At 58.8% G+C, this 57671-nt stretch carries 51 protein-coding genes (1 of these 51 running past the window's edge); 15 read left to right on the plus strand and 36 right to left on the minus strand.

The genetic code is table 11. The annotated features are described in order from the left end of the window. Window positions 1–88 precede the first annotated feature (88 nt). Together M5G26_RS13620 and M5G26_RS13625 are read left to right on the plus strand one after the other, a co-directional pair. Window positions 89–829, plus strand: coding sequence for a YciK family oxidoreductase (locus tag M5G26_RS13620; RefSeq protein WP_085710824.1), 741 nt, complete (start codon window positions 89–91; stop codon window positions 827–829). Window positions 830–1190: 361 nt separating this feature from the next. Next, window positions 1191–2117 (plus strand): GGDEF domain-containing protein, encoded by a 927-nt coding sequence (locus tag M5G26_RS13625; RefSeq protein WP_122597177.1) that lies wholly within the window; start codon window positions 1191–1193, stop codon window positions 2115–2117. A gap of 134 nt (window positions 2118–2251) precedes the next feature. Here M5G26_RS13625 and M5G26_RS13630 read toward each other — a convergent pair whose 3' ends face one another. The 7 genes from M5G26_RS13630 to M5G26_RS13660 all read right to left on the minus strand — a co-directional run bounded on the left by M5G26_RS13630 (window position 2252) and on the right by M5G26_RS13660 (window position 10088). Next, a complete protein-coding gene (locus tag M5G26_RS13630; protein WP_371857736.1) occupies window positions 2252–3013 on the minus strand; it encodes a TenA family transcriptional regulator in 762 nt (253 codons plus the stop codon). Window positions 3014–3092: 79 nt separating this feature from the next. Beyond that, complete coding sequence (locus tag M5G26_RS13635; protein ID WP_273915713.1) at window positions 3093–5552, minus strand: EAL domain-containing protein; 2460 nt, start codon at window positions 5550–5552, stop codon at window positions 3093–3095. Between the two features lie 201 nt (window positions 5553–5753). Beyond that, window positions 5754–7580: an ABC transporter ATP-binding protein gene (locus tag M5G26_RS13640; protein ID WP_134176372.1), complete on the minus strand. Its 1827-nt coding sequence runs from the start codon at window positions 7578–7580 to the stop codon at window positions 5754–5756. Then, a complete protein-coding gene (locus M5G26_RS13645) occupies window positions 7573–8175 on the minus strand; it encodes a DsbA family protein (protein ID WP_273915763.1) in 603 nt (200 codons plus the stop codon). The genes M5G26_RS13640 and M5G26_RS13645 overlap by 8 nt, the downstream gene beginning before the upstream one ends. Before the next feature lie 35 nt (window positions 8176–8210). Next, window positions 8211–9152 carry an oxygen-dependent tRNA uridine(34) hydroxylase TrhO gene (gene trhO / locus M5G26_RS13650; protein ID WP_273915714.1) on the minus strand — a complete coding sequence of 314 codons (942 nt, stop codon included), beginning with the start codon at window positions 9150–9152 and terminating at the stop codon, window positions 8211–8213. A 102-nt stretch (window positions 9153–9254) separates the two neighbouring features. Then, window positions 9255–9554, minus strand: a complete 300-nt coding sequence (locus M5G26_RS13655; RefSeq protein ID WP_007908388.1) for a BolA family protein — start codon at window positions 9552–9554, stop codon at window positions 9255–9257. Window positions 9555–9566: 12 nt separating this feature from the next. Then, a complete protein-coding gene (locus tag M5G26_RS13660) occupies window positions 9567–10088 on the minus strand; it encodes a DUF2059 domain-containing protein (RefSeq protein WP_095120531.1) in 522 nt (173 codons plus the stop codon). 193 nt (window positions 10089–10281) lie between these two features. Here M5G26_RS13660 and M5G26_RS13665 point away from each other — a divergent pair, with 193 nt between their 5' ends. Next, complete coding sequence (locus M5G26_RS13665; RefSeq protein ID WP_007908383.1) at window positions 10282–11676, plus strand: class II fumarate hydratase; 1395 nt, start codon at window positions 10282–10284, stop codon at window positions 11674–11676. Window positions 11677–11761: 85 nt separating this feature from the next. Here M5G26_RS13665 and M5G26_RS13670 read toward each other — a convergent pair whose 3' ends face one another. Then, window positions 11762–12715 carry a DMT family transporter gene (locus M5G26_RS13670; RefSeq protein ID WP_273915715.1) on the minus strand — a complete coding sequence of 318 codons (954 nt, stop codon included), beginning with the start codon at window positions 12713–12715 and terminating at the stop codon, window positions 11762–11764. A 210-nt stretch (window positions 12716–12925) separates the two neighbouring features. Between M5G26_RS13670 and M5G26_RS13675 the strand changes: the two genes are divergently transcribed. Next, entirely contained in the window at window positions 12926–13120 is a 195-nt protein-coding gene (locus M5G26_RS13675) for a DUF6316 family protein (RefSeq protein ID WP_134176376.1), read from the plus strand. A gap of 135 nt (window positions 13121–13255) precedes the next feature. Here the strand turns inward: M5G26_RS13675 and M5G26_RS13680 are convergent, their stop codons facing one another. Together M5G26_RS13680 and pap are read right to left on the minus strand one after the other, a co-directional pair. Then, complete coding sequence (locus tag M5G26_RS13680) at window positions 13256–14440, minus strand: thiolase family protein (protein ID WP_273915716.1); 1185 nt, start codon at window positions 14438–14440, stop codon at window positions 13256–13258. A gap of 102 nt (window positions 14441–14542) precedes the next feature. Beyond that, entirely contained in the window at window positions 14543–16057 is a 1515-nt protein-coding gene (pap, locus tag M5G26_RS13685) for a polyphosphate:AMP phosphotransferase (RefSeq protein ID WP_038364400.1), read from the minus strand. A gap of 171 nt (window positions 16058–16228) precedes the next feature. Between pap and mnmC the strand changes: the two genes are divergently transcribed. Further along, on the plus strand, window positions 16229–18208 hold the full coding sequence (mnmC, locus tag M5G26_RS13690) for a bifunctional tRNA (5-methylaminomethyl-2-thiouridine)(34)-methyltransferase MnmD/FAD-dependent 5-carboxymethylaminomethyl-2-thiouridine(34) oxidoreductase MnmC (protein ID WP_273915717.1): 1980 nt from the start codon (window positions 16229–16231) through the stop codon (window positions 18206–18208). A gap of 3 nt (window positions 18209–18211) precedes the next feature. Here mnmC and M5G26_RS13695 read toward each other — a convergent pair whose 3' ends face one another. Beyond that, window positions 18212–23035 (minus strand): NEL-type E3 ubiquitin ligase domain-containing protein, encoded by a 4824-nt coding sequence (locus M5G26_RS13695; RefSeq protein ID WP_273915718.1) that lies wholly within the window; start codon window positions 23033–23035, stop codon window positions 18212–18214. 340 nt (window positions 23036–23375) lie between these two features. Between M5G26_RS13695 and M5G26_RS13700 the strand changes: the two genes are divergently transcribed. The 5 genes from M5G26_RS13700 (at window position 23376) to M5G26_RS13720 (ending at window position 30403) form a co-directional block, all read left to right on the plus strand. After that, window positions 23376–24953 carry a dermonecrotic toxin domain-containing protein gene (locus M5G26_RS13700; RefSeq protein WP_273915719.1) on the plus strand — a complete coding sequence of 526 codons (1578 nt, stop codon included), beginning with the start codon at window positions 23376–23378 and terminating at the stop codon, window positions 24951–24953. 142 nt (window positions 24954–25095) lie between these two features. Further along, on the plus strand, window positions 25096–26868 hold the full coding sequence (locus tag M5G26_RS13705; protein WP_273915720.1) for an N-acetylglutaminylglutamine amidotransferase: 1773 nt from the start codon (window positions 25096–25098) through the stop codon (window positions 26866–26868). Window positions 26869–26871: 3 nt separating this feature from the next. Next, window positions 26872–28620: an N-acetylglutaminylglutamine synthetase gene (gene ngg, locus M5G26_RS13710; RefSeq protein WP_273915721.1), complete on the plus strand. Its 1749-nt coding sequence runs from the start codon at window positions 26872–26874 to the stop codon at window positions 28618–28620. Window positions 28621–28786: 166 nt separating this feature from the next. Next, entirely contained in the window at window positions 28787–29977 is a 1191-nt protein-coding gene (locus tag M5G26_RS13715) for an osmoprotectant NAGGN system M42 family peptidase (protein WP_038364408.1), read from the plus strand. 198 nt (window positions 29978–30175) lie between these two features. Further along, the gene (locus M5G26_RS13720) at window positions 30176–30403 is read left to right on the plus strand and encodes a YheU family protein (RefSeq protein ID WP_003199186.1); all 228 of its coding nucleotides are present in this window, start codon (window positions 30176–30178) and stop codon (window positions 30401–30403) included. Window positions 30404–30408: 5 nt separating this feature from the next. Here M5G26_RS13720 and csrA read toward each other — a convergent pair whose 3' ends face one another. From csrA to M5G26_RS13735, 3 genes are all read right to left on the minus strand, one after another. After that, on the minus strand, window positions 30409–30594 hold the full coding sequence (gene csrA / locus M5G26_RS13725) for a carbon storage regulator CsrA (protein ID WP_134176385.1): 186 nt from the start codon (window positions 30592–30594) through the stop codon (window positions 30409–30411). A 135-nt stretch (window positions 30595–30729) separates the two neighbouring features. Further along, window positions 30730–31062 carry a YnfA family protein gene (locus tag M5G26_RS13730; protein ID WP_008088571.1) on the minus strand — a complete coding sequence of 111 codons (333 nt, stop codon included), beginning with the start codon at window positions 31060–31062 and terminating at the stop codon, window positions 30730–30732. A gap of 63 nt (window positions 31063–31125) precedes the next feature. Continuing rightward, entirely contained in the window at window positions 31126–31941 is an 816-nt protein-coding gene (locus tag M5G26_RS13735; protein WP_077574042.1) for an SDR family oxidoreductase, read from the minus strand. A gap of 323 nt (window positions 31942–32264) precedes the next feature. On the opposite strand from M5G26_RS13735, the gene M5G26_RS13740 reads away from it, so the two are divergent. Further along, window positions 32265–32423 (plus strand): DUF3309 family protein, encoded by a 159-nt coding sequence (locus tag M5G26_RS13740; protein WP_169432680.1) that lies wholly within the window; start codon window positions 32265–32267, stop codon window positions 32421–32423. 74 nt (window positions 32424–32497) lie between these two features. Here the strand turns inward: M5G26_RS13740 and M5G26_RS13745 are convergent, their stop codons facing one another. From M5G26_RS13745 to M5G26_RS13790, 10 genes are all read right to left on the minus strand, one after another. Then, on the minus strand, window positions 32498–34591 hold the full coding sequence (locus M5G26_RS13745; RefSeq protein ID WP_150694143.1) for an LTA synthase family protein: 2094 nt from the start codon (window positions 34589–34591) through the stop codon (window positions 32498–32500). A gap of 300 nt (window positions 34592–34891) precedes the next feature. Then, a complete protein-coding gene (locus M5G26_RS13750) occupies window positions 34892–35497 on the minus strand; it encodes an START domain-containing protein (protein WP_273915722.1) in 606 nt (201 codons plus the stop codon). Between the two features lie 41 nt (window positions 35498–35538). Then, window positions 35539–35793, minus strand: a complete 255-nt coding sequence (locus M5G26_RS13755; protein WP_007908349.1) for a YkgJ family cysteine cluster protein — start codon at window positions 35791–35793, stop codon at window positions 35539–35541. A 166-nt stretch (window positions 35794–35959) separates the two neighbouring features. Further along, on the minus strand, window positions 35960–36430 hold the full coding sequence (locus M5G26_RS13760; protein WP_038364420.1) for a hypothetical protein: 471 nt from the start codon (window positions 36428–36430) through the stop codon (window positions 35960–35962). 78 nt (window positions 36431–36508) lie between these two features. Further along, window positions 36509–37948, minus strand: coding sequence for an aminotransferase-like domain-containing protein (locus tag M5G26_RS13765; protein WP_016985994.1), 1440 nt, complete (start codon window positions 37946–37948; stop codon window positions 36509–36511). 202 nt (window positions 37949–38150) lie between these two features. Continuing rightward, window positions 38151–38963 carry an OmpA family protein gene (locus tag M5G26_RS13770; protein WP_095120547.1) on the minus strand — a complete coding sequence of 271 codons (813 nt, stop codon included), beginning with the start codon at window positions 38961–38963 and terminating at the stop codon, window positions 38151–38153. Continuing rightward, the gene (locus tag M5G26_RS13775; protein ID WP_038364424.1) at window positions 38960–39316 is read right to left on the minus strand and encodes a DUF4398 domain-containing protein; all 357 of its coding nucleotides are present in this window, start codon (window positions 39314–39316) and stop codon (window positions 38960–38962) included. Before M5G26_RS13775 ends, M5G26_RS13770 begins: the two co-directional genes overlap by 4 nt. Window positions 39317–39325: 9 nt before the next feature. Continuing rightward, window positions 39326–40159, minus strand: coding sequence for a substrate-binding periplasmic protein (locus M5G26_RS13780; RefSeq protein WP_273915723.1), 834 nt, complete (start codon window positions 40157–40159; stop codon window positions 39326–39328). A gap of 80 nt (window positions 40160–40239) precedes the next feature. After that, window positions 40240–41169, minus strand: coding sequence for an electron transfer flavoprotein subunit alpha/FixB family protein (locus M5G26_RS13785; protein WP_134176389.1), 930 nt, complete (start codon window positions 41167–41169; stop codon window positions 40240–40242). 2 nt (window positions 41170–41171) lie between these two features. After that, window positions 41172–41921: an electron transfer flavoprotein subunit beta/FixA family protein gene (locus M5G26_RS13790; protein WP_007908338.1), complete on the minus strand. Its 750-nt coding sequence runs from the start codon at window positions 41919–41921 to the stop codon at window positions 41172–41174. A 551-nt stretch (window positions 41922–42472) separates the two neighbouring features. On the opposite strand from M5G26_RS13790, the gene M5G26_RS13795 reads away from it, so the two are divergent. Continuing rightward, on the plus strand, window positions 42473–44137 hold the full coding sequence (locus M5G26_RS13795; protein ID WP_064120345.1) for an electron transfer flavoprotein-ubiquinone oxidoreductase: 1665 nt from the start codon (window positions 42473–42475) through the stop codon (window positions 44135–44137). Window positions 44138–44320: 183 nt separating this feature from the next. On the opposite strand, the gene M5G26_RS13800 is transcribed toward M5G26_RS13795, so the two are convergent. Continuing rightward, on the minus strand, window positions 44321–45211 hold the full coding sequence (locus M5G26_RS13800) for an AraC family transcriptional regulator (protein WP_016985999.1): 891 nt from the start codon (window positions 45209–45211) through the stop codon (window positions 44321–44323). Between the two features lie 192 nt (window positions 45212–45403). Here M5G26_RS13800 and M5G26_RS13805 point away from each other — a divergent pair, with 192 nt between their 5' ends. Continuing rightward, window positions 45404–46456 carry an NAD(P)-dependent alcohol dehydrogenase gene (locus tag M5G26_RS13805; RefSeq protein ID WP_007908332.1) on the plus strand — a complete coding sequence of 351 codons (1053 nt, stop codon included), beginning with the start codon at window positions 45404–45406 and terminating at the stop codon, window positions 46454–46456. Here M5G26_RS13805 and M5G26_RS13810 read toward each other — a convergent pair. The 11 genes from M5G26_RS13810 to M5G26_RS13860 form a co-directional block, all read right to left on the minus strand. Then, complete coding sequence (locus M5G26_RS13810; RefSeq protein WP_034155326.1) at window positions 46453–47256, minus strand: IclR family transcriptional regulator; 804 nt, start codon at window positions 47254–47256, stop codon at window positions 46453–46455. The two genes, M5G26_RS13805 and M5G26_RS13810, sit on opposite strands and share 4 nt — an antisense overlap. A 62-nt stretch (window positions 47257–47318) precedes the next feature. Further along, on the minus strand, window positions 47319–48629 hold the full coding sequence (locus M5G26_RS13815) for an MFS transporter (RefSeq protein ID WP_095048589.1): 1311 nt from the start codon (window positions 48627–48629) through the stop codon (window positions 47319–47321). Window positions 48630–48822: 193 nt separating this feature from the next. Beyond that, entirely contained in the window at window positions 48823–49971 is a 1149-nt protein-coding gene (gene dgoD / locus M5G26_RS13820) for a galactonate dehydratase (protein ID WP_273915724.1), read from the minus strand. Window positions 49972–50018: 47 nt separating this feature from the next. Next, a complete protein-coding gene (locus M5G26_RS13825; protein ID WP_273915725.1) occupies window positions 50019–50639 on the minus strand; it encodes a 2-dehydro-3-deoxy-6-phosphogalactonate aldolase in 621 nt (206 codons plus the stop codon). 19 nt (window positions 50640–50658) lie between these two features. Beyond that, complete coding sequence (locus M5G26_RS13830) at window positions 50659–51648, minus strand: 2-dehydro-3-deoxygalactonokinase (RefSeq protein ID WP_273915726.1); 990 nt, start codon at window positions 51646–51648, stop codon at window positions 50659–50661. Between the two features lie 89 nt (window positions 51649–51737). Further along, window positions 51738–52652 carry a hypothetical protein gene (locus tag M5G26_RS13835; protein WP_273915727.1) on the minus strand — a complete coding sequence of 305 codons (915 nt, stop codon included), beginning with the start codon at window positions 52650–52652 and terminating at the stop codon, window positions 51738–51740. A 30-nt stretch (window positions 52653–52682) separates the two neighbouring features. Beyond that, entirely contained in the window at window positions 52683–53216 is a 534-nt protein-coding gene (locus tag M5G26_RS13840; protein WP_273915728.1) for a hypothetical protein, read from the minus strand. Further along, window positions 53213–53941, minus strand: a complete 729-nt coding sequence (locus tag M5G26_RS13845) for an alpha/beta hydrolase (RefSeq protein WP_273915729.1) — start codon at window positions 53939–53941, stop codon at window positions 53213–53215. The genes M5G26_RS13840 and M5G26_RS13845 overlap by 4 nt, the downstream gene beginning before the upstream one ends. A gap of 5 nt (window positions 53942–53946) precedes the next feature. Then, entirely contained in the window at window positions 53947–54441 is a 495-nt protein-coding gene (locus tag M5G26_RS13850) for a PAAR domain-containing protein (RefSeq protein WP_150750649.1), read from the minus strand. Next, window positions 54438–55100, minus strand: coding sequence for a hypothetical protein (locus M5G26_RS13855; protein ID WP_273915730.1), 663 nt, complete (start codon window positions 55098–55100; stop codon window positions 54438–54440). Before M5G26_RS13855 ends, M5G26_RS13850 begins: the two co-directional genes overlap by 4 nt. A 159-nt stretch (window positions 55101–55259) precedes the next feature. Continuing rightward, on the minus strand, window positions 55260–55739 hold the full coding sequence (locus M5G26_RS13860; RefSeq protein ID WP_007908312.1) for a GNAT family N-acetyltransferase: 480 nt from the start codon (window positions 55737–55739) through the stop codon (window positions 55260–55262). Window positions 55740–55967: 228 nt separating this feature from the next. Between M5G26_RS13860 and M5G26_RS13865 the strand changes: the two genes are divergently transcribed. Together M5G26_RS13865 and M5G26_RS13870 are read left to right on the plus strand one after the other, a co-directional pair. After that, on the plus strand, window positions 55968–56621 hold the full coding sequence (locus M5G26_RS13865) for an HD domain-containing protein (protein WP_273915731.1): 654 nt from the start codon (window positions 55968–55970) through the stop codon (window positions 56619–56621). 110 nt (window positions 56622–56731) lie between these two features. Beyond that, a protein-coding gene (locus M5G26_RS13870) for an MFS transporter (RefSeq protein WP_273915732.1) crosses the window boundary here: on the plus strand, window positions 56732–57671 show its 5' portion. The gene runs 257 nt beyond the window's last position; the window shows 940 of its 1197 coding nt (coding positions 1–940); its start codon is at window positions 56732–56734; its stop codon lies off the right edge, out of view.

Raw genomic sequence — 57671 nt, forward strand, 5'->3', positions numbered from 1 at the left:
GCGACATGACTGATCATCTGTAGGAGCTGCCGAAGGTTCGGGCCGCGTTCGGACGATCTTTTAGCTACTAATGGATTGTGAGGTTTTTATGTTTGATTACTCCGCTCGTCCCGAATTGCTCAAGGATCGGGTCATTCTGGTCACCGGTGCCGGTCGTGGCATCGGTGCGGCGGCCGCGAAAACCTATGCGGCCCACGGCGCCACCGTGTTGCTGTTGGGTAAGACCGAAGCCAATCTGACCCAGGTCTACGACGAGATCGAAGCCGCTGGCCATCCGCAACCGGCGGTCATTCCGTTCAACCTCGAAACCGCCCTGCCCCATCAGTACGATGAGTTGGCGGCGATGATCGAGAGCGAATTCGGCCACCTTGACGGCTTGCTGCACAACGCTTCGATCATCGGCCCGCGCACGCCGATCGAGCAGTTGTCCGGTGAAAACTTCATGCGCGTCATGCAAGTCAACGTCAACGCCATGTTCATGCTGACCAGCACCCTGCTGCCGCTGCTCAAGCTGTCGCAAGATGCTTCGGTGGTGTTCACCTCCAGCAGCGTCGGGCGCAAGGGCCGTGCTTACTGGGGCGCTTATGGCGTGTCGAAGTTCGCCACCGAAGGCCTGATGCAAACCCTGGCCGATGAAGTCGACGGCGTCGCGCCGGTGCGCTCCAACAGCATCAACCCGGGCGGTACGCGCACCAGCATGCGCGCACAAGCCTATCCGGGGGAAAACCCGCTGAACAATCCGACGCCGGAGGAGATCATGCCGGTGTATCTGTATCTGATGGGACCGGACAGCACCGGTATCAACGGCCAGGCATTCAACGCGCAATAACTGCCATACGTCGCTTTTGTTGCCGCGGCAGATTCCTGTCGCGGCACGCATTTGCCGCTTGCGAGCGTCACAATCCAGTCAATTTTCCAGCACCCACTTTCCACCATCAAAGCCAAGCCATTGATTCCAAACGGTTTAAATAAAACCGAACCGAATGGCACGACTTTCGCTCTAAATTTCCTCAAAACAAGCCGCGTGAAGGCATTGGGGCGAGGCCGATTTCGATAGCTTACTAATCGTCATCCGGCAGACTAGACTTACGCCAAACGTCCTACGGGACTGATGGATCAGTATGACGCGCAGCCCATAGCCGCTCTCACCCAGCCTGTAAGACAGACTTACCGCTAAGGGTTCACGCCATATGAAATCACCCTCCCAGACCAATGCAATTGACTTTGACAGTGCCAAATTGCAACGCCTGGGCTTTGGTCAACTGCCGCCCCTTCTGGAGCGACCGGCCAGCCTGGCGCAATTGCGTCAGCAAATGAGCCTGCAACTGCAAACCAGCCTTGAACCGCAACGTATCCTTGGTCTGTTTTTCCGCGAAGTTCAGCGTCTTGTACCGCTGGACGCGTTGAGTTACGTGCACCAGGGCAGCGATTTGCGCCTGGAGTTCGGTACCCGCGGCCATCATTCGATCAGCTATAGCCTGAGCCACGAAGGCGAGCACATGGGCGAACTGGTGTTCCGTCGCAATCAGCGCTTCAACGAACAGGATCAGGGCAACCTTGAATCGCTGTTGTCGTCGCTGCTGTACCCGATGCGCAATGCCCTGCTCTACCGCGCAGCCACGCAGAGCGCCCTGCGTGATCCGTTGACCGGCGCCGGTAACCGCATCGCCATGGAGCAGACCTTGCAGCGCGAGATCGACATGTCGCGTCGGCATGTGCAGCCGCTCTCGGTGCTGATGCTCGACATCGATCACTTCAAACGGGTCAACGACAGCCACGGCCACAGCGCCGGCGATGACGTACTAAAAGCCATCGCCGCGACCATCAAGGCGCAATTGCGCAATGTCGACATGGTATTTCGTTACGGTGGCGAAGAGTTTCTGGTGCTGCTGTCCAATACCGGCCGGGATGCGGCCGCAATGGTCGGCGAACGACTGCGTTATGCGACGCAGGCGGCTGAATACTATGCGGACGGGCAGTTGATCGAACTGACCGTGAGCCTGGGATGTTCGACGTTGTTGCCGGGGGAATCGGCCGACAGCTTGCTGCGCCGCGCTGACAGTGCGCTGTACGTGGCCAAGCGCGAAGGGCGTAATCGCTTGGCCATGGCGGGCTGAGCTGTTCAACCAACACAAAACAGTGTGGGAGCGAGCCTGCTCGCGAATGCGATCTGACATTCAACCATGAGTTGACTGGCATACCGCTTTCGCGAGCAGGCTCGCTCCCACATTGGTATTGCGTGAGGCTTGAATCAGCTCTCGACTACCGCCCTGCGCTCTCGGTTAACCAACAAGCGTTCCGACGTCTCCAGTTGCATGCAACGCTCGAGAAACAGATACATGTAGTCGTAGCTCTTGCACACCGCCTGACGCAACTCGGCCTGCAAGGCCTTGCTCGGGTTCATCCCGGCCAGGGTGCAGATGATTTCCAGCGCCTCCCACGGATGGGCATCGTCGTACTGGGCATGCATCTTCAACCACTTCATCGCGCGCTTGCGATCCTCTTCGGGAAACGCTGCGGCATACACGCCGGTGGAGCAGACCAGCGCCGACCACTCCCCGGTCGCGCCTTCAATGGCATAGTTGGTGGCGGCGATGGCCACGATCAGCGAATCGGCGGAGCTGGTGTGCCAGCACCAATGACTCAAGGCATGCAGTTCGGGCGGCACATGCTGGGCCTGAAGGTCTTCCAGACTGACGCCATGGGCACGACTCCAATGCACCCAGTAATCGGCGTGATTGAGTTCAACACGGATATTGCGCATCAGCCAGCGCCGCGCCATGTCTTCGCCCGGATGCCGGGCAAATCTGGTTTTGGTGAGGTTCTGCGCCATGTACAACGCGAATTGCTCAACCACCGGCCAGCCCCCGATCAGGTACTGGCGCATGGTTCGGGCGCTGAGCTTGTTATCACGCATGCGCAGATAAAGTTCATGTTCGACAACCCGGCGCTTGCTCTCGCTGCAATCCTCAATGAGCTGTTGCGCCCAGGCAGGATAACTTGCAGCTTCCATGAGTGGTCCGGTTCGGTTGAATGTGTCGATCACTGTTCGGCTCCTTTTGATTTGTGATTGTAAGGATCGGCGAGAGACTTCAACGGAACGTGCCAGGCGCTTTGAATAACAGCGGTTGCGGTCTGGCGGGCCGACTTTGCAAACTGTCACAGGTAAACAACTGTGGACGCTCTATAACATAACCCTGAGCGTAATCCACACCGATTTCAAGCAATGCCTGCTCGATCTGAGTTGTTTCAACAAACTCGGCAATTGTCTGCTTACCCATGACATGCCCGATGTGATTGATCACTTCGACCATTGCGCGGTTAATCGGGTCGTCCAGCATATCCTTTACGAAACTCCCGTCGATCTTCAGGAAGTCTACAGGCAAATGTTTCAGATAAGCGAATGAAGACATTCCGGCACAAAAATCATCTAACGAAAAATAGCAACCTAAGCCTTTGAGTTCATTAATAAATCTTATTGCACTACCCAGATTTGCAATTGCACTGGTTTCTGTAATTTCAAAACAAATCATTTCAGGCGGTATTGCATAGTTAACAAACTGCTCTCGCAGAAAGTGCAAAAACGCGTCATCTCCTATAGTAATGCCTGACAGATTAATCGCACACATTGCTAAAGGCTCTTGATGTTCTTGTGCAATACATTGAGCAATAACCTTGAATACGTTCTGAACTACCCAGCGATCCAGTTGACTCATCAAACCATAACGCTCGGCAGCGGGAATGAAACTGTCCGGCAGAATCATCCGCCCGGCTTCATCATGCAGACGCAGCAGAATCTCGATGTGCCCACCCTGGTTGTCACCCGACTTGAGCGGCGCAATCTCCTGGGCGTACAGACAAAAACGGTTTTCTTCCAGCGCCATATGCAGGCGTTGCACCCAAGCCATTTCACCAAAGCGCAGCGACAGCTCGGAATCGTCGGCGTGATAGACCTGCACGCGATTGCGGCCCTTTTCCTTGGCCATGTAACAGGCCATATCGGCCGCGCGTAATGAGGCTTCAAGGGTGGTCGGGGTCTGCGTAATATGCACAAGCCCAATGCTCACCGTGGTCAGGAATGGCCGCCCCTTCCAGACAAAATGCAGATTCTGCACCGTCTGGCGCAACGCCTCGGCAATCTTTTCCGCCGCTTCCGGGGCGCAGTTCTCCAGCAGAATGCCGAATTCATCACCGCCCAGGCGCGCCAGCGTATCGCCCTCGCGCAGCCCCGATTGCAGCAGCGTGCAAATGTGCCGCAACAGCTCATCACCGGCGGCGTGACCACAGGTGTCGTTGACCAGTTTGAACTGATCGAGATCAAGGAACATCAGCGCATGCCGCCCAGAGTGGCGCGTGAGATTGTGCAGCGCCTGCTCCAGGCGATATTCGAACTCGCGGCGGTTGGCCAGCCCGGTCAACGCATCATGGGTCGCCTGCCACGACAGATTGGCGATGTATTGCCGCTCCTGAGTCATGTCGTGCAGCACCAGCACCGTGCCGCTGACCTTGCCGGCATTACGGATCGGCGCGCCAACCAGGGTCACCGACAACGTTGTGCCATCGAGGCGCTGGATCAGTTTCGAATGCTCGCTGCCGCCACTGAGCTGGCCGCTGAGAATGTGCTCGATGAGGGTCAGCCCCTCGGCCTGGGCATTATCGTCGAGCAAATTGAACAGCGCGGCCAGTGGCAGGCCGGCGGCCTGCTCAGCCTTCCAGTGAGTCATGGCTTCGGCGGCAGGGTTCATGTAATCGATGGCACCGCTGACATCGGTGGTGATGACGCCATCACCGATCGAATGCAAGGTGACGTGCGCCCGATCCTTCTCCAGTTGCAGCGCCTCAGCGAAAGCGTGGCGTTGCTTGAGCAATTTGTGTGTGCGCCACAAGGCCAGCACGATCAGCCCCAGCGCCGTGGCCAGGTTGGTGAGCAGCAAGAGCCGCAGAATCATCCGCGAGCCCTCGCCCAAGGCATCGCTGAAGGCTTTCGCGGCCGGGGTCACGCCATCGTTGATGGCGAAAATCCGCGCCTTCCAGCGCTGGATATCGGCGCTGTTGGCGGTGTTCTGCGAAATACTGCGGTGCATCTCCTGCGCCACGTCATTCAGTTCGACCAGATAGGCATCACCGACGGTCCAGCGATCGATGGCGGTTTCCAGATAACTGAAATGACGGAAGTTGAGGTACAGCCAGATCAGGCTTGAGACGTCATCGGGGTGGTTGCCACCCTTGAGAATACCTTCGCGCGCCGCAGCCAGATCCGGCGGTTGATGATCCAGCGCCAGACGCAACTGATGCCCGCCTTGCGGCACACCGATCGCGGTGCGGTACTTGAGGAAGATCGCCTCGTCACGGCTGTCGGCGTACAGATTGAGGTAGTAGATCGCGTCTTTCTGGCCCTTGGACCAAAGGCTTTCGCCGGCGACGTAACCGCGAACGGCCGAGAGCACGTAAAGACTCACGCCGCCCAATAACGCTTGAAACAACACGACGGCAATAAATGGCCAGACGATGCCCAACAACCGTGGCGTTCCGAGAGTCCGCTTTTGCTTCATGAGATCCCTTGCGCAAGCACTGCCAGATGAACACCGGAAAATCCCGCTCCTGACAGCTCAGCCTAGGCTAATTTTCGCCAAGTCAAAGGGACAGCTCTGCCGTCCTCTAGGTCGATTGTGCAAATGGCGGGACTGTGCGGGCGTTCCGAGTGGTTTTACTCAATGCAATTCAAGCACTAAGCACAGAAACCGGGACGAAACTCAAGGGCGCTGGATCTGCTGCAGGTGACCATAAAGCTTGGCATACAGACCGCCGTCGGCAATCAACTGCTGATGATCGCCGTCTTCAGCGACCTGACCACCATCGAACACCAGCACGCGATCGGCCTGTTTCACCGCCGACAGTCGGTGGGCAATGATCAGCGTGGTACGGCCATTGAGAAAGCGCGCCATGGCCTGATGCAGGTTGTATTCGGTGGCGGCGTCGAGGGCCGAGGTGGCTTCGTCGAGAATGACAACTTTCGGCTCGGCGAGGATCATTCTCGCGATGGCCAGACGTTGGCGCTGCCCGCCGGACAGGCGCACGCCGGAACGACCGACAATACTGTCCAGACCATTGGGCAAAGCACGGATGGTCGCTTCGAGCTGAGCGATTTCCAGCGCCTGCCAGCAGGCTTCGTCGCTGCGAGTGCGGCCCATGGTGAGGTTGGCGCGCACGGTGTCGTTGAACAACGCCGGGTGCTGCAACACCACCGCGACGTTTTCGCGAACCGTTTCCAGGCCGATTTCCTGCTGGGTCGAACCGCCGAAACGGATGCTGCCGGAGACTGGCGTATACAGCCCGAGCAGCAATTGTACGAGGGTACTTTTGCCACCACCGCTGGCGCCGACAATCGCGACTTTTTCACCGGGTGCAATCGACAGATTCAACTGATCCAGCACCAGTTCATCACCGTAGCCGAAGCTCAGGCCTTGCACCTGAATGCCGACGGTGTCACGGCCCTTGAACGGATCGACACCGCCGGGATATTGCGGCTCATCGGCGCGCGCCAGCAGTTCGTTGATCCGCGTCAGCGCCCCGCCCGCCGCGTAGTAGGCGTATTGCAGGTTGAGCAGTTGTTCGACCGGGCCGATCATGAACCACAGGTAGCTGAACACCGCGAGCATCTGGCCGATCGACAGGTCGGAGAACAACACCGTGAGCATCGCCGCCGCGCGGAAAATGTCGATGCCGAACTGGAACAACAAGCCACTGGCGCGGTTGGAAGCGTCGGTTTTCCACTGCGAGTTGACCGCGTAGTTACGCACTTCCTGCGCACGCAGACCGAGTCGCCCGAGGAAGAAGCCCTGACGGTTGCCGGCACGGATTTCCTGAATCGCATCGAGGGTTTCGCTCAACGCCTGAGTGAAGCGTGAGGTGCTGTCGTTCTCGAGTTTCTTCAGGTGTTTGACGCGCTTGCCCAACTGCACCGTGGCGTAGATCACCAGCGGGTTGAACAGCAGAATCAGCAGCGCCAGTTTCCAGTGCATCCACATCAGAATGCTCGCGGTACCGACCAGTGTGAGCATCGCCACCAGAAAACGGCTGAGGGTTTCGCCGACGAATTTGTCGAGGGTGTCCAGATCGGTGACCAGGTGCGTGGTCACGGTGCCGCTGCCGAGGCTTTCGTATTCACCGAGGGAAATGCGTTTGAGGCGCTCGATCAAGCGCACGCGAATGCGATAAACGATGTCTTTGGCCAGGCGCGCGAACAGGCGTGACTGCAACACGCCAAAGCATAGCGAGCTGCAACGCAGGGTCAGGGTGACCACCAGCATCAGGCCGATGTAACCCGCCGCTTGCTGCCACATGCTCGGCAGCACATGGTTCATGAGCTTCAGTGCGGCATCGCCATGGCCGAGCAGGACTTCGTCCACCAGCAGCGGCAATAGCAATGGGATTGGCACGCTGCACAGCGTCGCCAGCACGGCCACGCCGTTAGCGATCCACAGGGATTTTTTGTGAGTGAGTGCCAGTCGCCGGACTTCTGCCCAGCTCAGCCGGTCGACACGCTTTACGGCTGGCGTGTCATCGGCCAGATCAGACACAGGCCGCACGCTCCAGCCAACGGCCGAGCAATGGCGACAGCTCGCTGAGCGGTTGGTAGCCGTTGGTCAGCAGCGCCAGTTGGCCGTTACGTTCGGCGAGCAGGGTCGGAAAACCGGCGATGCCGAGATCCTGCACCCAACTGAAATCGGCCTGAGTCGCTTTGTGCTGGTCGGCATGATCGAACAACGCAGCGAATTCGATACGCGGCACACCGGCCTTTTCTGCCAGCTCAACCAGCACGCTGGCCTGGGTGACATCGCGACCTTCAGCGTAAAACGCCTGCTGGATCAGCCCGACCAGTGTCCACGCGCAATCCGGTGCCAGGCTGCGCGCAGTGACGATCGCCCGGCAGGCCGGCTCGGTGTCGTAGACAAAACCGTCGGGCAACGCACCGTCGAACCTGAACGGCTGGCCCGTAGCCTCGGTGACCGCTTGCCAGTGCTCAAGAATGTAACGACGCGTGGTCGGTTCCAGCGCCGAACCGCTGCCGGTGCGCAAACCGCCAACCACCAGATGCAGCTCGACCCCGGCTGCTTGCGCCTGCTCGACCAATGCCTTGGCCACTGGAGCAAAACCCCAGCACCATGAACACATCGGATCCATCACATAGAGCAGGCGCGCAGACATGATTAAGCCTCGGTGGATGCTTGCTTGTAGTTGTAGCCGATCGGGTGCGGCATGTTGCGCGCCTTGGCCAGTTCGATCTGCTTCTGCCGATCGATGGCGCTGCGGCGGGTTTTCTCGCTCAGTGTGTCCCAGCAATGCGGGCAGCTGATGCCAGCGACGTAATGTTCGGAGGTGCGATCTTCAACGCTGACCGGAGTGCGGCAGGCATGACATTGATCGTAGTCGCCTTCGCTGAGGTCGTGACGCACGGTCACACGGTTGTCGAACACGAAGCAGTCGCCCTGCCACTTGGTTTCTTCCTGCGGTACCTCTTCAAGGTACTTCAGGATGCCGCCCTTGAGGTGGTAAACCTCTTCAAAGCCCTCACCGAGCATGTAGCTCGAGGCTTTTTCGCAGCGAATGCCACCGGTGCAGAACATCGCGACCTTCTTGTGCACGGCCGGGTCGAAGTGTTCTTTGATGTAGTCAGGGAATTCGCGAAAACTGGTGGTTTTCGGATCGATGGCGCCTTCGAAGGTGCCGATCGACACTTCGTAATCGTTGCGCGTGTCGATCAACAGTACTTCCGGGTCGCTGATCAACGCGTTCCAGTCTTGCGGATCAACATAAGTACCGACTTTCTTGTTCGGGTCGACGCCTTCGACACCGAGGGTGACGATCTCTTTCTTCAGTTTGACTTTGGTGCGGTAGAACGGCTGCTCGTCGCAGTACGACTCTTTGTGATCAATGTCGATCATGCGTGGGTCGTTCTTCAGCCAGGCGAGCAGGCCGTCGATGCCTTCGCGAGTGCCCGACACCGTGCCGTTGATGCCTTCTTCGGCGATCAGCAGGGTGCCTTTGATCTGGTTGTCGACCATCGCTTGCAGCAGGGGCTCGCGCAGGTCAACGTAATCTTCGAGGGTGACGAACTTATACAGTGCCGCCACGACAATCGGTTGTGTCATGGGTATTTCTCCAGGTGGCTACCCTCGCAAAGGGTGAACCGGATTCAAAAAAAAACGCGCCGGGTGAGCGGCGCGTTGCGGATTCTAGCAAAAAACCGAAGCTTAATGCTTGCTGCCGCCAGCACAGGTCGGCGACGCCGGGGCGGCGCCGATCTCTGCCCATTCCTGCGGGGTGTAGGTGTGCAGCGCCAACGCATGGAACTCGCCCATCAGCTCACCGAGCGTGCCGTAGACTTTCTGGTGGCGCTTGACCCGGTTCAGGCCGTCGAACTGCGCGCTGACCACCACTGCCTTGAAGTGGGTCTGCAACCCGCGACTGTGCATGTGGCTTTCGTCCAGCACTTGCAGGTGCTCAGGCTGAAGCAGGGCCAGCGTCGATTCGATGCGTTGTTGCATGGTCATCACGAACTCCGCTTACTTCTTCTTGGCCGGCGCAGCAGCGCCTTTCGGGTCCAGCTCTTTGGTCATGTCGTCGAGCAGCTTGTTGACGACAGGTACGGCGCTTTCCAGTTTGGCCTGGGTCATCTGGGCCGATTGCTGGGTCAGCTGCGGCATTTTTTCCAGGACTTTCTTGCCCAGTGGCGACTTGTAGAACGCAACAAGGTCTTTCAGCTCGGATTCGCTGAAGTTGCTGGTGTAGAGCTTGACCATGTCAGGCTTGAGCTTGTTCCAGCCGATGGCCTGGTCCAGCGCGGCGTTGGCCTTGGCCTGGTAGGTTTCCAGTACGGCTTTCTTGGCTTCCGGGGCTTTGGTCTGTTCAAAACGCTGAGCGAACATTTGCTGCACTTGCATGTACACCGGAGTGCCCAGCTTGTCAGCGTGCGCCAGGGTCAGGAAAGCTTCAGCACTGGCGTTGTGGCTGGCGGTATCGGCAAGCACCTGGCCGCTGGCGCAAACCAGTGCAACCGCGGTGCAGATGGCACGAAGACGAGTCATCGAGTTTCCTTTTCAGCTAGGCGAGGTAAAACCCCAAGGGCGACCATTCTGCGCCTAAAAAACCTTGTCGCTCAACCCCCGAGCCTTGCCGCGCTTGATTGGCCGGGTTTTACCGGTCAACAATCGGCTCGATGGAACCACCCGGGCCGAAGCCGGCCTAAACTGCGCAAACAGACCAACAGGAGTGTGCACGATGAGCCGTATCGAAACCGACAGCCTGGGCCAGATCGAAGTCCCGGACGACGCTTACTGGGGTGCTCAGACGCAACGCTCGCTGATCAACTTCGCCATTGGTCAGGAACGCATGCCGCTGCCGGTACTGCACGCCCTGGCGCTGATCAAGAAAGCCGCCGCCCGCGTCAACGACCGCAACGGCGACCTGCCCGCCGACATTGCCCGCCTGATCGAACAGGCCGCCGACGAAGTGCTCGACGGCCAGCACGACGACCAGTTTCCACTGGTCGTCTGGCAGACCGGCAGCGGCACGCAGAGCAACATGAACGTCAACGAGGTGATTGCCGGTCGCGCCAACGAACTGGCCGGTAACCCGCGCGGCGGCAAGACGCCGGTGCACCCCAACGATCACGTCAACCGCTCGCAAAGCTCCAACGACTGCTTCCCTACCGCCATGAGCATCGCCACGGCGCAAGCGGTGCAGGAACAACTGCTGCCGGCGATTGCCGAGTTGTCCGGCGGACTCGCTGAACTGGCCGCGCGGCACATGAAACTGGTTAAAACCGGTCGTACGCACATGATGGACGCGACACCGATCACCTTCGGTCAGGAGTTGTCCGGGTTCATCGCGCAACTGGATTACGCCGAACGCGCAATCCGCGCGGCACTGCCGGCGGTGTGTGAACTGGCCCAGGGTGGCACTGCGGTTGGCACCGGGCTGAACTCGCCGCACGGTTTTGGTGAGGCGATTGCCGCAGAACTGGCGGCGTTGTCCGGCCTGCCCTTCGTCACTGCGCCGAACAAGTTTGCCGCCCTCGCCGGCCACGAACCGCTGACCAGCCTCTCCGGCGCGCTGAAAACCCTCGCCGTGGCGCTGATGAAAATCGCCAACGACCTGCGCCTGCTCGGCTCCGGCCCACGCGCAGGTTTTGCCGAAGTGCGGCTGCCGGCGAACGAGCCGGGCAGCTCGATCATGCCCGGCAAGGTCAACCCAACCCAGTGCGAAGCGCTGTCGATGCTCGCCTGTCAGGTGCTGGGCAACGATGTGACCATCGGCATTGCCGCCAGTCAGGGTCACTTGCAGTTGAACGTGTTCAAACCGGTGATCATCCACAACCTGCTGCAATCGATTCGTCTGCTTGCCGACGGTTGCAGTAACTTCCAGCAGCACTGCATTGCCGGGCTGGAACCAGATGCCGAAGTCATGGCCAGACATCTGGAACGTGGGTTGATGCTGGTGACGGCGTTGAATCCGCACATTGGTTATGACAAATCAGCGGAGATTGCCAAGAAGGCTTACAGCGAAGGGCTGACTTTGCGTGAGGCGGCGTTGGCGCTGGGGTATCTGACCGATGAAGAGTTTGATGCGTGGGTGCGGCCGGAGAACATGATCGAGGCTGGCGCCAAGGGCTAAACAGCAAAAGATCGCAGCCTGCGGCAGCTCCTACATTGGAATGCGTCCTCTGTAGGAGCTGCCGCAGGCTGCGATCTTTTGATCTTCAAGCCATACGCATGCGCCGCGCCTTGAGCCCGGCAATCAACGAAGGCCCCAACGCCACCAGTGCCGAACCCAACACCACTAACACCGCCCCGCCATAGCCAAGCCCATTGATCTGCTCGGCATGCACATAATCCGGCCAGATCCCCGCCGCAATCGCCACTGCGCCAAACGTCACCAACGGCGTAATCGCCAACGTCGCACTGACCCGCGACGCCTCCCAATGCGCCAGCGCCTCAGCGAATGCGCCATAGGCAATCAAGGTGTTCATGCAGCACGCCAGCAACAGCCAGCCCTGCAGCGGACTCAGATTCAGCGCTTCGAGCGGATGCACCCACGGTGTCAGCAACAGTGCGCAGAACAGATAAATCACCATCATCACCTGCAGCGAATTCCACACCGTCAGCAATTGCTTCTGGCCCAGCGCATAGAAGGTCCACACCGTCGACGCCAACAGCACCAGCAACACGCCTGCGGTGTAATCCGACAATGACGTCAACAACTCCGCCAGACGTTGATTGAAAAACAGTACAAAACCGATCAACAGCACCGCCAGACCAATGCCCTGACCAATACTGAAGCGCTCCTTGAACACAAACAGACTGGCGATCAACAGCATGATCGGCCCCATTTGCACCACCAGTTGCGCGGTGCCGGGGCTGAGCAGGTTAAGGCCCATCAGGTACAACACGTAGTTGCCCACCAGCCCGAGCACCGCCATCAGCACCAGCCAACCACCCTTGGGCCCGAGCACTTTGCGGCTGGGCAGGCGCTTGACCGCCGCCAGATAGATGAACAGGCAGCCGCCGGACACCAGCAGACGAAACCAGGTCACCGTCACCGGGTCCATCACCAGCAATACCTGTTTGAGTTTGATCGGCAGGATGCCCCACAAAAACGCAGTCAGCAGCGCCAGGAACAAGCCGTAGACCCAGCGACCGGATGAAATGTGCATGGAAACCCCAAAGCCTGCTGACAAGTGCGCTCATTCTAGGCGCGCAGCAGGTCGGGACACAGGGACAGTTAAGGCCAGGACGCGAATGCAACTGTGCAGGTCGCAGCATAAAATTGACGCGGCGCCGTTGATCGGCTGGGCGGGCGCGCCAAGTGCTTCAGACATAAGCTCACTGGATCCCTTTCAGCGTATCAGCCAAGGAGACCGCTCATGTTGGGAATGCGCGCCCAGGACAGCGCCCCCGCCATGCGTTTTCGCAGCGACCGGGTGTGTCGGGTCAATGGTGAACTGTATTTCAGTACTCGGGAAAATACCCTTGAAGGGCCGTTTGAGAGTGCCGTACAGATTGAGAAGGAAATCCAGGCTTACATCGCGCGGATGCAAGGACTGAATTCCAGTCGTTAAGCGGTGGTGATCCAATCGCTGGCAAGCCAGCTCCCACAGGATTAGTGGCGTACACAATTTGTGCGACCGCTACGAAACCTGGGGGAGCTGGCTTGCCAGCGATAGCAATGGAACAGACAACAAAAATGCTCTGGCTTAGCTAACCGCCTCAAACAACCCCGTCGCGCCCATCCCGCCGCCCACACACATGGTGACGATCCCATAACGCAAATTGCGCCGCTGCAACTCACGCACCAGATGCCCGACCTGCCGCGACCCGGTCATGCCAAACGGGTGACCAATGGAAATCGAGCCACCATTGACGTTGTACTTTTCATTATCGATCTCCAGCCGATCCCGGCTATAGAGGCACTGCGACGCGAACGCCTCGTTCAGCTCCCACAGATCAATATCCGCCACCTGCAAACCTTTCGCCTTGAGTAGCTTGGGCACCGAGAACACCGGGCCGATGCCCATCTCGTCCGGCTCGCAACCGGCCACGGTAAAACCACGGAAAAACGCTTTCGGTTTGAGCCCCAATTGCAGGGCTTTTTCCAGGCTCATCACCAAGGTCATCGAGGCACCGTCGGACAGTTGCGACGAGTTGCCCGCCGTTACTGAACCGTCCTCGGCGAACACCGGCTTCAGCCCGGCGAGGCTTTCATAAGAAGTGTCGGGGCGGTTGCAATCGTCGCGATCCACCACGCCGTCGAGAATCTGCACTTCACCGGTGTTTTTGTCCTCGACGCGATACTTCACCGCCATCGGCACGATTTCATCGTTGAACAGCCCCGCCGCCTGAGCTTGCGCGGTGCGAATCTGACTTTGCAGCGAATAACGATCCTGCGCTTCACGGCTGACGCCATAACGTCGCGCGACCACTTCGGCGGTCTGGCCCATCGTGTAATAGATGCCCGGTGACTGTTGCTTGAGCAGCGGGTTGATCAAGTGATCAGTGTTGACGCTTTTCATCGTCAGGCTGATCGACTCGACGCCGCCAGCAACGATGATGTCGCTGCAACCGGAGGCAATCTGGTTGGCGGCAATCGCGATAGCCTGCAAGCCCGATGAACAGAAACGGTTGAGGGTCATGCCGGCGGTGCCGGTGCCCAAGCGCGACAGCACCGCGACATTACGGCCGATGTTGTAACCCTGCGCACCTTCGTTGGAGCCCGCACCAACGATGCAATCTTCGACGCTGGACGGGTCGATGTCGTTGCGCTCAAGCAGGGCGTTGACGCAATGAGCCGCCATGTCATCGGGACGGGTTTGGTTGAACTTGCCGCGAAAGGATTTGGCCAGGCCAGTCCGCACGCTGTCGACGATCACCACTTCACGCATGGCATACCTCATTGTTGTTGTCAGTTGAGAGTGGACCGAGCATAAGTCCACTGCATCAACGACCGCGACAATCATTCACCCCGCGTATGCGCGTCTATCGGCTCAATCCTTGTGCTTCTTCGCGCGTTTGTCGGATTTCTCGAAGGCGTCTTCCAGCGCGCGGTTGATCGTGCGCAACACTTTGACCCGCGCCCAGCGCTTGTCATTGGCCTCGACCAGGGTCCACGGCGAGATTTCGGAACTGGTGCGGTCGACCATATCGCCCACGGCGGCCCGATAGGCGTCCCATTTGTCGCGATTGCGCCAGTCGTCTTCGGTGATCTTGAAACGCTTGAACGGGATCTCTTCACGCTCCTGGAAGCGCTCCATCTGCGTGTCCTTGTCGATGGCCAGCCAGAACTTCACAACGATCACGCCGGCATCGGCCAGTTGCTCTTCGAAATCGTTGATCTCGCCATAGGCGCGCAGCCAGTCGGCCGGCGTGCAGAAACCCTCGACGCGCTCGACCAAGACCCGGCCGTACCAGGAGCGGTCGAACACGGTGAACTTGCCGCGCGCCGGGATGTGCCGCCAGAAACGCCACAAGTACGGCTGCGCCCGCTCCTCTTCAGTCGGCGCGGCAATCGGCACGATATTGTATTGACGCGGATCGAGCGCCGCCGCGACCCGGCGGATCGCCCCGCCCTTGCCTGCCGCGTCGTTGCCTTCGAATACCGCGATCAGTGCGTGGCGGCGCATGCGTTTGTCGCGCATCAACCCGGACAGGCGCGCCTGCTCGGTGATCAGTTGTTCTTCGTAGTCTTTCTTCTCCAGGCGCTGGGTCAGGTCGAGACTGTCGAGCAGGTTCAACTGATCGACCGGCGTGCCCAGCGGCGCGGCGCTGACATCGTGGGGATGTACGTCCGGACGCTTCAGCGCATTTTGCAAACCCTCGAGAAGAATCTTGCCGACCGCCAGGCTGCGGTAGTTGGCGTCGGCGCCTTCGATCACATGCCACGGCGCGTAATCACGGCTGGTACGGCGCAGCACGCGCTCGCCGTATTTGACGAACTTGTCGTAGGTTTCCGATTGCTGCCAGTCCAGCGGGCTGATGCGCCAGCTGTGCAGCGGGTCATCGGCCAGCGCCTTGAGTCGCGCCTTCATCTGTTTCTTGGACAGGTGAAACCAGAACTTGAAGATCAGCGCGCCTTCATCGCAGAGCATCTTTTCCAGCCGCTCGGCACCCGCGATGGCCTGATCCAGACGCGGATCCTTGAACAAGCCGTGCACCCGCCCCTGCAGCATCTGGCTGTACCAATTGCCGAAGAAAATCCCCATCCGCCCCTTGGCCGGAAGCATCCGCCAGTAGCGCCACGCCGGTGGCCGCGACAACTCTTCATCGGTCTGCTGATCGAAGGTGCGCACTTCGATCAGGCGTGGGTCCATCCACTCGTTGAGCAATTTGACCGTCTCGCCCTTGCCCGCCCCCTCGATGCCGTTGATCAGGATGATCACCGGGAAACGCTTCTGCTGCTGCAATTCGAACTGAGCTTCGAGCAAGGCTTCACGCAGTGCCGGGACGGCCGCCTCATAGGTATCTTTGTCGATGGCGTGACCGATTTCAGCGGATTCAAACATGGGACGGCTCCTTCCAGGATTCAGCAAGACTAGCGGATTGGGCACAGCAGCGGCGCAGAAATTCCCGCGGGTGGCGGATTGTCCGTCAGTCTCGGCGACAAGCCTTGCCATGGATCAAGCAACGCCTGCGCGATCGGCTAGAATGGCCGCCTTGTCGTTGCCGAGCCTGCCATGAAAGCCGTATTGCCCCACGCCCAACTCGACTGGGATGACCAGGGACGCCCGCGTTCGCGGGTGTTCGATGACGTGTATTTTTCCGACAAATCAGGTCTGGACGAAACCCGTTATGTGTTCCTCGAACAAAACCGTCTGGCCGAGCGTTTTGCCGCGTTGTCGGCAAGCGGTCGTTTGGTTATTGGTGAAACCGGCTTCGGCACCGGGCTGAATTTTCTCTGTGCCTGGCAGTTGTTCGAGCAACACGCCGTCGCCGGTGCGCGGCTGCATTTCGTCAGCGTTGAAAAATATCCGCTGAGCCCGGCCGATCTGAAGCGTGCCTTGGCACTCTGGCCAGAACTCAAGCCGCTGGCCGATCAGTTGCTGACGCATTACGTGGCCATCCACGCAGGCTTTCAGCGCATCACCCTGGCCAGCGGCCGCGTGACGCTGACGCTGTTGATCGGCGATGCACTGGAGCAACTGCCACAACTCGACGCGCAGATCGACGCGTGGTTTCTCGACGGTTTCGCCCCGGCGAAAAACCCCGACATGTGGACTGCCGAACTGTTTGTCGAACTGGCGCGACTGGCAGCGCCCGGCTCGACCATCAGCACCTTCACCAGCACTGGTTGGGTTCGCCGATTGCTGAACGCCGCCGGGTTCAAAATGAAGCGCACGCCGGGCATCGGCCACAAGTGGGAAATCCTCCGTGGCGAGTTTCTCGGATGGCCAGCGGAAGTTGCGCCGCCAGTGCCGGACAAGCCGTGGTTCGCGCGTCCTGCGCCGATCGTCGCTGAGCGGCGTGCGCTGGTGATCGGCGCCGGTCTGGCCGGATGTGCCACAGCGTCCAGTCTGGCCGCACGCGGCTGGCAAGTCGCATTGCTGGAGCGCCATGACGCCGTGGCGCAAGAAGCCTCGGGCAACCCGCAGGGCGTGTTGTACCTGAAGTTATCCGCCCACGGCACGGCGTTGTCGCAACTGATCGTCAGCGGTTTCGGTTACACCCGCCGTCTGCTGGAGACCCTGCAACGCGGCACCGATTGGGACGACTGCGGCGTGCTGCAACTGGCATTCAATGCCAAGGAGGCCGAGCGCCACGCGCAATTGGCGCAAACCTTCCCGGAAGACCTGTTGCAGTGGCTTGAGCAGCCCGCGGCGCAGGCCCGCGCCGGGGTCAGCGTGGCCCACGGCGGTTTGTACTACCCCGAAGGTGGTTGGGTGCATCCGCCGGCGCTGTGTCAGGCGCAAGCGGCGCAGGCGAACATCGAACTGCTCAGCCATCGCGATGTGCTTGAACTGCGCAAGGTCGATGATCAGTGGCAAGCCCTCGACGGTGACCGCTTGCTCGCCAGCGCGCCGATCGTGGTGCTGGCCGGCGCCGCCGAGATCAAACGTTTTACGCAAAGTGCCGAACTGCCGCTCAAGCGCATTCGCGGGCAGATCACTCGCCTGGCCGAAACCGCAGAAAGTCAGGCGCTGGCCACGGTGGTCTGTGCCGAAGGTTACGTTGCCCCGGCGCGTTTGGGCGAACACACCCTCGGCGCCAGTTTCGATTTCAACAGCGATGACCTGACCACGACCACGGCCGAACACGTGGGCAATCTGGCAATGCTCGAAGAGATCTCCACCGACCTCGTCGCGCGCCTGCACCTCAGCCAACAGCCGGTCGAAGATCTGCAGGGCCGCGCAGCCTTTCGCTGCACCAGCCCCGACTATTTGCCGATTGTCGGCCCCCTCGCCGACCGCCAAGCGTTCCTCGACGCCTATGCCGCACTGAGCAAGGATGCCCGCCAGGTTCCGGACATTGCCTGCCCTTGGCTGGACGGTTTGTACGTCAACAGCGGCCACGGCTCACGCGGCCTGATTACCGCGCCATTGTCCGGCGAACTGCTCGCGGCGTGGCTGGATAACGAACCGCTACCGCTGCCACGCAGTGTCGCCGAAGCCTGTCACCCCAACCGCTTCGCCCTGCGTCAGTTGATTCGCGGCAAGTGAATCTCACATGTCTGGCATCACGCACAGGCCCAGGTCCATCAAGCGGATAGACTCTTGCGTCAGGCGCTTGAACTCTGCCTCTTGCGCCTGCTCCTTTTGAAGTTTGAGGGCAAGCCCCTGCCTCAGATAGTCAGCACTGGGCAGTGTGTCCGCCCGCTCATCCAGGGCACTCATCCGCGGCGCGAACGACGCGTCAATCAGCGAGAACTTGCGCGTAAACGTACGTTTCAGGTAGTCACGCCAGAACGTCTGCTGCTGCATGAATTCGAGCCATTTGGGGGAGAGTTCGTCTGTAGCGATGCGGTGTTGCGCCTTTTCCAGATCAGCAGCGGTTACGCCGCTCTTGAGTCCGAGCAGCATGCTCTGCGGCTGGCCGGGCAGGCCCAGTGTCTTCGCCAGCCCGATGCGATAAGCCAGGTTCACCTCGATTTCATCCAGACTCCCGACCTTGCCCGCATGTTCGTGGGCAATCGCGTTCAGTCGATGCAGCCGGAACAGACTGCGGCCGAGTTCGAGCAGCGGTTTGGCTGTGACCTTGCCGCCGGCTCCCTTGGTGACATGATCGACGTGAACAGCAACTTCAAGATGACTGAAATTGATCGCCGCAGTGTCATCGCAATTGATCGGGTTGGCGGCCAGATCGAGCAACTCATCGCAGAGACGGCCATCAGCCTCCGCTGCCTTCAATACCACCCAGATCCTGCGCTGCATGTCAGCGCTGCCCTTCGTCCCGTCGGCGGTATCGCCCAGTCGCGCCAGCAACTGGAACAAGCCTTCGGCACGGGTATCGTCGCGAAACGCTTCCCAGATTCGCGCCTGCGTCAGCCATTCCTCACCGGTCGTCCTGGTGAGCCATAACGAGCGCGCGGTTTGTTCGTTGAGTCGGACAATGTCGCCTGCGGTGTAACCCATTCCTACACCGTAATTATTGCGATAGTTCTCCAGATACGTTTTGCTGGTTTCAGTAAAGGGATTGAGCGCCAGGTCGAGCGACTGGGTGAATCGTCGCGGTTTTTGAAACAGCCAATCGGGCAACTCCTCAATTTTGTTTTTGCTCAGATCCATCCATTCGATATAGGGGCGATTCTGCAGACCTTGAGGCAGTTCGGTAATCCCCGTCTCGCGCAGCAACAACTCACGCAGGTTGCTCATTTGACTGACATCCGGGGTGGCGCCCAACGGGTTGTTGCTCAGATTAAGATACGTCAGCGTGCGCAGCCGGTTCAGCTTCGTCAATGTCTGCTCGGTCAGCTTTACCTGATTGTGCTCCAGGCTCAATCGCTTGAGGTTGGGCATATGCGAAAGCACTTCGGGGAGCCGGGTGATTTTATTGTTGTCGAGTTCCAGCGACTCAAGCTGTTTGAAGGATTTGAGGAAATAGGTGACATCATCATTCTGCGCCATGTTTCTCATCGACAAACGCTGGATATGGTCAAAGCTCAATCCCGCAGGCATGCTCGGCAGCTTGCCGATGCTCATTCGATCGAGATTGAGGGCACAGACCGGTTTGCCCTGTTCCCCCTCGGCCCAGTCAAACCGCCGAAAGGCCTTCTCGATCAGCTCGGCCGCCATCTTGCGGCTGTGCCGTGATTCGGCCAGTACCCCCCCCATCGCCTTCAGGGCGGTGGCATCCTCACTCCAGATAAAAAGAACGTCACGCAGGGTTTTCAAATCCTGACGCAAGGCTCTGACCCGAATCGCCCGACTCAGCGGATCGTCGCCCAGTTCATCAAGCAATCGACTGGCCTGCGCGTCATCCAGGCGGGGATAGAGTTTGCGCACTTTGCGCAGCAACTTGCGTGAGTGGTTCGTTGCGGGTGCCTGATCGCCTTGCACGCAGGCCGGCTCGACGCCCGGCGGTTCGTACTTGCCGTTGACCAGTGTTAGCCCGGTGGCTTCGCGCTCTTCGAACCCCGCGTCGAGCAACCTGCTGCGCAAGCGCTGTCTGCTGGTCTGCCCAGCACCGATCAATCCGCTGGCCTCACGCTGACGTGACGGGAGCGCCTTCAGGATGGCGGTGTACAAGGCGTCGGGCCTCACCGCCACCTTGCCAAGGGATTTTTTGGCGCCGTCAAATGCCTCATAACCGTCAGCGGATTTCACCAGGTAACAGGTATCGTCGGCGGTCGCGGACGCATCGCCGATGGCTTCCAGCACGGCTCCGGTCAAGGCCTTGTCGCGTACCTCCAGGCGCAGTTTTTTATTCCAGCCGCTGAGGCGTGGCAGCAGCTGTATGGCCAGTTTGTCGGTATCGGCATTCGCCAGCCATGGCCAGTGAAATCCCGCCAGCCCACGGTCGAGCCGCACCTTGGCGGCAGCAGCCCGGGTCCGCTGCCCCAGCCGCAATGGCACCCGTGCGGTGGTGCGCAGGTGCTGGCGCTCGACACTGGGTGCGCGGTCGATCAGCCGTTGTCCATAGCGCGCCGGGATGTCGGCGAAAACCTTGCGCAAATTGAGCAGCTCATCCGCCTGAGTCTCGTCGTAGCGTTGATACAGACGCTCGAACACCGCGCGATAATCGGTCCTGAGTGCCGCACCCAGCTTTTTCGCCAGTGCGGTTTCCTCAGTGCTTGTTGCGACGTTGCCGCCAAGCAACGCATCGACCTCGTTTTGGTACAGACCATCAATAACCGTTTGCAATAATTGGCCCCGGGACAATTGGTCCCCGGTAACAACCACACCCAGCGTTTCGTCGATCGTGCTGTTCGCAGGATAGGTCGCTTCGACGGCCCCTTCTTCTCCGACCACCTCGATATAGCGGTCGGTGGGCCAGCCCGGCAGTTTCGGCAAGGCATGCATCAGCGTCTCGACAGATTGCCCGGAATGGGTCTCGCCGTTTTCCAGCTCCACGGTCAGTTCCCGTAACTGGCGCCCGATACGAACACGCTCGACGGTATCGCGCAGGCGCACCGGCAGGCTCAGATTGTCGTTGAAGGTGTCGAGCACGGTCTGATGCGAGGTGTCGCTGACTCGACGCATCATGTCCAGGTCGCTGTCGACGAATTCGCGCAAGTGCGGATCGATGCGTTTCAGCGCGTACGCGGAACTGCCCCATTCCTCCGGCTCTTCAGCGGGTAGCTGCCAACCGCCTTCGACGTGCCGGACCAGTTCCGGAGCATAGGCTTGGGCTCGTTTGGCGTGTTCCAGGCGCCACAGGTTGGCGTCGACATCGTAGCTGCCGGCGAACACGCGATGGTCAACATTGCCAAGGGTTTTCGCGCCAATCTGATAAAACTCCTTGGAGCCAGGATCGATGGTGAACCCTGCCGGGAGCGAATGCTCGTAGGGCGCGAAATCGGGCTTCCACAGGCGCGCTTTACCGGCGTGATTGAGAATGGCAGTGAATTGCCCAAAGAACTGCGGGTGTGTGCGCAGCAGTTTGCTACCCAGTGCCCCCAACACTTTTTGCCCGCCGGCGAAGACGCCCATCAACGCGATGTTCTCGACCACGCTGAGCAGATGCGACAGGGCTTGCTGATGATCACCGCGCTGCCAGTCTTCGACACCTTCGTACACTTCGCCAAGCAATTGCCCCACTGCGACGCCCATCATCAATTGCCCGAGCACCGGCACGAAGAGCCCGGCCACCGAGGCGATGTTCACCCCGCGCTGAACGAAATCGAGCAGGCGCTGGCGGCGCGTCTCTTCATCGATATCAGCCGTTGGCACTGCCAGTTTGCGTGCGTCGATCTGCAACTTGCCGACATGGCTTTGCACCATGAAATCGAAGAGCGGCACGCTGATCGGCCATTGTTTGACCAGGCCCAGATCGCCTTTTTCAGCAAACGTCTTGAAGAAGCCCGCCTTGTCATCTTCGTCGAGGCTGCGGGCAAAGTAGTCCTGATAACCCGCGGTTTTCAGTTGTTGCACCAGGTAGCGCTTGAATGCGTTGAAACTCGGGTATTCGTACACGGCCCGCTCAGGCTCGCCGGGCATGTACACCGTGCATCCGTCCTCAGGGTGTTGTTCCACGGAGCGTCTGGAAAAAACGACGACGCCCCACACGCAGCTGTCGAATATCTTGATGCCCTGCATGATCAGCGGATCTTTGCCGTACCGCAGGGTTTGCGCCGACGCCACGCCCTCGGCCAACATCAAGTCCTGCAACATGCGCAAGCCTGCCGCTGTGATATCGCCCTTGAGCACGGCCAGGTGCGCATCCAGTTCCAATAGCGACTGTTTCAATGCGGCGATATCGCGGGTCATGGCACTGGTCGCCACGACTTTGCCGCTTTCGTCATGCAGACCGAACACTTGCTGCAGATGCTCCTGGTATTTCTTGCCCAGATCCAGTTGGCGGCAAAACGCGGCAAACGCCGCCGGGGTCAAGCCGCTCACACCCTGCGGCGCGCTTTTCAGGCGGACCTGACTGCCATCGGGAAACGCATCAGCCTGCTCCTCGTCCTCGGTGAAGTTTTGCATGGCAGCCTGCAAGAGCGTTTGCGAGGCGTGTTTGACGAGGTCGATCCCGACCTGATCGGTCGCGGTCGTTGCGCAGCCACAATCAACACCCGGCAGACTGACTACATCCACACCTGCGTCATAAAGCGCCGGCCATTTTTGGTTCAGTGCCGCGTTCAGTTCGCGGATACAGAAGTCGGCCAACGGCTTTAGCCGGATCAGATCCTTATTGACCTTGAGTTGCCGGGCGTGTAGTTCACGGTTGATTTCATCCAGCCTGGTCAGGCTGATGGCCGACGCCTGGAGCAAATACGCCGGGAGCGTTTTTTCCAGGGTTTCGGCGGTGTCGAGGTCGCCTGTGGCTTCGAGTAACGTGCTCAAGATCGAGCCTTGAGTCAGCGTTTTTTTGTTGTCCGGGGTTGTCATCAGCAATAGTCCTTTATTGCGGTTATCGGCCTTTGACTTTATCCCTGTCGAGCGCCCATTAAAAACCTGAAAAACCTATTGAAAACTCAAACAAACCATCAACTTTTATCACTGATTAAAATATTCCTGTAGCACCCGAACCGTGCAAACTTCCGGTATCTGCAATCCAGTCCCCGAGGATCAACCCGAGGCATACTTTTGAATCGCGACGGCGGTATAGACATATAGTTCTCAATCATAATATTGCTTTTATGAAGCGCTCAACCATCAACTAATCGCGTTATTCCCCTCAACTCAAACACACTAGGATAGAGACTCTTTTTCTAAATGAGACCTCTCCATGAATACGCCACAGGAACTACAAACCATTGCGGCAACCGTCGAAATACAGCTGGACGTATCAACTGTTCAGCCGAACGTTTCAAGCGCATCAGCCCCCCTCGTTCGTTTCATCCAGCTCTTCAAGAAAGAGGACCCCGGAAGACTTGCTGATTTCTGTAGTGCAATAGATCAAGCGATCCCCTTTCATCATTACTTTGAGACGTTGGTGAACAAGCTGGTAAATCTGGAAAACTTCTGCAGACTCAAACTCCTGCTCAAACTTAAACAAAAATACGCGATGCGCTTCAGCGTCGATGACCTTATCAGGCTCGCGCCCGCGAACACGAAAGACCAGCCTTCAGCTCCCCTTACCCTCACCCTGCTACAGGCGGCCATGCTGAACTTCACCGACGTTGAAGCAGCTGCCGGGTACTTTTCAAGTGACAGCGGGACACTGCCCCTACCGCGTAAATCGACTGAGCGGGGGTCACCGGATCTCAGGATTACCGCAGAGGAATTTGCAGCGTTAAGTCGCGAGCTTGATCTGGGTGGCGCCTACCTTAAATACATTTCCAGCGTATTGAAGGATCCGCGAATCAAACGGCTCGGCGCACAACTGCACAGGCACAATTTTGAACTCTTCGCCTATGAAAAGTACTTCACCAAGCCTACTGGCAAGGACTATCTAGGTGCAGAATTTCCGCTCCACCAGCTTCATGCCCTTGTGCAGTTAATATACAAAAAAGAGGATATTTGTACTGGCGACTCATTCTACAATGGCAAAATCCAGCTGCACGCTTTACAGCTGTTTGGCAAGTATGTGACAGACGCCACATTGATCACATGGCGTCATTCTACAGAGGCAAAAAAAGACAGCTTTATCCTGTATGTACCCAACGACTCCGGCGACGGCTTCTACAAATCCAACACCCCTATCGAATGCCTAGACCGGTTTGTTTACGAGTTTCTTCCAAAAGCGCAGTTCCGGGAATTAATCAAGTCTCAACTACCCATCGCCGAGCAGCATGAGTTTTCTCTCAACATGTTGGAAAACATACGCTCGCAAATAAAATTTATCACTCTCCAGAAAGGCTTGTATCAACATCTATTTGATCGTTACGTCGACAAGTTCTTTGCTGATGCCAGGGCGTTTGCGGTGCCAGTCATCAATATCAATGAACCGGCCTATGCCAACCGGCGTAAAAATGTAGCCTTGGGCAAGTATTTGACGCATCTCAAAAGCCCGACCGATGATTTCATCAAGCGCTTGCGAACTCATCCCACTGATAAACTGCTGAGCACCGTATTCAATAACGTGAAGACCTGGCGGGTGACCGAAAAACACCAGGCCCTGGTTCGGTTGCTGGATTTGAAAAAAACACCGTCTCCCGCGGATGACAATGGCGACAGACCACAGGCGGACGAAGGCACGGCAACTGATTATTTCGACCAATTCGAGTTAACCGGAGAATCAACCGGGCAACGGGTCTATCTACAGAAAAAATCTACGGTGCCTGAGAGCGTGCAACGCGACATGACGGTCAAGCAACGTTCACATGCTCAAGAGGATATTCATCCCAAAGCACTTAAGGACTGAGGGTCAGAAACTGATCCAAATCCGGACTTATAACTTATCGTTCTAAAACTCCATTTACCGAGGCGGGTCAGTTTCTGAGTACCCGCCCTTCTGGCGAGGTATGGCTTGACCCCTCCCCAACGGAAAAACCGGTAAGGACTTTATGTGCGGATTAGCTGGCGAGTTACGTTTTGATCAACAACCTGCAGACCTTGCAGCGATCGAGAGAATCACCCATCACCTGGCCCCTCGCGGCCCCGACGCGTGGGGCTTCCATGCCCAAGGGCCGATTGCCCTGGGTCATCGTCGCCTGAAAATCATGGACCTGTCGGATGGCTCGGCGCAGCCGATGATCGACAGCCAACTCGGCCTGTCGCTGGCCTTCAACGGCGCGATCTACAACTTCCCGGAACTGCGCGCCGAACTCGAAGCGCTGGGTTACGCCTTCTATTCCGGTGGCGACACCGAAGTGTTGCTCAAGGGCTACCACGCCTGGGGCGAAGCGCTGCTGCCAAAACTCAACGGCATGTTCGCCTTTGCCATTTGGGAACGCGACGCGCAACGCCTGTTTATTGCCCGCGACCGTCTCGGCGTGAAGCCGTTGTACCTGTCACGTACCGGCCAGCGTTTGCGCTTTGCTTCGGCCTTGCCGGCGCTGCTCAAGGGTGGCGACATCAACCCGATCCTCGATCCGGTGGCACTTAATCACTACCTGAATTTCCATGCCGTGGTCCCTGCGCCACGCACTTTGCTGGCCGGCATCGAAAAACTGCCACCGGCGACCTGGATGCGCGTTGAAGCCGATGGCAGCACCGAGCAGAAAACCTGGTGGACGCTGCCCTACGGCCCACACGATGACGAAAAAAATCTGACCTTGGAAGACTGGGTCGACCGCGTCCTCGACAGCACCCGCGAGGCGGTGGCGATTCGTCAACGTGCCGCTGTAGATGTCGGTGTGCTGCTGTCCGGCGGTGTCGATTCGAGCATGCTTGTCGGCCTGTTGCGTGAAGTCGGTGTGGAAAACCTGTCGACCTTTTCCATCGGTTTCCAGGATGCCGGCGGTGAGCGCGGCGACGAGTTTCAGTACTCTGATCTGATCGCCAAACACTACGGCACTCAGCATCATCAGCTGCGCATCGACGAGAAAGAGATCATCGAGCAACTGCCCGCCGCGTTCCGCGCGATGAGCGAGCCGATGGTCAGCCATGACTGCATCGCTTTCTATCTGCTGTCGCGCGAAGTGGCCAAGCATTGCAAGGTAGTACAAAGCGGTCAGGGTGCTGACGAATTGTTCGCTGGTTATCACTGGTACCCGCAAGTCGATGGCGCGGCCGATCCTTATGCGGCCTATCGCAACGCGTTTTTCGACCGCAGCTACGACGACTACGGCGCCACCGTGCAACCGAAATGGCTGACTGCGAACGATGCCGCAGGCGACTTCGTCAAGGAACATTTCGCCCAGCCCGGCGCCGAGGCCGCAGTGGACAAAGCCCTGCGTCTGGACAGCACGGTGATGCTGGTCGATGACCCGGTCAAACGTGTCGACAACATGACCATGGCTTGGGGCCTGGAGGCGCGCACGCCGTTTCTCGACTATCGACTGGTTGAACTCTCGGCGCGTGTGCCGGGCCAGTTCAAGCTGCCGGATGGCGGTAAACAAGTGCTCAAAGAAGCTGCACGCCGAGTCATCCCAAGTGAAGTGATCGACCGTAAAAAAGGCTATTTCCCGGTGCCCGGTCTCAAGCATTTGCAGGGCGATACGCTGAACTGGGTGCGCGAACTGCTGCTTGATCCGAGTCAGGATCGCGGCCTGTTCAACCCGGCCATGCTCGACAAATTGCTGACCGACCCGCAGGGCCAACTGACGCCGTTGCGCGGCTCGAAGCTGTGGCAACTGGCAGCTCTGAACCTGTGGCTCAGTGAACAAGGAATCTGATTAATGAAACCCCACGCCACGGCCATCAACCAACGGCTGCTACGCGGTCAGACGCCGTCCTATGAACGCTTGCAGGCACGTCTGGCCGAAGACGGCAGCACGCTGGCCGCCGACCCGATTGCGCTGCATTGCGGCTGGGGCCGGTTGCTGATCGGCCACACGTTTCCCGATCCGGCATCGCTGGCGCAGGAGCTGCTTAAAGAGCAGCCCGGCGAGCGCGACATCGCGCTATACGTCGCCGCGCCGCAGCAGATTCTCGGCCTGGAGCCGACGCAATTGTTCCTCGACCCGTCCGACACCTTGCGCCTGTGGTTCAGCGATTACCGGCAAGCGACTCGAGTGTTTCGCGGCTTTCGTATTCGCCGCGCGCAAAGTGAAGCGGACTGGCAGGCGATCAATCAGTTGTACCAGGCGCGCGGCATGTTGCCGATCGATGCCACGCGGCTGACACCGCATCATCAGGGCGGCCCGGTGTACTGGCTGGCCGAGGATGAAGACAGCGGCGCGGTGATCGGCAGCGTCATGGGCCTGAATCATCAAAAAGCCTTCAACGATCCGGAAAACGGCAGCAGCCTGTGGTGCCTGGCGGTTGATCCGCAATGCTCGCGCCCGGGTGTCGGTGAAGTGCTGGTGCGGCACCTGATCGAGCATTTCATGAGTCGCGGTCTGAGCTATCTCGACCTGTCGGTGTTGCACGACAACCGTCAGGCGAAAAACCTCTACGCCAAGCTCGGTTTTCGCAATCTGTCGACCTTCGCCATCAAACGCAAGAACGGCATCAATCAGCCGCTGTTTCTCGGCCCCGGCCCGGAGGCGCAGTTCAATCCGTATGCGCGGATCATCGTTGAAGAAGCCCATCGACGCGGCATCGATGTGCAAGTGGATGACGCCGATGCCGGGCTGTTCACCCTCAGCCATGGCGGGCGCCGCGTGCGTTGCCGCGAATCGTTGAGCGACCTGACCAGCGCGATCAGCATGAGTTTGTGTCAGGACAAAAGCCTCACGCACAAAGTGCTCAAAGGCGCCGGGCTGAACCTGCCGTCGCAGCAACTGGCCGGCAATGCCGACGACAACCTGGCCTTTCTCGATGAGCACCAACGGGTGGTGGTCAAACCGCTCGACGGTGAACAGGGCCAAGGCGTGGCGGTGGACTTGCAGAGCATCGAAGAGGTGCAGCAAGCCATCGAAACGGCGAAGCAATTTGACAGCCGTGTGCTGCTGGAAAGTTTCCACGAAGGCCTTGATCTGCGGATTCTGGTGATTGGCTTTGAAGTGGTGGCCGCGGCGATTCGCAAGCCTGCCGAAGTGGTAGGCGATGGTCAGCATTCGGTGGGCGCGTTGATCGAGGCGCAGAGTCGGCGTCGGCAAGCGGCCACCAGCGGTGAGAGCAAGATCCCGCTGGACCACGAGACCCAGCGCACCTTACATGCGGCGGGTTATGACTACAGCAGCATTCTGCCGGCCGGCGAGCATCTCTTTGTACGGCGCACAGCGAATCTGCACACCGGCGGCACGCTGGAAGATGTCACGGCGATTCTGCACCCGACCCTGGTCGATGCCGCGGTGCGGGCGGCGCGGGCGCTGGATATTCCGATGGTCGGCCTCGACATGATGGTGCCAGCGGCGGATCAACCGGAGTACGTGTTTATCGAGGCCAATGAACGCGCCGGGCTGGCCAACCACGAGCCGCAACCGACGGCGGAGCGGTTTGTCGATTTGTTGTTTCCGCATAGTCAGCCGGTTGTCTCTTGATTCTTTAGTGACTGAACCGACGCCATCGCTGGCAAGCCAGCTCCCACAAGTTTTGCGGTACACACAAAAACTGTGGGAGCTGGCTTGCCAGCGATGAGGCCCGATCAAGCAACACAAAACTTTCCTCATCGAAACCATCGGTGTGCTCAACCCATCAGGAGTTTCCATGACCACGCAAATCCCCGAACCGGATCTCAACTACCTGCAAAAAGTACTGCTGGAAATGCTCGCCATTCCCAGCCCTACCGGGTTTACCGACACCATCGTGCGTTACGTCGCCGAGCGTCTGGAAGAACTCGGCATCCCCTTCGAAATGACCCGGCGCGGCACCATCCGGGCCACGCTCAAAGGCAAGAAGAACAGCCCCGACCGCGCCGTTTCCGCGCACCTGGACACCATCGGCGCCGCCGTTCGTGCGATCAAAGACAACGGTCGCCTGACCCTCGCCCCGGTCGGCTGCTGGTCGAGCCGTTTTGCCGAGGGCAGCCGTGTCAGCCTGTTCACCGACAACGGCGTGATTCGCGGCAGCGTGTTGCCGTTGATGGCGTCCGGGCATGCCTTCAATACTGCTGTGGATGAGATGCCGATCAGTTGGGATCACGTTGAACTGCGCCTCGACGCTTACTGCGCGACCAAGGCTGACTGCGACTCACTGGGCATCAGCGTCGGTGACGTGGTGGCGTTCGATCCGCTGCCGGAATTCACCGAAAGCGGCCACATCAGCGCCCGTCATCTGGATGACAAGGCCGGGGTTGCGGCGCTGCTGGCGTCACTCAAAGCCATCGTCGACAGCGGTCAGGAACTGATGATCGACTGCCATCCGCTGTTCACCATCACCGAAGAAACCGGCAGTGGCGCGGCGGCAGCATTGCCGTGGGACGTCAGCGAATTCGTCGGTATCGACATCGCACCCGTCGCGCCGGGCCAGCACTCCAGCGAACACGCGGTGAGTGTGGCGATGCAGGATTCCGGCGGGCCGTATGACTATCATCTGTCGCGGCATTTGCTGAAATTGGCCAGCGAGAACGAGTTGCCGGTGCGCCGCGACCTGTTCCGCTATTACTTCAGCGATGCGCACTCGGCAGTGACGGCGGGCCACGATATCCGCACTGCCCTGCTCGCGTTTGGTTGTGATGCGACCCATGGTTATGAGCGCACGCACATCGACAGTCTGGCGGCACTCAGTCGCTTGCTGGGGGCTTACATCTTGAGTCCGCCGGTGTTTGCCAGTGATGCAGCGCCGGCGAATGCTTCGCTGGATCGCTTCAGTCATCAGATTGAACATGACACGCAAATGGAGAGCGATACGCGGGTGCCGTCGGTGGACAGTCTGGTGGGGCAGCGTTCCGATAGTTGATCCGGCTTTGTGATGACAGGACTGGCCCCATCGCTGGCGAGCCAGCTCCCACAGGTATCGGAGGTGTACACAAATTTGTGTTGCCCCAACTACTGTGGGAGCTGGCTTGCCAGCGATGAGGTCGGCACAGGCAACACAAAACTGGCAGGCAAACCGCAATCGCCGTAGCATCCCGCCATTGATTTAGCCGAGGTGCCCATGCTCATTCCCCACGATCAACTTGAAGTCGACACCCTCACCCGCCTCATCGAAGATTTCGTCACCCGCGACGGCACCGACAATGGCGATGACACGCCGCTGGAAACCCGCGTGCTGCGCGTGCGACAGGCCCTGACCAAAGGCCAGGCGCTGATCGTCTTCGACCCGGAAAGCGAGCAGTGCCAGTTGATGCTCAAGCACGACGTGCCCAAGCATCTGTTCGATTGAATGCTTCAGCGCAGCTTTTCGGTGGCCTGCTTGCGCTTGATCCGGTCATAGACCTCCGAGCGGTGCACATTGACCTTTTGCGGGGCCTCGACGCCAAAACGCACGCTGGAGCCGTTTACCGACAACACGCGCAGAGAAATGTCGTCACCGATTGAAATCAACTCACCAACGACACGGCTGAGTACAAGCATGAGATTCGTCCTTCAGGGTTAGCGAACCCTGAAGATGCGCGGCTTGCCGTGGCTCTACAATGCGTGGCGGGCAAATCAGTTTTGCCTTACACCCATACTCGCCGCTGGCCGTCAGACGTTTCCGACAAATAGCCGTCAGGCCGCAGAAAAGCGCGGGCCGAACAGAATCACGCTGGCGCCGATCACGCACAACGCCACGCCGATCCAGTCCGAACCCAATGGACGCACGCGCTCCACCACCATCAGCCAGCCAATCGATGCGACGATATAGATCCCGCCATACGCGGCATAGGCACGCCCGGCATAGTTGGCTTCGACGCGGGTCAGCAGCAGCGCGAACAGGGTCAGACTGAGCAGCGCAGGAATAACCCACAACGCACTTTTGCCTTGGCGCAGCCACATGAAGAAGGCGAAACAACCGGCGATTTCAAACAGCGCCGCGAGGAAGAACCACAAGTAATTGAGCATTGATGCGTCTCGACAGGGTGACCATTGCGGCCACCCTAACGACGCCGTCTGCAACGGGCAAGGTCAGCCGTTGTTCTGTTTGGCTTTGGCGCGCATTTTTTCCGCCATGGAGGTCATTTCGTTATAGAGCAGTTGCGGGTTCTTCTGCTTGATCGCCCAGGCCATGCGCCCTTGCTCGTGGGGCAGGATCATGAATTCGCCGGCCGCTACTTGCTGATAAATGTAATCAGCAATATCCGCTGCGGTAATCGGCGAGCTTTCCAGCAACTTGCCCACCTGCGCTTTCATCGCCGGCGTCGGACCACGGAAAGAGTCGAGGAGATTGGTCTGGAAGAATGACGGACAGACCACATGTACGCCAACTTCCTGTTGCGCCAGTTCAATCAACAGGCTTTCCGAAAGCGCCACCACGCCAGCCTTGGCCACGTTGTAGTTACTCATCGCCGGGCCTTGCATCAATGCGGCCATGGACGCGATGTTGATGATTTTGCCTTTGCTTTGCTCAAGCAACGGCAGAAACGCCTTGCAGCCCTTGACCACGCCCATCAGGTTGATCGCGATCTGCCAGTCCCAGTCTTCCAGCGACAGCTCGCTGAAGAAACCGCCCGACGCGACACCGGCGTTGTTGACGATGATGTCGATGCCACCGAGCTTCTCTTCGCAGGCCTGGGCGAATGCGGTGAGCTGGCTGTAATCACGCACATCGCAGCGCTGAACAAAACCGTCACCGCCCGCCTCGCGGACCATTTTCAGGGTTTCCTGCAGGCCGGGTTCGCTGACGTCGGACAAGGCCAGCTGCCAGCCTTCACGCGCCCAGCGCAGCGCGATTTCGCGACCCAGGCCCGAGCCCGCACCAGTGATCATCATGCGATTTTGCATAGCACACAGCCTTGTTGTTCCGGGGAAGATGCGCCGAGTGTAGCGAAGGATCGGCGCGCGCCCACGCTCCATCAAGTTGCTGAATGCAAGATCAAAAGATCGCAGCCTTCGGCAGCTCCTGCATCGAACTCCTGTAGGAACTGCCGAAGGCTGCGATCTTTTGATCTTGTGCTTCAAAGGAAATAAACAAGCAATCCAAATACATTAAAAAAACATTGAATTTTCTTTCATGCGCACCGGTCGGAATTTGTAAGCCGTCTGGAATTACTTAGTCTCCAGTCGCCCTTGAATACCAAGACTTCTCGAACACTATCAACAAGGAAATCGACATGGGCACAATTCTAATCATTATCCTGATCCTGTTGCTGATCGGTGGTCTGCCGGTCTTCCCGCACTCCAGAAGTTGGGGTTACGGTCCATCGGGCATTATCGGCGTGGTGTTGGTGGTGCTGTTGGTCCTGCTGTTACTCGGTCGGATATAACGATTCAAGCGTAAAAAAAGAGGCCCTGTTCAGGGCCTCTTTTTTATTGCGCGGACTTTATTGTCGGCAAGCGATCAATCCGGCTTGCCGTGAATGACGCCAGCGGTGTTATCCATCAGGCTTTTGGTCGCCGTTTGCAGGAACGCTTCGAGTTTGAGTTTCAACTCGGCGGTGCGCGGTGCATTCGGTACCACTTCGGCGTGCGGATTGGCCCCCAGTTGGTACTGCCACATCTTCGGCCCCATATCCTTGTCTCTCGGCAATACCAGAATCTGGTCAGCAGTAACGATGGCAGTGGTCTGCTCGCTGCCCGACGGCTTGATCACACCGAAACCGGTGTCGCCTTCCGGCAGGTTGAGCAAGTCGCGGCCCCAGCACTGATGACGCACTTCGCCGCCGAGACGGCCCATGATGGTCGGCACGATGTCGATCTGCGTACCCACGGTGTGGTCACGCGTACCGAACTTCTCCTGAATGCCCGGTGCGATCATCAGCATCGGCACGTTGAAGCGGCCCAGGTCCATTTCGGTGATCTGGCGCTGGTTGCCGAAGCCGTGGTCGCCGACGATGACGAACAGGGTTTCCTTGAAGTACGGCTCTTTGCGTGCCTTCTCGAAGAACTGACCCAGCGCCCAATCGGAGTAACGCATGGCGGTCAAGTGTTCGTTGAGGCTGCCACGGTCAGTCACGCGCTCGACCGGCAATGGCGTCGGCAAGGCGTATGGCGTGTGGTTGGACAGGGTTTGCAGCAGCGCGTAGAACGGCTTGCCGTTTTCCCTTGCCTTGAGCTCCTGCAGGCCACGGTCGAACATGTCCTGGTCGGACACGCCCCAGGTCGGATCGGAGAACACCGGGTTGACGAAGTCGTTACGGCCAACGAAGTTGGTCATGCCCTGGTTGCTGAAGAAGCCCGACTGGTTGTCCCAGGCGAAGTCGCCGTTGTAGACGTACACATCGTCATAGTCACGGGCGCTGAGCACCTGCGGCAGGCCGGACAGCTTGTGGCTGCCTTCCGGGGTCTGCATCAGGTATTCGAAACCTGGCAGGTTGGGGAAGCAGGCCATGGTCGCGAACATGCCCTGGTGGGTGTGCGTACCGTTGGAGAAGAAGCGATCGAACAGCAGGCCTTCCTTCGACAGTTTGTCCAGGTATGGCGTGATGTTGCCTGGCGCGCCCAATGCACCGACCGAGTGACCGGCCATGCTTTCCATCAGGATCACCACGACGTTCTTGATCGGCAGGGTCTTGTCGGCCGGCGGCGTGTAATCACGGCGCACGGCGGCAATATCGGCATCGACCAGTTTTTCGTCTGGCATCAGCAGCATGTCGCGCACGATTTTCTGCGCTTGTTCTTGCGGCAACGTGGCTTTCCAGATGTTGTCGCGATCCTCGCCCATACGGGACTTGGCGGCCTCGATCAGCGACAGCGTGGCGTTGAGGCCGAGCTGGTTGGCGAAGTTGGAATCGGTGGTGTACACGTCACCCCAGCGCATTGGCGGGCCTTGACGCAGGGTGCCACGGGCGGCAACCACGCAGATCAGCAGGCAGACCACGAACACCGCCAGACGGGTGTACCACGGCGCGACCTGACGGGTGCTGACACTGCCACCGCTGAAAGGCCCGCGCGGACGCGTGGCACGGTCGGCGCCTTTGAACGCCAGGGTCAGGATGACAGTGCCGATGACCCACGCCAGCAGGTAGCGCACCACCGGAAAACCGTACCAGAGCATGCTCATCACGGTTTTCGGGTCTTCCTTCACATACTGGAACACCAGACCATTGAGGCGCTGGTGGAACTCGCGGTAGAAGTCCATTTCCATCAGGCCGAGGAACAGCGCGATGCTCGACGCGACCGTCAACCACAGACGGAAAAAGCCGCGGGCAGCCATGGCGCGGGCACTGAACAGTGCCAGCACCAGCGGAATGCACAGGTAAACCACCAGGCGCAGGTCGAAACGCAGGCCGTTGGCGAAGGCTTCGAGGAAGGTCGAAGCCGGGGTGTCGAGGATCATCTCGCGGTTGTAGACCAGCAGCGCGAGGCGCAGCACGGAAAACATCACCATCATGACCAGCGCACAAAGCAGCGTGTAGGCCAGATGCGATTTGACGGTCGGTTGCAGCAGGCGAGCAGAAGATCGCTGCTGATTCAGGGCGTCCGGGTTTGCCATGTCGTTTTAGGACCCATTGGAAGTTGAAGTTGCAAAAATACAGCGGCGCCATGCCCTCTATTGGTCATTCCCGACCCCGGGGCTTGCGCAGTGCGCAAATGTTGCACGATCACCCGCACCATTGCCATTGATTACTGCCCCGCCGCCAGACACTTTCATTTACAGCAGCGGGCAAACAGCGCGGGCGAATTGTCAGGAACACTTTGTGAAAATTTCGTGCAACGCATATCTGGAAACACAATATAGATACAAAACAAAACGCCCCGACTTGTTCGAGGCGTTTCGTTGAAAGCGGGCCGATTACTTCTCGGCGCGTTCTTTCAGAGCTTTCAAGGTGTTGAACGGAGCATCGACGACAAACTTGTTGGCAACCATCGCCGGCACGCTACCGCCTGGCTCGGTGTGCACCTGATAAGTCACTTCAACCTGGTCGCCCTTCGGTACGAACTTCCAGAAGCCTTTGACCTGCTGCACGCGGACAAAGCCCTTTTCTTCCGGCATGTACGTCGGCAAGCCTTCCAGATTGCGGGTCAGGCTGCCATCGGCACCTTCAACGGTGGTCACCTTCAGCACCGAGTCACGCGGAGTAACTGGCCAAGGCGTGTTGAACTGGGTGTAGGTCCAGCTCTGATCGCCTTCGTGCTTGAGCAGTTTCTGGGTCTTGCACTCGTGAATCCAGGCGCAGGCGCCAGCGACGTCTTCCTGCAGTGCGCGCAGTTTGGCGACGGTGGTTTTCATCAGCGCAACGCCCTGGTAGGACTTGTAGTCCGAACCCGGCACTTCGCTGAGGGACACCTTGATACCGTCCTCGTTCCTGGCGACTTTCCAGTCTTCAGCCTGAACGACGGACGTGGCCAGCACAGCGGTCAAACCACACAACACAGCGATACGATGCAGCGAACCCATAGTCTTATTCCTTATTGTTGAAGTTCCGTTCGTTTGACACATCACGCCGCCGTCATTTGCTCCCACCAGCCGATCAGCCTGATCGCTTCTTCCGAGCTGCTGCCGCAGACCTCGACATCCGCAGCAAAGCCCGAACAGACTGCCGGGCGCTCCGGGCGGCCGAAAATGCTGCACAGGTTTTCGACCGAAAGCTGCACGCAACGTTCGCCGGCGGGTTTGCCATCAGGCATGCCGGGAATCGGCGAACTGATGGAAGGGGCAATGCAGCAAGCGCCACAGCCTTCACGGCATTTCATGACGAACAATTCCTCGCGACGGGCGATGTGTAAAAGAGACGCGGAACAGAGTAACCGCTAAAACGGCTGTTTCAAATTGCCTGAACCGGGGTTTTTAGCGATAACTCAATGTGACTGACCAGTCTCCGACAAAGCGTCTGGTCTGCGGGTCACAGATGGGTTGGTTTTACTGTTTGAATTCGAAATCCAGCGCCGCACCTTCGACTTCGCGGCGCTCTTCGTTGCGCAGTTGCAACTGCATTTCGTTGCTGAGCAAGCGGCCGTTGAGCTGGAATCCGTTGTTTTTCTCGCCAAACATCTGCGGCAGGATCGGCTCGCGCTTGGGCATTTCAACCGTGCCCTGGGGCTTCAATTCCTCGACCATGTCCTTGGGCAGGCTCAAATCGAGTTTGGCCGACGGCAACTTGGTTTTTACCACTTCACTGGCGGGTTTCGATTTCGAGGCGACTGGCTTGCGCTTCTTGATGACTTTCTGCTGGGCTTTCTTGGCGGGAACGGCCTTCTGCGCAGCCGTGGCTTTTTTAGCGGGACTCGTCGCAGCCGGTTTTTCCTGAACTGCAGCGGCCACGACGCCAGGCGCATGACCGATCATCAGCAAACCCAGCAACACCCATGCAGCAGGAAAAATCGCTTTCATGAACCCAACGACGCTAACGGCAGAGGGCCATATGCTCGCTTGTTGAACGCCACAAGACAAGCATCACCCACCGCCCGTTCAGAATCCGCCAGCCGTTTCCTGACACAGTTGAGTCGCCAACAGACCCAGAGTCATCAACGCCCGCTCCGCCTCGCGGTTCCACGGAATCCCGCAGTTCAGGCGGATACAGTGGTTGAACTGCTCGGTATTGCTGAAGATCAGCCCCGGGGCAATGCTGATGCCCTGCTGCAACGCACGCACATGCAATTCTTGCGTATTGACCCTGCCCGGCAGACTCACCCAAAGGATGAAACCGCCCGTGGGCCGGGTCATTTGCGTGCCTTCGGGGAAGTACTGCTGCACCGCCAACTGGAAGGCGCTGAGGTTTTTCCGGTATTCCTGGCGGATGTACCGTAAATGCCGGTCATAACCACCGTTTTCCAGATAAGCGGCAATCGCCATCTGCGTCACGCTGCACGCCGAATGGGTGCTGAAGGTCTGCAAGCGCTGGATTTCCTGCTGATACTTGCCCGCGATCATCCAGCCGATGCGTACGCCGGGGGACAAGGTTTTGGAGAAGCTCGAGCAGTAGATCACCCGATCCAGTCGGTCATAAGCCTTGAGCGCTTTGGTTTTGCCTTGCTCGAACATCAGTTCGCCATAGATATCGTCTTCGACGATCTGGATATCAAAATCCGAGGCAAGACGCAGCAACTGCTTCTGCCGCTCTTCGGGCATGGTGCCACCCAGTGGATTGCTCAGGCGCGTGGTCAGCACCAGCGCTTTGATCGACCATTGGTTGGCCGCCAGTTGCAGGGCTTCGAGGCTCATGCCGGTGGCGGGATCACTAGGGATCTCGATGACCTTCAAGCCGAGAAGATCGGCCAGTTGCAGCAGGCCGTAATACGTCGGCGACTCTGCGGCGATCAGATCGCCCGGCCGGGTCAGCACACGCAACGACATCTGCAGGGCATCGACGCAACCGTGGGTGATCACCACTTCCGACGGATCGACCACCACACCGGCATCGCGCATACGGATTGCCACTTGCCGGCGCAACGGTTCAAAACCCGGGCTGAACATGTAGCTGAAGGCTCGCGGGCTATGGAAACGGGTGACCTTGGCCAGTTGCTGATGCAGTGCGCGCACCGGCAAGTAATCGACACTCGGCACGGCGGCACCGAGCGGGAACACGCCTTCACGGCGCGACTCGACCAGAACCTGTTGAATGATGCTGCTGCGAGTGACCAGACCGGGACGCTCAACTCTGGCAATGTCCGGCGTCGGCGCAGTCAGCGCAGGTGTCTGGTGTACGTAATAACCGGACTGCGGACGCGCCCGAATCAAGCCCTGATCTTCAAGATTGGCATAAGCCTGCAAGACCGTCGCATGGCTGACGTTGAGCTGCGAACTCATCTTGCGCACCGAAGGCACGCGCTCCCCCGGTTGATAGACACCACGGCGGATGTCTTCGGCCAGTTGCTGAGCAATACGTTGGTAGAGCAAGAGATTGGTCATGACGCAGCACTCGATTTCACGGGCATTTTATTCTTGTGTGAAACAATACCGGAACAGTTTAGAAGTGTACTGGGACAGTTGCCACATTACTCGACCATACAGTGCGGTGTCTGCCCCTGACTGTACTGATTTGTGGGCCATTCGACAGACGTAAAAAAGCCCGGCACTGCATGACAGCCCGGGCTTTCCAGAGACGCAACCCTTAACGGGCGGCGCCGAGCTGGCCTTTTTCGTCGGAGAAGACAATCTCCACCCGACGGTTCTGTGCCCGCCCGCGCTCGGAAGCGTTGGCGTCCACCGGATACTCATCGCCGTAGCCTTCGACCTGAATGCGTTTGTCGTCGATGCCCAGGTCCATCAGCACGTCCGCCACCGATTGTGCGCGGTCACGGGACAGTTTGAGGTTTTCCTGTTTGCCGCCGGTGCTGTCGGTGTAACCCTCGATGCGCACCACGCGTTTCGGGTTCAGTTGCAGGAACTGCACAATCTTCAGCACCACGCGGTTGGCCGAGTTTTTCAACTCGGCTTCACCGGTGTCGAACAGCACATCGCCGAGGGTCATCACCAGACCGCGATCAGTCTGCGTGGTGGCCAGTGCGACGATCTGCTCTTCGAGCCATTTACCCTGCTGCTGCACGCTCAGCAATTTCGACTCACGCAGGGCCAGTTGCAGGCGCTGACGTTCCAGTTCGAGCTTGGCTGCGCGCTCTTCGTTGAGCACCTGATTGGTGTGCTCGCGGGCGATTTCACTGTAGCGCTGGCTCAGGTAGGCGTAATGCACCACGTCTGATCCGCTGCCCCAGTAGGTCGACAGGCGATCGGCACGGGCCAGCGACTCACCGGCGCGGATCACGTCTTTCGGCGCAATGCGCAGCACGTTGGAGTCTTCCTTGACCTTCTGGAAGTCGGCGCTGGCTTCTTGCAGCGCGGATTCGCTGTGTTGACCGGCGCAGCCGTACAGGCTGGCACAACCGGCGAGAATCAAACCGCCGAGAACTTTCGACTTGAAGCTCATTGGGCATCTCCCAGTTGCTTGCGCAGTCGGACGATGCGGGTATTGAGCACATTCACCTGTTCTTCACTCTTTTGCGTCAGCACTTTGGCTTCGGCCAGACGTGCATCCAGTTCCGCCTGCTCGGAACGCATGCGCGCATTCCGGTAGGACTCGTCAGCCATGTTGCCTTTGGCGCGGTTGTATTTGGTTTCGGCCAGTTTCATTTCCGGCACTTCGTCGGCAGTAGCGCCAACAGCCTTGGCCTGGGTGATGGCTTGCTCGGTCAGGCGCATTTGTTCGATGGGTGCCGGATCGGTTGCGCAACCGGCCAGAGCCAGAACGGCCACAGCCGCGAAAAGAGGTCGAATACTCACTAAGAATCCCTACTGTTTTGGGGCACTGACAGGTGGTTGCGGCTGTTGCTGCTGCGCCTTCCAGCGCTCGATATTGCGTTGCAGCGCAGCTTCCGTCAGTCCGGACGCGGGCAATTCTGTCATCTTTTTGGCCAACTGTCCGCGCAACCACGGATCGTTGCACGCCGAGTTATGGGAAACCGCGAGAAACAGACCCGGGCGGTCGATCGGTTGCTCAAAGGCCAGCAAGTCATTGGCCATGCCCAATGCCTGCGCGGCGGCCATGCCTGAGTATCGGCCGGCGAGTACATATTCGACTTCACCGAGGAGCAGTTTCTGAAAGGCCTGAGTGAGGTTGGCTGTCCGGGTCAGGGTCAGATTCTGCTCGGCGAAAGTGCCGAATGCCTGGGTGATTCGAGACTTTTCCGACAGCGCACCTGCGTGGCCGTGCAGGTCTTTGGCTTCGCCGTAGACCAGGGTCGAGCCTTTGCGCGTCCACACCAGGTAATCGTTTTCCAGCAATGGCGGATAGATGTAGTCGAGGATTTCCAGCTCATTGAAGGTCAACGGCGCATCGGCCAGCATGTCCATGCGCCCGCTGCGCACTTCGTCGAGGGCTTGCGAGCGTTTGCCGGCGTAGAGCAATTCGACTTTGATGCCGAGATCCTTGGCCACTTGCTGTAACAGGTCGGCACTGGCGCCGATCAACTGCTTGGGATTCTGCGGGTCCTGCCACAGGTACGGCGGTGCATCCGGGCTACCGGTGACGACGAGGCGCTCGCACTTGCCAGCGGCTGTCGCCAAACCTGACAACAGGGCCAATCCCAGCAATACCGAGTAACGCAATCCGCAGCGCAGATCCATGGCAAAACGCTCCCACTCAAATCCGAGACAAAAAAAAGCCCGACCAAAAGGTCGGGCTCTTTATAAGTGAAGCCGCTGGATTAGACCAGCTTCTCCAGCTCAGGTACGGCTTCGAACAGATCCGCCACGAGACCGTAATCGGCCACCTGGAAGATCGGCGCTTCTTCGTCCTTGTTGATCGCAACGATCACTTTGGAGTCTTTCATACCGGCCAAGTGCTGGATCGCGCCGGAGATACCGACGGCGATGTACAGCTGCGGTGCAACGATCTTGCCGGTCTGACCGACCTGCATATCGTTCGGTACGAAACCTGCGTCGACCGCAGCGCGCGAAGCACCAACGGCAGCGCCCAGCTTGTCGGCCAGGGCGTACAGGTGTTTGAAGTTGTCGCCGTTCTGCATGCCGCGGCCGCCGGAAACGACGATCTTGGCAGCGGTCAGCTCTGGACGGTCAGACTTGGCCAGCTCTTCGCCAACGAAGCTCGAAGTGCCCGCGTCGTGTGCAGCGCCAACGGCTTCAACAGCAGCCGAACCACCTTCAGCAGCTACCGGGTCGAAACCGGTGGCACGCACGGTGATCACTTTGATCGCGGCGGTCGACTGTACGGTAGCGATGGCGTTACCGGCGTAGATCGGACGCTTGAAAGTGTCAGCGCTTTCGACCGAGATGATCTCGGAGATCTGGTCAACGTCCAGCTGCGCAGCAACGCGCGGCAGGATGTTTTTGCCGTTGGAGGTGGCAGCAGCGAGGATGTGGCTGTAACCAGCGCCCAGCTCTGCAACCAGCGGAGCAACGTTTTCCGGCAGCTGATGCGCGTAAGCGGCATTGTCAGCGCTGAGGACTTTGCTCACACCAGCGATTTTCGCAGCGGCTTCAGCCACGGCGCCAGCGCCTTGGCCTGCAACCAGGACGTGGATGTCGCCGCCGATTTTGGCAGCAGCAGCCACGGTGTTCAGTGTGGCCGGGGCCAGCACCTTGTTGTCGTGTTCGGCGATTACCAAGATAGTCATGATCAGATTACCTTCGCTTCGTTTTTCAGTTTCTCGACCAGTTCAGCCACCGACTTGACCTTGATGCCTGCGCTGCGTGCAGCCGGCGCTTCGACTTTCAGGGTCTTGTTGGTGGAGGCGGTGGAAACGCCCAAAGCGTCCGGAGTCAGCACTTCGAGAGGCTTCTTCTTGGCTTTCATGATGTTTGGCAGGGACGCGTAGCGCGGCTCGTTCAAACGCAGGTCGGTGGTGACGATGGCCGGCAGTTTCAAGGAAACTGTCTGCGCGCCGCCGTCGATTTCGCGAGTCACGGCAACGCTGTCGCCAGACACTTCGACTTTCGATGCGAACGTGCCCTGACCGTAGCCGCTCAATGCAGCGAGCATCTGGCCGGTCTGGTTGTTGTCGCTGTCGATGGCCTGCTTGCCGAGGATCACCAGCTGCGGCTGTTCCTTGTCGACCACAGCCTTGAGCAGCTTGGCCACGGCGAGCGAGGTCAGATCTTCAGCGGATTCGACGAGGATGGCACGGTCGGCACCCAGAGCCAGTGCGGTACGCAGCTGCTCCTGAGCGGTGGTCGGGCCGATGGAGACGACGACGATTTCAGTCGCAACACCTTTCTCTTTCAGGCGTACGGCTTCTTCCACTGCGATTTCGCAGAACGGGTTCATCGACATCTTGACGTTGGCGAGATCGACGCCGGAATTGTCCGCCTTGACGCGAACCTTGACGTTGTAATCCACAACGCGTTTGACAGCTACAAGAACCTTCATGGATTCCTCGTTACTCTCCGGTGAAAAGAAAGTCGCCTAGGCGAACCTGGCGGTTGATGCTCATCAGGCTAAAAGGGCACCTCTAAAAACGCCGACCGGGGTGCGAAATGATTCCACGATGTGAGGGGGGTGCGACCGTTCGTCAGTGGTGACCGACAAGTCATTGATCCTCACGCTGTGTAAACTGCGCGCCAGACTGCGCTGCGCATCACTCTCAACCGCCTGTGCCCTGTCTTTAGACGTGCTCTTGAAACCGCCAGTCTGCCTACGACGAGCGCAAAACCGCCCGTATCTTGACCGGAACGCCTATTCCGGTCAATACAGCAAAATGACCATTCATAAGCCGCGCTTCTTTGATTTCTCTGGGCTGGAGCCGATTCAAACAAACGTTTGTATTGGACGCTAGGAGTGGTGTAGATATAATGCGCCGCCTAGAGAGAAAGGTCTGTTCTCCAATATTCCCCTTGACGTTAACGTAAAGGAATAGCGGATGCGACATCAAACCTCCAAATTAGAAAAAAAACTGTTGAGCCTTGAGTAGGAGATAGCCTGTGGAACGCGAATACATGGAATTCGACGTGGTCATCGTCGGTGCCGGCCCCGCTGGCCTGTCCGCCGCCTGCCGTCTGAAGCAGAAGGCCGCCGAAGCCGGTAAGGAAATCAGCGTCTGCGTGGTCGAAAAAGGCTCCGAAGTCGGCGCACACATCCTGTCCGGTGCCGTGTTCGAACCACGCGCTCTGAACGAACTGTTCCCGGACTGGAAAGAGCTCGGCGCCCCGCTGAACACGCCAGTGACCCGCGACGATATTTTCGTGCTGAAAAACGCCGACAGCGCGCAGAAGATTCCTGACTTCTTTGTGCCCAAGACCATGCACAACGAAGGCAACTACATTATTTCCCTCGGCAACCTATGCCGATGGCTCGCCCAGCAGGCCGAGAACCTTGGCGTAGAAATCTACCCAGGCTTTGCCGCTCAGGAAGCGCTGATCGACGAGCAAGGCGTGGTGCGCGGGATCATCACCGGTGATCTCGGCGTCGACCGCGAAGGCAATCCGAAAGAAGGCCTGTACACCCCGGGCATGGAACTGCGTGGCAAGTACACGCTGTTCGCCGAAGGCTGCCGTGGCCACATCGGCAAGCAACTGATCAAGCGCTACAACCTCGACAGCGATGCCGACGCCCAGCACTACGGCATCGGCCTGAAAGAAATCTGGGAAATCGACCCGGCCAAACACCAGCCAGGCCTGGTGGTACACACCGCTGGTTGGCCGCTGGACATCATGGGCACCGAGAACACCGGCGGCTCGTTCCTTTATCACTTGGAAAACAACCAGGTGGTGGTCGGTCTGATCGTTGACCTGTCCTACAGCAACACTTACCTGTCGCCGTTCGACGAGTTCCAGCGCCTCAAGCATCACCCGGTGCTGGCTCAGTACCTGGAAGGCGGCAAGCGCATCAGCTACGGCGCTCGCGCCATCTGCAAAGGTGGCCTGAACTCGCTGCCGAAAATGGTCTTCAAGGGCGGCGCGCTGATCGGTTGCGACCTCGGCACCCTGAACTTCGCCAAGATCAAAGGCAGCCACACCGCGATGAAGTCCGGCATGCTCGCCGCTGAGTCGGTGGCTGACGCGCTGTTCGCGGAAAAGGACGGCACTGAAGAACTGACCACTTACGTCGACGCGTTCAAGAAGAGCTGGCTCTACGACGAACTGTTCGCCAGCCGTAACTTCGGCCCGGCGATCCACAAGTTCGGCGCTATCGTCGGCGGCGGTTTCAACTGGCTCGATCAGAACATCTTCGGCGGCAAACTGCCGTTCACCCTGCACGACACCAAGCCGGACTACGCCTGCCTCAAGCTCGCGGCCGACTGCAAGAAGATCGATTATCCGAAGCCGGACGGAAAACTCAGCTTCGACAAGCTCAGCTCGGTGTTCATCTCCGGTACCAACCATGAAGAAGAACAGCCTTGCCACTTGAAGCTGACTGATCCAAGCATCCCGATCAGCAAGAACCTGCCGCTGTACGACGAGCCGGCACAGCGCTATTGCCCGGCCGGCGTGTACGAAGTGATCACCAAGGAAGACGGCGAGAAGCGCTTCCAGATCAATGCCCAGAACTGCGTGCACTGCAAGACCTGTGACATCAAGGACCCTTCGCAGAACATCACCTGGGTCACGCCGGAAGGCGCTGGCGGTCCGACTTATCCGAATATGTAAGTCGAACCGCTGAACATCAAGGCTCCCGATTTGGGGGCCTTTTTGTTGCCCAAAATTTACTGCATCACTTGACTCCCTGTGGGAGCTGGCTTGCCAGCGATGGCGGTGGATCAGGTGACATCTATGTTGAATGTGCCGGCCTCATCGCTGGCAAGCCAGCTCCCACAGGGATTGTGAAAATTTTCAGGCAGCGCGCTCGTCACCCGGGCTGCGCTCGAAATAGCGTTTGTACTCGCGGCTGAACTGCGAAGTACTCTGATACCCCACCCGATGCGCCACCTGCGCCACACCCAGCCCTTCCGCCACCAGCAACGTCTGCGCCTTCAATAACCGCAAACGCTTCAGATACTGCACCGGCGACAACAGCGTGCTGCGCTTGAAATGCTCATGAAAGGTCGACACGCTCATGTTCGCGCAACCGGCCAGGGTCTCGACATTCAACGGTTCGGTGTAATGCGCGTGCAGATGACTGATCGACGCCGCCACCCGCGCGAACTGTCCCTGCTGCTCGACCAGTGCGCGTAATACATCCGCCTGCGGCCCGCGCAACGCGGTGAACAACAATTCACGCACCCGCGCCGGCCCGAGAATCTGGCATTCCAGCGGATCGTGCAGGCAACTGAGCAAGCGCTCGACACAGCCACGCATGTCATCGTCGAGCACCACCGAGGTCATCGACTCCGGCGTCTGCGCCGGAATATGCCGGCCCGGCGCCAGCCCCATGGCCAGCACCAACTCACCGAGCAACACCCGATCAATCGCCACCGACACGCCGAGCAACGGCGCATCCGGCAAGGCGAAGGTCTCACATTCGAACGGCACCGGCAGCGCCTGAATCAGATAATGCCCGGCGCCGTATTCCATGGTGCGTGGCCCGAGAAACGCCAGTTTGCTGCCCTGGGCGATGATCATCAGGCTCGGTTCATAAATGTGCGGGCCACGGGCGACGTCGCAACTGGCGCGCAACACTTGCACACCGGGCAATCCGGTCGGCGAATAACCATCGCGCAGCGCCAGCGGTTCGATCAGCGAAACCAGCCGCGCATTGGCATCAAGATGACGGGTCAATTGCATCGAATTGTTCTTCACGAAAAATCACGAAAATAGGGGATGAAAGCATCATCGCAGATCCTTTTGCCAATGCGACCGATCAAACCCGTATGCCGGAGGATTAGGCATGAGACCCGGAGGAATCGTCATGGCCGACCGGTCAGTCGACGCCCAGAATGCGCCGCCTCACTTGTTCCTGCTTTTGCGAGGTTTCACATGTACACCGCCATCGGTTATGCCGCCCAATCGGCCACCACCCCCCTCGCCCCGATGAAATTCGAACGCCGCAGCCCGCGCGCCGATGACGTCGCGATCGAAATCCTTTACTGCGGCGTCTGCCACTCCGACATCCACCAAGCGCGCAACGAATGGGGTATCGCCGTTTACCCGTTGATGCCGGGCCACGAGATCGTCGGAAAAGTCACCGCGATCGGTGCGAATGTCACCCAACACAAAGTAGGCGATCTGGTCGGCGTTGGCTGCATGGTCGACTCGTGCCGCACCTGCGAAGCGTGCCAGTCGAACCTTGAGCAATATTGCCTCGAAGGCCCGACCATGACCTACGCCACCCCGGATCGGGTCGATGGCAGCAACACCATGGGCGGTTATTCCGACAGCATCGTCGTCAGCGAGCACTTCGTCGTGCGCATCCCGGAAAAACTAGCCCTCGCCAGCGCCGCGCCGATCCTCTGTGCCGGCATCACCACCTACTCGCCGCTCAAGCACTACGGCGTCAAGGCTGGCGACAAGGTCGGGATTCTCGGCATGGGTGGTTTGGGCCACATGGGCATCAAGTTCGCCAAAGCCATGGGCGCCGAAGTGACGCTGTTCACCCGTTCGGCAAGCAAGGCTGAAGAAGGCCGCCGTCAGGGTGCCGATCATGTGATCGTGTCCACCGACGCCGAGCAGATGAAAGCGGCTGCCGGTTACTTCGACTTCCTGCTCGACACCATTCCGGTGCAGCACGATCTCAACCCGTACCTCGACACCCTGCGCTTCGACGGCGTGCACATTCTGGTCGGTCTGATCGAGCCGATTGATCCACCGGTACACGCCGGCAAACTGGTGATGAGCCGTCGCGTATTGGCCGGTTCGTTGATCGGTGGCGTCGCTGAAACCCAGGAAGTGCTGGATTTCTGCGCCGAACACAACATCACCTGCGACATCGAAATGCTCGACATCCGCCAGATCAACGAGGCTTACGCGCGCATGATCGCCGGCGACGTGAAGTACCGTTTCGTGATCGACATGGCGACGCTCAAGGTTTAAACCTTCAGGCCTAGCTCTGCCGACAGCCGGGCTGTGACCCCTTTGATCAGGGGAATCAGCTCGGCCATTTTTTCCAGCGGCATGTACGGCACGGTGCTGGCGATACTGATCGCCGCGACAATGCCCTTGCTCGCATCGCGAATCGGCGCCGCCACGCAGCGGATCGACGGTTCGTTGTCCTCCAGATCGAAGGCGTAGCCACCGGCAACGTATTCGGTCATGCGCTGCTCAAGCTGTTCCCACGACTGCTGGGGATGCTGCGGCCAGAACTGACTTTTCCCACCTGCGGGCAGACTGATGTCGTACAGACGTTGCCAATCTTTCGGCGAGTCATCGAGCATCAACGCCTTGCCAATCCCGGTGCGCGCCAGCGGCATGCGATGGCCGACCCGCGAACGCATTTCCGGGCCATTGCGTCCCGGATTCTTCAGCAGATACAGCACCTCGTCGCCTTCACGAATGCCCAAGTGCACGGTGTCGCCGGTCAGCGCCGACAACTCGTCCAGATACGGCCCGGCCAAAGTCACCAGCGGCAACTCTTCGCGGGCCTGAAAACCCAGTTCGATCAACTTCGGCCCGAGCAGATAACCGACTTGCGGCACCACGCGCAGGTAGCGCTCATCAACCAGACAACTGGCCAGACGATGGGTGGTGCTGCGCGTGGTGCCGATCAGCCGGGCAATCTCCTTGAGATCGCGGGCGCCACTGGCCACCGCTTGCACCACACCCAAGCCACGCAACAGCGTCTGCGTGCCGGTGGGCGCGGCGTCCTTGGTTTTTTCCGGGGCGTCTTCCTGCATATCCAGCCTTTTACCGTTTGAGCGAGGGAACGGGCGGCATTATGGTCGCCCGACGCAGACCACTACAACTCGATACGCTCGACCTTGCCGACCAGCAGCACGTAGGACAAAGCACCGATCAAGGCGAGAACCGCGATATAGGTGATCGCCGGGGCGAACGAATCGCCGCTGGCAAGGAAACCGATGACGATCGGCGTAGCAATTGCCGACAGGTTGCCGATGAAATTGAACACCCCGCCAGTCAGCCCCAACAACCGCGCTGGCGCTAACGTCGACACCAGTGACCAAGTGATCGAGGCCAGACCGTTGCCGAAAAATGCCAACGCCAGAAAGGCAATCACCAGCGGCGTCGACTCAACGAAGTTGGCGCCGATGATCGAGGTGGAAATAAGCAGACCGCCAATGATCGGCAACTTGCGCGCGAACCCGACGGTGTAGCCGCGACGAATCAAGAAGTCGGAAAAGAACCCCGAACACAGCACTCCGATGAACGCGGCGAGAAACGGCAGCGATGCCAACAGGCCGGACTTGATGAAGTCCATGCCGCGATATTTCACCAGATAGGTGGGGAACCACGTCAGGAAAAACCACAGCGTCGAGTTCAGGCAAAACTGGCCGAGGTAGATGCCCCACAACTTGCGCTTGGTGAGGACGATGCCCAGATCGGTCCAGCTGAACTTGGCTTTGACCTTGGCCGACTCTTGCTGAATATCGACCAGACCACCGCCCTCGCGGATCAAGTCGATTTCCGCCTCGTTGGCACCTTTGAAATCTCGTGGCTCGCGATACACCGCGTACCAGATCGCCGCCCAGATAATGCCGACAGCGCCTGTTGCGACGAACACCATGTGCCAGCCGAATTCATGTTGCAGCCAGGCCAGCACCGGGGTCAGGAATGCCAGACCGACGAACTGCCCTGAGGTGTAAAAACCAATCGCCGTGGCGCGTTCACGCTCGGGGAACCACGTCGTGACCACGCGGCTGTTGATCGGATACGCCGGCGCTTCCAGCGCACCGACCGCCATGCGCAATACAAACAACGCGATGAAACTCGCAGCGAAACCGAGCATCACCGTAGCCACAGACCACAACAACAAAGCGACGCTGTAAAGAATGCGCGGCGGCACGCGATCGACCAGCCAGCCGCCGGGGATCTGCATGGCCGCGTAGGTCCAGCCGAACGCAGAGAAGATCAGGCCGACGTGAATCGGGTCGATGCCCAGCTCACTGGTCAGCGCCGGCGCAGCAATCGACAGGTTGCTGCGGTCGAGGTAGTTGATGACCACGGTGATAAACAGCAACACCATGATGAAAAAACGCTTACGGCTGGGCGTGACTAAAGACGCCTGCCCGGTGAGGGTTTGCGGTTGCATGGGGAGAGCCTCTTTTTATGTTTATTGAGGTCGGCCTGAGGCCTTTCACAAATCCCTCTGTCTGATCGTTCCCACGTTCCGCGTGGGAATGCAGCCCGGGACGCTCTGCGTCCCAAAAGCGGACGCTCTGCGTCCATTGAGGCATTCCCACGCAGAGCGTGGGAACGATCTCATCGGGTGTGTCAGGGACGACTCACCACTCGGCAAAGCTGCCATCGGCATGGCGCCAGATCGGGTTGCGCCAGCGGTGGCCGACAGCTGCGCGCTCGATCACGTATTCCTCGTTGATCTCGATACCCAACCCCGGGCCGTTGGGGATCTTCACGAAACCTTTGTCGTAATCGAACACCCGTGGATCCTTCACGTAATCGAGCAAATCGTTGCTCTCGTTGTAATGGATGCCCAGGCTTTGCTCTTGGATAAACGCGTTGTAACAAGCCGCGTCGAGTTGCAAACACGCCGCCAGCGCAATCGGCCCCAGCGGGCAATGCAGCGCCAGCGCGACGTCGTAGGCTTCAGCCATGTTGGCGATCTTGCGGGTTTCGGTGATGCCGCCGGCGTGGGAAGCATCCGGTTGGATGATGTCGACATAGCCTTCGCTCAACACGCGTTTAAAGTCCCAACGCGAGAACAGCCGCTCGCCGAGGGCAATCGGTGTGCTGGTCAACGGCGCCAGCTCTTTCAACGCTTCATAGTTTTCGCTGAGCACCGGCTCTTCGATAAACATCAATTTGTACGGATCGAGTTCCTTCATCAGCACCTTGGCCATCGGCTTGTGCACGCGGCCATGAAAGTCGACGCCGATACCGACGTTCGGCCCGACCGCGTCACGCACGGCGGCGACGTTGGCCAGCGCCAGATCGACTTTCTCGAAGGTATCGAGGAATTGCAGTTCTTCGGTGCCGTTCATTTTCACCGCAGTAAAACCACGGCTCACCGCCTCTTTCGCCGCACGCGCGGTATCGGCCGGTCGGTCGCCGCCGATCCACGAATACACGCGAATCTTGTCACGCACCTGACCACCGAGCAGATCACTCACCGACACCCCGAGGGCCTTGCCCTTGATGTCCCACAGCGCCTGATCGATACCGGCCAGTGCGCTCATGTGGATCGCGCCGCCACGGTAGAAGCCGCCGCGATACAGCACGGTCCAGATGTCTTCGATGTTGCGTGGGTCTTTGCCGACCAGGTAGTCGGACAATTCCTCAACGGCAGCGGCCACGGTGTGCGCCCGGCCCTCGACCACAGGCTCGCCCCAACCGGTCACGCCCTCGTCGGTTTCAACCTTGAGAAAGCACCAGCGCGGCGGGACGATGAAGGTGGTGAGTTTGGTGATTTTCATCTTTTTGTCTCTCTTATAGATGTAGCGCACGCAGCGCCAAAAAAGTCTTAGCGAAGGGCCTTCCACGCGGCCACGTAGGCCTTGGCATTCACCGCCACCTGCTCCGCCGTCATGCCCGGTTTGAACAGACCGGAGCCGAGACCGAAACCTTTCACGCCAGCATCGATAAACGCCTGCATGTTGTCCGGGGTGATACCGCCGACCGGCGCCAGCACCGTCCCCGCCGGCAACACCGCAAGCCAGGCTTTGACGACCGCCGGGCCCATCTGCTCGGCCGGAAACAGCTTGAGAATGTCCGCGCCCTCCTCCAGCGCCGCGAACGCTTCGGTCGGTGTGGCAACGCCCGGCGACAGGAACAGCCCCGCCGCTTTCGCCGCGCGCAACACCTTAGCGTCGCTGTGCGGCATGACGATCACCTGGCCGCCGGCCTCTTTCACCAACCCGACCTGTTCCGGGGTCAACACCGTGCCGGCACCGATCAGGCAATCGGCGGGCAAGGTCGTGCGCAGGATGCGGATACTTTCGTACGGCAAAGGGGAATTGAGCGGTACTTCGATGACGCGAAATCCGGCCGCATACAGGACTTCTCCGACAGCGGCGGCTTCCTGCGGATGCAGGCCACGCAGGATCGCGATCAGACCGTTTTGCGCCAATGCTTGCTTGAGCATGTCAGGCCTCCAGTCAGGGTTAACGGGATGAGGAATCGATCAGCCCGGCGGCCAGCGCCAGTTGCCACAGACCACGCTCGGTGGCCTGCTCGGCCAGCGTCACGTTGGCGAAACCACAGGCGTCGAGGGCGCGGCTGTAGCGCGCACAGAGTTGCGCGTTGCCAATGAGGATGATCGAAGGAAGATTCGGATTGTTGCGGCGACACCGCTGAACCGTGGCGAGCGCCGCCAGTTCATGGCCGATCATCAGGCCGGACAGATAATCCGCCTGCGCGGTCGGGCTCAATTCACCGGTCAGCCCCAGCGTGCGAGCACTGAACAAGGTCGACAGCACGCCGAGTTCGCCATCTGTCGACTGCGCAACCTGCACGCCGCGGTCAAACGCCTGACCGTCGAATGTCACACTGTGTTTTTGGGTGCGACCGAGGATGCTGTGTTCACTGAGCACGGCGAATACTTCGCCGGTCATGAACGTATCGAAATGGGTGATGCAGCCATCGACAACGTCGACCCATTTCGAGTGACTGCCCGGCAGACCGATCAACAGATCGGCACCTGCCTCAATCGGCAGATTCTGCAGCACGCCGAGCACTTGGGTTTCTTCGCCACGCATCACATTCGGCAGACGCGAACGCTGGATCACGCCCGGCACGATATGCACCACGGGGCCACGCAGGCTGACAACTGTTTGTAGGGATTTTCCGAGATTGGCGACGTTCGCCGGCGTCTCGCAGTAGGCCGCTTCACGCCAGCCCTGCACACTGCCGACCATGCCGCAGGCGATCACCGGCAGATCCGGCTGCGCATCGAGCCAGTCGCCGCACGCCTCGTCGAACGCCAGTTCAAAACCATCGGCGCATTCGCGACCGTTGATGACTCGCGGCGTCTTGGGCAGTTGCATGATCCCGGACGACAGCGCGCGCTGCTCCAGCACCACGCCGCCCGCCGCGAGTTTGTAAGCACGTAATGAGGTCGTCCCCCAGTCGAGCGCGATCAATTGCGCCAGCATCGCTTCACCTGTTTTGTTTTTGGCAGTGAGTGCGACGGACTATAGACCTCTCAGGCGCTAAATCTCAATATGTAATTTTTCATCCCATATTATGGGACACTATCAATCCATTTTGTCCAACGCTGAACGACATCCAGATTATTGTTGATCAGGATCCTCACTGTTTCGTACTCGCTGGATCCCACCTCATGCGTGTGGCCCTTGTCGTCAGTTATTCCAGGCTCCCGGCGTCCGTCAGCGCGAATAATGGTGTACGCCGCGAAGGGTGCCGGGTTTTCCTCTGAACCTGAAACAACCTTCAGCTTCGTGTTGTTCGGTGCAAACGATGCCAACATGCCGGCATAGGGCACGTCGCTACAGAGTCCGAGGCTGTCAATCTGGTCATAGCCGAGCGCCAGGTCATAGCGCCAGCGCACGATGCACACAGAGGCAAAAGGCAGCAACGACCTTGGTTGGTCGGGCTGTTTGAGCGAAATACGCGCGGGTGCCACGCGAGGATGTTCTATTGCGGCAATGAACCGAGATGTGGGCATGTACATGACTTTCGAGTAATACGCCACGAACGGGAACGCGGTTATTACCACCTTGCACGGAATGTATTCCTGCGGTTTGAGGATCTGCACCAACTCAACCGGTCGGATGTGGTTACGGCCGTCATTGACGGCGTGATTCTCGACACTGATATTCGCGAACATCTCGTAGCGACGATCGCCTTCGATCAAGCGCATGCCGCTGACGATTCCCGAGGCTTCCAGGACGATTTCATGTTCGATGGAAAAATCCGCATCGCCATTCAACGAGCAATGGATCCAGGTACCAATCTGCCCCCGTCGCCCATGATCCTCATACAGGTCAATCAGGTTTCGGTCTGAGGTGAAACGCAGGTCGTAAGAGGAAGATATCTCGTGATTGATCGAGACAAATTCAAGCCTGGCGGGGGGCACATCCAAGTGCATGCAGGAGGAACAAAACGCAAACAAACAAACCAAAAGCAACCTTGCCATTACCACTCCAAAAGCCAACTGCTGGGCGCGTCATCGAAAACTGTCGTAGTCCGACAAGGCAGAAACAACGTCTGCAACGGGGATGAACAATGAGTGGGTGTAATACGCGTCATAACCCGTTGCCGTAACCACCACTTTGCACGGAATCATTTGCTTGTCTTTCAACAAGCCTTTTATGGCGTCACGACTCAAGTAATTTGAGCTTCTTTTCTTTTCACCAACGTCCTTGAAAGCAATGCTCGCGGTGTATCCGAATCCGGTTGTATGCAAACGTTGCTTGTTTTCCCTGACCAAACCCATTGCTGCTTTCGATATCGTATGTTCAATGGAAAAGTCAGTGTCATCACCCAGGGCGCAAATGAATACCTGGTCAAAGCTGTTCGCTTTCTTTTCCCGCCAGAAAATCTCCAGCAGTTCCACATCCGAATTGAAATTGACCTCAAAAAAAACGCTTTTCGAGCGCGGTGTGATCGATTCATAGCCCAACGTCGCGGGCGTGATGTCATGAGACTTTGCGCAGGCAGCGCAAAATAAAGAAACAGCGATCAGCAGTACCCATCTCATGCACCTTCCCTCAAATAACCAGCAATTGAATTCGCCGACAAATCCAATGCCGACTGCCCGCACTCCAGGCGGGACTCATACAACCTCAAAGCCGAGTAATGGTTGAATTTGACGATCCCCATAACATCGGGACCGGATTCGATATCCCACTTGCCCCCCACCCAAGCGACTACGTCGGTTCGATCCATCTCGTCAGGCTCTGCCCGAACGTTGATCCAGGTTTCAGCCTTGGGCGTTGGCTCCGACCAGTAAATATCCGAAATCAACGCCACCATCACACCTTCCCCCACAGGATCCAGAGTAACGAGCATTTTCACGATATAACCTTTATCGGTGAGAATCTGCGACAAATGCGCGCCGTTCCACCCGCCCAGACTATGACCCACAATGTAGACATGTGCGGACTTGTGAGGCAGCTTGGAGAATACAAACTCTTCGAGGTCGGCATCCCCTTTTACATCGTTGTATCCCATGTAATAGGGTTGGAATTTGCCGCCATAGCTCGAGCCCAAACGGACCTGCAAAGCTTCCATGGCCCGCAAGGTGTAGTTGCTAGGCCCGTCTCCGTAGTAACTTTCCGAATCGCCAGCACCGCCAATGAAAAAAGCCACAACCTCTCTGGCAAGCGTCACGGGTTTGACCGTCTGATCCTCTTTTGTCGTCAACTCATGACTGGCGACCAGTCTCCCGATGCATCCTTGAACGGCTCCGGATTGAGCTCCCATCGGTATTACTCCACGTACAGTTTGATGGTTTCTTTGAGGTGCGAACTGACCGTGTGGGTATGACCCTTGGCATCAGTGACGCCTCGTTCCAGCGTTCCATCTGCCCGTTCGATGACGTAGGCAATATAGGAAAGCGGTTCACCGCTGTTTTCATCAACAATCTGCATCCGATCATTGAAATGCACCGGCATCGGCAGCAATCCGCTAAACGCCGCCCCGCCGCCACTCTGGCCAATAATCACCGTCCCCGAACCACCGACCACGACATTGCCGTGACCTCCAGTGCTATCGAGCGTGGCGGCATTCAGGCCGTTGATGAAAACCGTGCCGGAAACGGCCCCGGTAATCGGACTGCCGCACGCCGATTTATCGGTCATGCGCGCGGCGGCGAGGCCGTCGAAGAAGACGTCCGGCGAGCCGGAAGCAATCGGGTTGGTGCCATGGCCTGGCAATGGGCAGGCGGTCGGGTCGGTGACGCGTGCAGCGGGTTTACCACTCAATTCAAAGCTCCTTGCTTCAGGGGTTCCGGGTGCGGCTGATGAATATCGATGTCGGTTGCGGCGAAGCGCCAGCGGTTGTCGACGGGGTCGAACAGGGCGTGGCAATGCTCACGGCTGTCGGGTGATGTGGCGGTTTGCAGGTGCCGCCAGGCTTCGTCGGTTTGCCAGGCCAGTTCGGCCGGCGAGGCGTCGTCGAGTTCGTTGAGCCAGGCGTTGTAGTTGCGCAGATGATTACGCTCGTAAGTCGATTGCAGCAGTTCAGCCATTTGTGCGCCGAGGTCGAGATGATGCTGGGCCGTCCACTGGCCGATCTCGGAATAGACGTACCAGCCAATCGGCATCAACCCGCCGCCCTTGAGCAGCGAATGCCCGACAGGGGCGACAAAACCGCAACAGATATGCAGCGTCAACCAGCCTTGATGAGCGTCGATAAACGCCGTCGGATCGAAGGTGCGCAGCGGTATCACGCGGTAATCGGCGAGCCCGGCACTGCGGGTCATCAACTCGGCATCAAGGCGTGACACGAACGCACGAATGGCGCTGCCGCCCGCACGATTTGTCATGCACAGAATGTCGACCGGTTGGCGCTGAGGGTTGTCGCTCGAGCCTGAGTTTTTCACCAGGCCATACAGACGCATTGACGCCCGTAGTCCGCTCATCGCCAGTCACTCGTTGACGCAGCGAAGGCTCCACGGGCGTGGAGAAGTTGTGCCAGAGGCATTGCAGGTGTCGTCCGTGAGCGCGCAAAAATGGCGCGTAGAATGCCGGACTAGAGCGCTGGCGACAATCGAATTACTGCCGGATTGCCATCATCGTGTTCAGCCCTCGGCAAACTCTCGCAGAACCTGGCCATCCATGCGGTAGCGCACCCACTCTTCCTGCGGTTGCGCGCCGAGGGATTTGTAGAATTCGATCGCCGGGGTGTTCCAGTCCAGCACGCTCCATTCGAAGCGGCCGCAGTCGTTGTCACAGGCGATTTTTGCCAGGTGACGCAGCAGGGTTTTGCCGGCACCGCCGCCGCGTTGCTCCGGGGTGATGTAGAGGTCTTCGAGGTACAGGCAGTTGCTGCCGAGCCAGGTCGAGTAGCTGAAGAAGAACACCGCGAAACCGATCGGCAGACCATCGCGCAGGCAAATCAGACCGTGAGCGGTGGCGCCTTCGCCGAACAGGCTGCGTTCGATGTCGGCAACGCTGGCGATGACTTCGTGGCGGGCCTTTTCGAAATCGGCGAGTTCAGTGATGAAGGCGAGGATTTGCGGGGCATCGCTGGGGGTCGCCGGGCGGATTTCGATCGTCATGGACGGGCCTTGTCGGAAAAGGAAAACGCCATACTAAGGCGCAGAGCAGCGCTCGTCACATGGCAAAACGGCGGATACCCTCTCGCGATGCTTCAAACGCCGCCACTCCCTGTGGGAGCGAGCTTGCTCGCGAATACATTCTGTCATTCAACAATGCAGGTGATTGTAAGGGCGCCTTCGCGAGCAAGCTCGCTCACACAGGGACTTCGACAATCTGAAAGGAAGCTTATGAACCTAGATAGTTTTACGCCCGTGGAGGCACTGGCAGCAGAGTTGCTGCCCCACGCTCTGGAACCGTCCGACGACGGCGCCCACGACCTCGCGCACCTTCAGCGGGTCTGGCACAACGTGCGTACGCTGCATACAGAAGAAGGCGGTGATCTGGAGGTTCTGCTCGCTGCGGTGCTCCTGCACGATTGCGTGGCTGTCGAGAAAAACTCGCCACTGCGCGCGCAAGCCTCGCGTCTGGCGGCAGAAAAGGCTTCATCGGTGCTCGCCGAAATGAATTGGCCCAGCGAAAAAATCACGGCCGTCGCCCACGCCATCGAAGCCCACAGTTTCTCCGCCAACATCACTCCGCGCACCCTCGAAGCGAAAATCGTCCAGGACGCTGACCGCCTCGACTCACTCGGCATGCTCGGCGTCGCCCGTACGTTCTACATCGCCGGGCGCATGGGTTCGGCGCTGTACGACCCGCAGGATCCCGAAGCGAAACAGCGCGACTACGACGACAAACGTTTTTGCCTCGATCACTTCCAGACCAAACTGCTGCACCTCGCCGACGGTTTCCAGACAGACGCTGGCCGGCGTCTGGCGCAGGTCCGTCATCAACGCCTGAAAGGTTTCATGGAACAATTCAAGGAAGAGATCGGCATCGCCTGAGGGTTACTCCGGCGCACAGCGATCCTGACGTCGCCAAGCTCAGACCTAATCCGCTCACTTGGCGTGGTAAACAGATGACGCTTAATTTTTTCCGGTCAAGGAACCGCGTCATGTCGCAAGCAACACCCACGGTATCGAGCAAGCTGTTCGGCCTGTTCTGCCTAGCCAGTTATCTGTTGTCGCTGTCGTATGGTTCGACGTTTTTGCTGTCGCTGCTGATCGGTTCGCGCGGTGGCAATGAACACGATGCCGGCAGTGTGATTTCGGCGGCGATGGTCAGTACGTTTGTCGCGGTGCTGGTGTCCGGGCATTTGTCGGACTGGCTCGGGGCGGCGCGTTCGATTGCAGTGTTCGGGCTGTTGCTGGTGGCGGCGAGCCTGGGTTTTGCGCTGACGCCGGGGTTCGGTCATTTGCTGCTGTTTTTCGGTTTGTTGTTGGGATTGGGCTGGGGCGTTTTTTACACCTTGGGGCCGATTATCGTTGCCAGTCTGGTGACGCCGGCGCAGCGGGCCAAATATTTCGCCTTGCTGTCCGGCAGCATGATGACCGGCATCGGCAGCGGGCCGTTGCTGGGTCGTGCCGCCAGTGCGCTGGGTTTGCCGGTGACCTCGGCGTTTTACCTGGCGGCGCTGGCGAGCCTGATCGGGGTGCTGCTGTTCTGGCGTCTTGGCGCGCGATTGAAAAGCACGCAAGCCACATCAGCCGCGAGAATTACCTGGCAAGCGACGACTCAAGTGCTCAGCTCCCGTGCGCTGTTTCCGATCATCATGGTTGGGCTCGGCGGTTGTGTTTTCGGCGGTTTGTCGAGCTTCCAGACCAGTTATGCCGCTGCGCGTTCGCTGGACTATTCGCTGTTCTTTCTTGGCTTCATGAGCGCGGCGATCAGCAGCCGGATGTTGATCGCCGGTTTTGTGGTCAAGCGTGACCCGCTACGCGCGTCCTGCCTGTTGTCGGGGTTGATGCTCGGCTCCATCGTCTTGTTCGCGTTCGGTGTGCACAGCGGCTTCAGCTATCTGCTGGCGGCGGTGATGCTCGGTGTCGGTTACGGCC

It is taken from the genome of Pseudomonas sp. TNT2022 ID642, from assembly GCF_028656995.1.
In the GTDB taxonomy this organism is placed as follows: domain Bacteria; phylum Pseudomonadota; class Gammaproteobacteria; order Pseudomonadales; family Pseudomonadaceae; genus Aquipseudomonas.

Excerpts from the sequence above, each read along its gene's own strand:
- M5G26_RS13620 (WP_085710824.1), top strand. The coding sequence starts at position 89 with ATGTTTGATTACTCCGCTCGTCCCGAATTGCTCAAGGATCGGGTCATT.
- M5G26_RS13625 (WP_122597177.1), top strand. The coding sequence starts at position 1,191 with ATGAAATCACCCTCCCAGACCAATGCAATTGACTTTGACAGTGCCAAA.
- M5G26_RS13630 (WP_371857736.1), bottom strand. The coding sequence starts at position 3,013 with ATGGAAGCTGCAAGTTATCCTGCCTGGGCGCAACAGCTCATTGAGGAT.
- M5G26_RS13635 (WP_273915713.1), bottom strand. The coding sequence starts at position 5,552 with ATGAAGCAAAAGCGGACTCTCGGAACGCCACGGTTGTTGGGCATCGTC.
- M5G26_RS13645 (WP_273915763.1), bottom strand. The coding sequence starts at position 8,175 with ATGTGTTCATGGTGCTGGGGTTTTGCTCCAGTGGCCAAGGCATTGGTC.
- trhO (WP_273915714.1), bottom strand. The coding sequence starts at position 9,152 with ATGACACAACCGATTGTCGTGGCGGCACTGTATAAGTTCGTCACCCTC.
- M5G26_RS13655 (WP_007908388.1), bottom strand. The coding sequence starts at position 9,554 with ATGACCATGCAACAACGCATCGAATCGACGCTGGCCCTGCTTCAGCCT.
- M5G26_RS13660 (WP_095120531.1), bottom strand. The coding sequence starts at position 10,088 with ATGACTCGTCTTCGTGCCATCTGCACCGCGGTTGCACTGGTTTGCGCC.
- M5G26_RS13665 (WP_007908383.1), top strand. The coding sequence starts at position 10,282 with ATGAGCCGTATCGAAACCGACAGCCTGGGCCAGATCGAAGTCCCGGAC.
- M5G26_RS13670 (WP_273915715.1), bottom strand. The coding sequence starts at position 12,715 with ATGCACATTTCATCCGGTCGCTGGGTCTACGGCTTGTTCCTGGCGCTG.
- M5G26_RS13675 (WP_134176376.1), top strand. The coding sequence starts at position 12,926 with ATGTTGGGAATGCGCGCCCAGGACAGCGCCCCCGCCATGCGTTTTCGC.
- M5G26_RS13680 (WP_273915716.1), bottom strand. The coding sequence starts at position 14,440 with ATGCGTGAAGTGGTGATCGTCGACAGCGTGCGGACTGGCCTGGCCAAA.
- pap (WP_038364400.1), bottom strand. The coding sequence starts at position 16,057 with ATGTTTGAATCCGCTGAAATCGGTCACGCCATCGACAAAGATACCTAT.
- mnmC (WP_273915717.1), top strand. The coding sequence starts at position 16,229 with ATGAAAGCCGTATTGCCCCACGCCCAACTCGACTGGGATGACCAGGGA.
- M5G26_RS13695 (WP_273915718.1), bottom strand. The coding sequence starts at position 23,035 with ATGACAACCCCGGACAACAAAAAAACGCTGACTCAAGGCTCGATCTTG.
- M5G26_RS13700 (WP_273915719.1), top strand. The coding sequence starts at position 23,376 with ATGAATACGCCACAGGAACTACAAACCATTGCGGCAACCGTCGAAATA.
- M5G26_RS13705 (WP_273915720.1), top strand. The coding sequence starts at position 25,096 with ATGTGCGGATTAGCTGGCGAGTTACGTTTTGATCAACAACCTGCAGAC.
- ngg (WP_273915721.1), top strand. The coding sequence starts at position 26,872 with ATGAAACCCCACGCCACGGCCATCAACCAACGGCTGCTACGCGGTCAG.
- M5G26_RS13715 (WP_038364408.1), top strand. The coding sequence starts at position 28,787 with ATGACCACGCAAATCCCCGAACCGGATCTCAACTACCTGCAAAAAGTA.
- M5G26_RS13720 (WP_003199186.1), top strand. The coding sequence starts at position 30,176 with ATGCTCATTCCCCACGATCAACTTGAAGTCGACACCCTCACCCGCCTC.
- csrA (WP_134176385.1), bottom strand. The coding sequence starts at position 30,594 with ATGCTTGTACTCAGCCGTGTCGTTGGTGAGTTGATTTCAATCGGTGAC.
- M5G26_RS13730 (WP_008088571.1), bottom strand. The coding sequence starts at position 31,062 with ATGCTCAATTACTTGTGGTTCTTCCTCGCGGCGCTGTTTGAAATCGCC.
- M5G26_RS13735 (WP_077574042.1), bottom strand. The coding sequence starts at position 31,941 with ATGCAAAATCGCATGATGATCACTGGTGCGGGCTCGGGCCTGGGTCGC.
- M5G26_RS13745 (WP_150694143.1), bottom strand. The coding sequence starts at position 34,591 with ATGGCAAACCCGGACGCCCTGAATCAGCAGCGATCTTCTGCTCGCCTG.
- M5G26_RS13750 (WP_273915722.1), bottom strand. The coding sequence starts at position 35,497 with ATGGGTTCGCTGCATCGTATCGCTGTGTTGTGTGGTTTGACCGCTGTG.
- M5G26_RS13755 (WP_007908349.1), bottom strand. The coding sequence starts at position 35,793 with ATGAAATGCCGTGAAGGCTGTGGCGCTTGCTGCATTGCCCCTTCCATC.
- M5G26_RS13760 (WP_038364420.1), bottom strand. The coding sequence starts at position 36,430 with ATGAAAGCGATTTTTCCTGCTGCATGGGTGTTGCTGGGTTTGCTGATG.
- M5G26_RS13765 (WP_016985994.1), bottom strand. The coding sequence starts at position 37,948 with ATGACCAATCTCTTGCTCTACCAACGTATTGCTCAGCAACTGGCCGAA.
- M5G26_RS13770 (WP_095120547.1), bottom strand. The coding sequence starts at position 38,963 with ATGAGCTTCAAGTCGAAAGTTCTCGGCGGTTTGATTCTCGCCGGTTGT.
- M5G26_RS13780 (WP_273915723.1), bottom strand. The coding sequence starts at position 40,159 with ATGGATCTGCGCTGCGGATTGCGTTACTCGGTATTGCTGGGATTGGCC.
- M5G26_RS13785 (WP_134176389.1), bottom strand. The coding sequence starts at position 41,169 with ATGACTATCTTGGTAATCGCCGAACACGACAACAAGGTGCTGGCCCCG.
- M5G26_RS13790 (WP_007908338.1), bottom strand. The coding sequence starts at position 41,921 with ATGAAGGTTCTTGTAGCTGTCAAACGCGTTGTGGATTACAACGTCAAG.
- M5G26_RS13800 (WP_016985999.1), bottom strand. The coding sequence starts at position 45,211 with ATGCAATTGACCCGTCATCTTGATGCCAATGCGCGGCTGGTTTCGCTG.
- M5G26_RS13805 (WP_007908332.1), top strand. The coding sequence starts at position 45,404 with ATGTACACCGCCATCGGTTATGCCGCCCAATCGGCCACCACCCCCCTC.
- M5G26_RS13810 (WP_034155326.1), bottom strand. The coding sequence starts at position 47,256 with ATGCAGGAAGACGCCCCGGAAAAAACCAAGGACGCCGCGCCCACCGGC.
- M5G26_RS13815 (WP_095048589.1), bottom strand. The coding sequence starts at position 48,629 with ATGCAACCGCAAACCCTCACCGGGCAGGCGTCTTTAGTCACGCCCAGC.
- dgoD (WP_273915724.1), bottom strand. The coding sequence starts at position 49,971 with ATGAAAATCACCAAACTCACCACCTTCATCGTCCCGCCGCGCTGGTGC.
- M5G26_RS13825 (WP_273915725.1), bottom strand. The coding sequence starts at position 50,639 with ATGCTCAAGCAAGCATTGGCGCAAAACGGTCTGATCGCGATCCTGCGT.
- M5G26_RS13830 (WP_273915726.1), bottom strand. The coding sequence starts at position 51,648 with ATGCTGGCGCAATTGATCGCGCTCGACTGGGGGACGACCTCATTACGT.
- M5G26_RS13835 (WP_273915727.1), bottom strand. The coding sequence starts at position 52,652 with ATGGCAAGGTTGCTTTTGGTTTGTTTGTTTGCGTTTTGTTCCTCCTGC.
- M5G26_RS13840 (WP_273915728.1), bottom strand. The coding sequence starts at position 53,216 with ATGAGATGGGTACTGCTGATCGCTGTTTCTTTATTTTGCGCTGCCTGC.
- M5G26_RS13845 (WP_273915729.1), bottom strand. The coding sequence starts at position 53,941 with ATGGGAGCTCAATCCGGAGCCGTTCAAGGATGCATCGGGAGACTGGTC.
- M5G26_RS13855 (WP_273915730.1), bottom strand. The coding sequence starts at position 55,100 with ATGAGCGGACTACGGGCGTCAATGCGTCTGTATGGCCTGGTGAAAAAC.
- M5G26_RS13860 (WP_007908312.1), bottom strand. The coding sequence starts at position 55,739 with ATGACGATCGAAATCCGCCCGGCGACCCCCAGCGATGCCCCGCAAATC.
- M5G26_RS13865 (WP_273915731.1), top strand. The coding sequence starts at position 55,968 with ATGAACCTAGATAGTTTTACGCCCGTGGAGGCACTGGCAGCAGAGTTG.